This window comes from Desulfosporosinus sp. HMP52 (genome assembly GCF_000765145.1).
Taxonomy (GTDB): Bacteria; Bacillota; Desulfitobacteriia; order Desulfitobacteriales; family Desulfitobacteriaceae; genus Desulfosporosinus.
On record NZ_JMGA01000001.1, the window covers coordinates 57,672 to 104,972 of the forward strand.

At 39.8% G+C, this 47,301-nt stretch carries 51 protein-coding genes and 1 riboswitch (1 of these 52 cut by a window edge); of the genes, 7 read left to right on the top strand and 44 right to left on the bottom strand.

The window, feature by feature from the left end; genetic code table 11:
* From DP73_RS00270 to DP73_RS00355, 18 genes are all read right to left on the bottom strand, one after another.
* Positions 1 to 13, bottom strand: partial view of an acyltransferase family protein gene (locus DP73_RS00270; protein WP_034596527.1) — the 5' portion only. The gene continues 1,841 nt to the left of window position 1, outside the view; 13 of the gene's 1,854 nt are visible here — the first part of the coding sequence; its start codon is at positions 11 to 13; the stop codon falls past the left edge of the window.
* A gap of 253 nt (positions 14 to 266) precedes the next feature.
* A complete protein-coding gene (locus DP73_RS00275; protein WP_014903150.1) occupies positions 267 to 593 on the bottom strand; it encodes a multidrug efflux SMR transporter in 327 nt (108 codons plus the stop codon).
* Positions 593 to 1,150 (bottom strand): TetR/AcrR family transcriptional regulator, encoded by a 558-nt coding sequence (locus DP73_RS00280; RefSeq protein ID WP_052090317.1) that lies wholly within the window; start codon positions 1,148 to 1,150, stop codon positions 593 to 595. The genes DP73_RS00275 and DP73_RS00280 overlap by 1 nt, the downstream gene beginning before the upstream one ends.
* A gap of 208 nt (positions 1,151 to 1,358) precedes the next feature.
* A complete protein-coding gene (locus DP73_RS00285) occupies positions 1,359 to 1,799 on the bottom strand; it encodes a GyrI-like domain-containing protein (protein ID WP_034596530.1) in 441 nt (146 codons plus the stop codon).
* Between the two features lie 66 nt (positions 1,800 to 1,865).
* Positions 1,866 to 2,762, bottom strand: a complete 897-nt coding sequence (locus DP73_RS00290) for a YafY family protein (RefSeq protein WP_034596532.1) — start codon at positions 2,760 to 2,762, stop codon at positions 1,866 to 1,868.
* Between the two features lie 160 nt (positions 2,763 to 2,922).
* The gene (locus tag DP73_RS00295) at positions 2,923 to 3,342 is read right to left on the bottom strand and encodes a universal stress protein (protein ID WP_034596534.1); all 420 of its coding nucleotides are present in this window, start codon (positions 3,340 to 3,342) and stop codon (positions 2,923 to 2,925) included.
* Positions 3,343 to 3,379: 37 nt separating this feature from the next.
* Complete coding sequence (locus DP73_RS00300; protein ID WP_034596635.1) at positions 3,380 to 4,864, bottom strand: SulP family inorganic anion transporter; 1,485 nt, start codon at positions 4,862 to 4,864, stop codon at positions 3,380 to 3,382.
* A 276-nt stretch (positions 4,865 to 5,140) separates the two neighbouring features.
* Positions 5,141 to 5,962, bottom strand: a complete 822-nt coding sequence (locus DP73_RS00305; RefSeq protein ID WP_034596535.1) for an extracellular solute-binding protein — start codon at positions 5,960 to 5,962, stop codon at positions 5,141 to 5,143.
* A complete protein-coding gene (locus DP73_RS00310) occupies positions 5,959 to 6,336 on the bottom strand; it encodes a PadR family transcriptional regulator (RefSeq protein ID WP_034596537.1) in 378 nt (125 codons plus the stop codon). Before DP73_RS00310 ends, DP73_RS00305 begins: the two co-directional genes overlap by 4 nt.
* A 21-nt stretch (positions 6,337 to 6,357) precedes the next feature.
* A complete protein-coding gene (locus tag DP73_RS00315) occupies positions 6,358 to 7,326 on the bottom strand; it encodes a sulfite exporter TauE/SafE family protein (protein ID WP_034596538.1) in 969 nt (322 codons plus the stop codon).
* Positions 7,327 to 7,531: 205 nt separating this feature from the next.
* Positions 7,532 to 7,939, bottom strand: a complete 408-nt coding sequence (locus DP73_RS00320) for an arsenate reductase ArsC (RefSeq protein ID WP_034596539.1) — start codon at positions 7,937 to 7,939, stop codon at positions 7,532 to 7,534.
* A gap of 12 nt (positions 7,940 to 7,951) precedes the next feature.
* Complete coding sequence (arsB, locus tag DP73_RS00325; RefSeq protein WP_282432637.1) at positions 7,952 to 9,028, bottom strand: ACR3 family arsenite efflux transporter; 1,077 nt, start codon at positions 9,026 to 9,028, stop codon at positions 7,952 to 7,954.
* A 20-nt stretch (positions 9,029 to 9,048) separates the two neighbouring features.
* Entirely contained in the window at positions 9,049 to 9,387 is a 339-nt protein-coding gene (locus DP73_RS00330; RefSeq protein WP_034596543.1) for a metalloregulator ArsR/SmtB family transcription factor, read from the bottom strand.
* A 128-nt stretch (positions 9,388 to 9,515) separates the two neighbouring features.
* Positions 9,516 to 10,346: an arsenite methyltransferase gene (locus DP73_RS00335; RefSeq protein WP_052090318.1), complete on the bottom strand. Its 831-nt coding sequence runs from the start codon at positions 10,344 to 10,346 to the stop codon at positions 9,516 to 9,518.
* 86 nt (positions 10,347 to 10,432) lie between these two features.
* Entirely contained in the window at positions 10,433 to 10,990 is a 558-nt protein-coding gene (gene sigZ, locus DP73_RS00340; protein ID WP_034596545.1) for an RNA polymerase sigma factor SigZ, read from the bottom strand.
* Between the two features lie 66 nt (positions 10,991 to 11,056).
* On the bottom strand, positions 11,057 to 11,296 hold the full coding sequence (locus tag DP73_RS00345) for a thioredoxin family protein (protein ID WP_034596546.1): 240 nt from the start codon (positions 11,294 to 11,296) through the stop codon (positions 11,057 to 11,059).
* 211 nt (positions 11,297 to 11,507) lie between these two features.
* Entirely contained in the window at positions 11,508 to 12,512 is a 1,005-nt protein-coding gene (locus DP73_RS00350; RefSeq protein WP_034596549.1) for a permease, read from the bottom strand.
* Between the two features lie 81 nt (positions 12,513 to 12,593).
* A complete protein-coding gene (locus DP73_RS00355; protein ID WP_034596552.1) occupies positions 12,594 to 12,911 on the bottom strand; it encodes a metalloregulator ArsR/SmtB family transcription factor in 318 nt (105 codons plus the stop codon).
* 275 nt (positions 12,912 to 13,186) lie between these two features.
* On the opposite strand from DP73_RS00355, the gene DP73_RS00360 reads away from it, so the two are divergent.
* Entirely contained in the window at positions 13,187 to 13,444 is a 258-nt protein-coding gene (locus DP73_RS00360) for a hypothetical protein (RefSeq protein WP_034596554.1), read from the top strand.
* A 143-nt stretch (positions 13,445 to 13,587) separates the two neighbouring features.
* Here DP73_RS00360 and DP73_RS00365 read toward each other — a convergent pair whose 3' ends face one another.
* Positions 13,588 to 14,370: a DUF2268 domain-containing protein gene (locus DP73_RS00365; RefSeq protein ID WP_034596557.1), complete on the bottom strand. Its 783-nt coding sequence runs from the start codon at positions 14,368 to 14,370 to the stop codon at positions 13,588 to 13,590.
* A 158-nt stretch (positions 14,371 to 14,528) separates the two neighbouring features.
* Here DP73_RS00365 and DP73_RS00370 point away from each other — a divergent pair, with 158 nt between their 5' ends.
* Positions 14,529 to 15,239 carry a class I SAM-dependent methyltransferase gene (locus DP73_RS00370; protein ID WP_052090320.1) on the top strand — a complete coding sequence of 237 codons (711 nt, stop codon included), beginning with the start codon at positions 14,529 to 14,531 and terminating at the stop codon, positions 15,237 to 15,239.
* A 271-nt stretch (positions 15,240 to 15,510) separates the two neighbouring features.
* The gene (gene corA, locus DP73_RS00375; RefSeq protein ID WP_034596564.1) at positions 15,511 to 16,464 is read left to right on the top strand and encodes a magnesium/cobalt transporter CorA; all 954 of its coding nucleotides are present in this window, start codon (positions 15,511 to 15,513) and stop codon (positions 16,462 to 16,464) included.
* A 126-nt stretch (positions 16,465 to 16,590) separates the two neighbouring features.
* On the opposite strand, the gene leuD is transcribed toward corA, so the two are convergent.
* From leuD to dapA, 3 genes are all read right to left on the bottom strand, one after another.
* On the bottom strand, positions 16,591 to 17,115 hold the full coding sequence (gene leuD / locus DP73_RS00380; RefSeq protein ID WP_034596568.1) for a 3-isopropylmalate dehydratase small subunit: 525 nt from the start codon (positions 17,113 to 17,115) through the stop codon (positions 16,591 to 16,593).
* Positions 17,116 to 17,131: 16 nt separating this feature from the next.
* The gene (locus DP73_RS00385) at positions 17,132 to 18,418 is read right to left on the bottom strand and encodes a 3-isopropylmalate dehydratase large subunit (RefSeq protein WP_034596571.1); all 1,287 of its coding nucleotides are present in this window, start codon (positions 18,416 to 18,418) and stop codon (positions 17,132 to 17,134) included.
* A gap of 134 nt (positions 18,419 to 18,552) precedes the next feature.
* A complete protein-coding gene (gene dapA / locus DP73_RS00390) occupies positions 18,553 to 19,428 on the bottom strand; it encodes a 4-hydroxy-tetrahydrodipicolinate synthase (RefSeq protein ID WP_034596574.1) in 876 nt (291 codons plus the stop codon).
* A gap of 236 nt (positions 19,429 to 19,664) precedes the next feature.
* Positions 19,665 to 19,841: riboswitch (Lysine riboswitch) on the bottom strand.
* Positions 19,842 to 20,088: 247 nt separating this feature from the next.
* Here dapA and DP73_RS00395 point away from each other — a divergent pair.
* Both DP73_RS00395 and sfsA read left to right on the top strand, forming a co-directional pair.
* On the top strand, positions 20,089 to 20,886 hold the full coding sequence (locus DP73_RS00395; protein ID WP_034596576.1) for an SDR family oxidoreductase: 798 nt from the start codon (positions 20,089 to 20,091) through the stop codon (positions 20,884 to 20,886).
* Positions 20,887 to 20,984: 98 nt separating this feature from the next.
* Positions 20,985 to 21,674, top strand: a complete 690-nt coding sequence (gene sfsA, locus DP73_RS00400; protein ID WP_034596579.1) for a DNA/RNA nuclease SfsA — start codon at positions 20,985 to 20,987, stop codon at positions 21,672 to 21,674.
* A gap of 41 nt (positions 21,675 to 21,715) precedes the next feature.
* Here the strand turns inward: sfsA and DP73_RS00405 are convergent, their stop codons facing one another.
* From DP73_RS00405 to DP73_RS00440, 8 genes are all read right to left on the bottom strand, one after another.
* Positions 21,716 to 22,519, bottom strand: coding sequence for a MerR family transcriptional regulator (locus tag DP73_RS00405; RefSeq protein WP_034596582.1), 804 nt, complete (start codon positions 22,517 to 22,519; stop codon positions 21,716 to 21,718).
* Between the two features lie 181 nt (positions 22,520 to 22,700).
* A complete protein-coding gene (locus DP73_RS00410; protein ID WP_034596588.1) occupies positions 22,701 to 23,639 on the bottom strand; it encodes an ABC transporter permease in 939 nt (312 codons plus the stop codon).
* Between the two features lie 12 nt (positions 23,640 to 23,651).
* Positions 23,652 to 24,674 (bottom strand): ABC transporter permease, encoded by a 1,023-nt coding sequence (locus DP73_RS00415; protein WP_034596590.1) that lies wholly within the window; start codon positions 24,672 to 24,674, stop codon positions 23,652 to 23,654.
* Positions 24,671 to 26,200: an ABC transporter ATP-binding protein gene (locus DP73_RS00420; protein ID WP_034596591.1), complete on the bottom strand. Its 1,530-nt coding sequence runs from the start codon at positions 26,198 to 26,200 to the stop codon at positions 24,671 to 24,673. Before DP73_RS00420 ends, DP73_RS00415 begins: the two co-directional genes overlap by 4 nt.
* An 84-nt stretch (positions 26,201 to 26,284) precedes the next feature.
* Positions 26,285 to 27,289 (bottom strand): BMP family protein, encoded by a 1,005-nt coding sequence (locus DP73_RS00425; RefSeq protein WP_034596593.1) that lies wholly within the window; start codon positions 27,287 to 27,289, stop codon positions 26,285 to 26,287.
* A gap of 38 nt (positions 27,290 to 27,327) precedes the next feature.
* Entirely contained in the window at positions 27,328 to 28,713 is a 1,386-nt protein-coding gene (locus DP73_RS00430) for an amidohydrolase family protein (protein ID WP_034596594.1), read from the bottom strand.
* Between the two features lie 434 nt (positions 28,714 to 29,147).
* Positions 29,148 to 30,821 (bottom strand): Na/Pi cotransporter family protein, encoded by a 1,674-nt coding sequence (locus DP73_RS00435; RefSeq protein WP_034596639.1) that lies wholly within the window; start codon positions 30,819 to 30,821, stop codon positions 29,148 to 29,150.
* Between the two features lie 344 nt (positions 30,822 to 31,165).
* Positions 31,166 to 31,420 (bottom strand): hypothetical protein, encoded by a 255-nt coding sequence (locus tag DP73_RS00440; protein ID WP_034596597.1) that lies wholly within the window; start codon positions 31,418 to 31,420, stop codon positions 31,166 to 31,168.
* A gap of 114 nt (positions 31,421 to 31,534) precedes the next feature.
* Here DP73_RS00440 and DP73_RS00445 point away from each other — a divergent pair, with 114 nt between their 5' ends.
* Entirely contained in the window at positions 31,535 to 32,527 is a 993-nt protein-coding gene (locus tag DP73_RS00445; RefSeq protein WP_034596600.1) for a tyrosine-type recombinase/integrase, read from the top strand.
* Between the two features lie 16 nt (positions 32,528 to 32,543).
* Here DP73_RS00445 and DP73_RS00450 read toward each other — a convergent pair whose 3' ends face one another.
* From DP73_RS00450 to DP73_RS00490, 9 genes are all read right to left on the bottom strand, one after another.
* Positions 32,544 to 33,698 carry a DUF4317 domain-containing protein gene (locus DP73_RS00450; protein ID WP_034596602.1) on the bottom strand — a complete coding sequence of 385 codons (1,155 nt, stop codon included), beginning with the start codon at positions 33,696 to 33,698 and terminating at the stop codon, positions 32,544 to 32,546.
* A 297-nt stretch (positions 33,699 to 33,995) separates the two neighbouring features.
* Positions 33,996 to 34,190 (bottom strand): hypothetical protein, encoded by a 195-nt coding sequence (locus tag DP73_RS00455; protein WP_014903108.1) that lies wholly within the window; start codon positions 34,188 to 34,190, stop codon positions 33,996 to 33,998.
* Between the two features lie 84 nt (positions 34,191 to 34,274).
* Positions 34,275 to 36,470 (bottom strand): MASE3 domain-containing protein, encoded by a 2,196-nt coding sequence (locus DP73_RS00460; RefSeq protein ID WP_034596605.1) that lies wholly within the window; start codon positions 36,468 to 36,470, stop codon positions 34,275 to 34,277.
* Between the two features lie 459 nt (positions 36,471 to 36,929).
* The gene (xylB, locus tag DP73_RS00465; RefSeq protein WP_034596607.1) at positions 36,930 to 38,459 is read right to left on the bottom strand and encodes a xylulokinase; all 1,530 of its coding nucleotides are present in this window, start codon (positions 38,457 to 38,459) and stop codon (positions 36,930 to 36,932) included.
* Between the two features lie 46 nt (positions 38,460 to 38,505).
* A complete protein-coding gene (locus tag DP73_RS00470; RefSeq protein WP_034596609.1) occupies positions 38,506 to 39,546 on the bottom strand; it encodes an NAD(P)-dependent alcohol dehydrogenase in 1,041 nt (346 codons plus the stop codon).
* Between the two features lie 148 nt (positions 39,547 to 39,694).
* Positions 39,695 to 40,687, bottom strand: a complete 993-nt coding sequence (locus DP73_RS00475; RefSeq protein ID WP_034596610.1) for a sugar ABC transporter substrate-binding protein — start codon at positions 40,685 to 40,687, stop codon at positions 39,695 to 39,697.
* Between the two features lie 122 nt (positions 40,688 to 40,809).
* Positions 40,810 to 41,802, bottom strand: a complete 993-nt coding sequence (locus tag DP73_RS00480; protein WP_034596612.1) for an ABC transporter permease — start codon at positions 41,800 to 41,802, stop codon at positions 40,810 to 40,812.
* Position 41,803: 1 nt separating this feature from the next.
* Positions 41,804 to 43,315, bottom strand: a complete 1,512-nt coding sequence (locus DP73_RS00485; protein WP_034596613.1) for a sugar ABC transporter ATP-binding protein — start codon at positions 43,313 to 43,315, stop codon at positions 41,804 to 41,806.
* 365 nt (positions 43,316 to 43,680) lie between these two features.
* A complete protein-coding gene (locus tag DP73_RS00490; RefSeq protein ID WP_034596641.1) occupies positions 43,681 to 44,802 on the bottom strand; it encodes an ROK family transcriptional regulator in 1,122 nt (373 codons plus the stop codon).
* A gap of 194 nt (positions 44,803 to 44,996) precedes the next feature.
* Here DP73_RS00490 and DP73_RS00495 point away from each other — a divergent pair, with 194 nt between their 5' ends.
* Positions 44,997 to 45,266: a hypothetical protein gene (locus tag DP73_RS00495; RefSeq protein WP_034596615.1), complete on the top strand. Its 270-nt coding sequence runs from the start codon at positions 44,997 to 44,999 to the stop codon at positions 45,264 to 45,266.
* A 368-nt stretch (positions 45,267 to 45,634) separates the two neighbouring features.
* On the opposite strand, the gene DP73_RS23255 is transcribed toward DP73_RS00495, so the two are convergent.
* From DP73_RS23255 to DP73_RS00515, 5 genes are all read right to left on the bottom strand, one after another.
* Entirely contained in the window at positions 45,635 to 45,778 is a 144-nt protein-coding gene (locus DP73_RS23255; RefSeq protein WP_165574360.1) for a hypothetical protein, read from the bottom strand.
* A 227-nt stretch (positions 45,779 to 46,005) separates the two neighbouring features.
* Positions 46,006 to 46,275, bottom strand: a complete 270-nt coding sequence (locus DP73_RS00500; RefSeq protein WP_034596616.1) for a spore coat protein — start codon at positions 46,273 to 46,275, stop codon at positions 46,006 to 46,008.
* Between the two features lie 15 nt (positions 46,276 to 46,290).
* Positions 46,291 to 46,500 (bottom strand): hypothetical protein, encoded by a 210-nt coding sequence (locus DP73_RS00505; protein WP_034596618.1) that lies wholly within the window; start codon positions 46,498 to 46,500, stop codon positions 46,291 to 46,293.
* A gap of 33 nt (positions 46,501 to 46,533) precedes the next feature.
* A complete protein-coding gene (locus DP73_RS00510; protein ID WP_034596621.1) occupies positions 46,534 to 46,830 on the bottom strand; it encodes a spore coat protein in 297 nt (98 codons plus the stop codon).
* Between the two features lie 11 nt (positions 46,831 to 46,841).
* The gene (locus DP73_RS00515; RefSeq protein WP_034596623.1) at positions 46,842 to 47,057 is read right to left on the bottom strand and encodes a hypothetical protein; all 216 of its coding nucleotides are present in this window, start codon (positions 47,055 to 47,057) and stop codon (positions 46,842 to 46,844) included.
* Positions 47,058 to 47,301: the final 244 nt, after the last annotated feature.

The following is a 47,301-nucleotide window of genomic DNA, read 5'->3' on the forward strand; positions in this document are numbered from 1 at the left end:
TGCTGCAATTCATGTTCTTATCTTCACTCTCCAAATTATGCCAGGCTTTAGATTTTTTACATCATAGCCGTCTCTCCTTTTCACAATACCAAGATTAGAGCTCAAGTGCTTTACAAAAAGCTTAAATTATATTACGAAAAAGTTACAAATATCGAATAAATGCAGATTATGTAGCATAAAGAAAAAAGAGCGCTTTAAACGCTCTAATTAACCTATTTACCTGATTGTTTAGGCCTCCAGTTTTAATGCAGTTGTCCCCGTCACAATCAATGTGCCGTACCCTTTAAATTAAGTAATGCAACGCCGATAATGATTAATACTATACCCAAGCCGTTATATAGATTGAGTTGTTCTTTCCAATATAAAATCCCTATCACTGCCGTTAGTGCAGTTCCTACGCCTGCCCAGATTGCGTAAGCTATGCTTAAAGGAATTGTCAGTAGAGCTAGTCCCATTGAATAAAATGATATACCATATCCACCTATAAATAGGAGACTTGGTATGAGTTTTGAGAAACCTTCTGAAGCTTTCATCATTGATGTTGATACTAATTCAAAGACAATTGCTATTGCTAAAAGAACGTAACCGTTCATTATTTTTCCTCCTCAGTTAACGAAAGTAAGTAGTTTAAAACTTGATCACGTACATCTTCATTTAGGTTTAATCCGTATAACTGATTGAAGTACATCCCGTCAACGGCAAGTCGGATGACTGTTGAAACAATGGGGTTAATCTGGTCATTTTCAATATGATTCTGAAGTACTTTCAAGTCCCTAGCCATGGACTTAACAAGATCCGGGCTTGTTGCAATCGCCGATAAGAAAGCGAGATTCATTTCAAATTCATTATCTAATAGGTTAAAAGTAAGATTTGTGTAAGCCCTTGTCCACTTCCCGTTATGACGAGGATCGTCCTTAGTAATACGCTCCAAGTCATCAAAAAAATTGTGCATTATAAAGTCATTCATGCCTTTCATTAACTCATCCTTAGTAGCGAAGTGATAGAATAATCCACCTTTACTTATCTTCGCCTCTTTGGCAACTGCTTCTAATGTTAATGCAAGTACACCTTTGGTATTAATAATCTGAGCGGCAGCCCTTAGTATTTTCTGCCTAGTGTCATTTTTAGTAGTTTTAGTATTATTCTCCATAGACGCCTCCAGTTTGTATGTTCCATGATAATACACCGGCCAGCCGGTATAGTCAAGCATAAATTAAAAAACAGCTCTGAAGTATCATTCTTCATAGCTGTTTTATTGTTCCTAATTTGAGTCTAACATGGCTACTTGTCCGTTAAACAAAATCCTTATAAACTAAACCTAAAATTTGCAACCCAATACCCCTATATCAGCTGCTTATTTATTTTAAAGCAATATAAATATCAATATCAGCATTCTCCCAATTACTATTAAGATATTCCTCAAAATCTCCGGTAAAGCTTCTGTTTAAGTCCATTTTCCAGATTTGGCTCCAAGCCTCGGCAACTGCCTTTTCCATATGCCCGTGTACCGAGAACTTCGCATACCTTCCTGCAGGAATTATTTTTACAGTCAGTTCATCATTCTCTGGTTTGGAAACCTCATTACCGGCAGTTACACAGTATTGGTCATCTGAATAATCCGAATAAAGCCCGATGGCATACTCGTTAAGCTTATTTTTGATTGAAGCATTTACACCACCTTGATATAACTTTTCCCAAAGTCCGCCGATAACTGCACCCATTTTAGGATCAGTGTTGCTGGTAATTGCACTAACACCAATAATTGTTTTTTGCGCTAAATTTACGATTTCATAATTCACTATAATAACCTCCCTCTCTTTGATAAGGCTATTATACTTTGTCTAATACGACAGCTGTATGTCATATTAAAGGTAATGTTTCAAGGTGTTCTGCAGTTCTGCTTGGACATCATTTCTTACGTCCTGGGGTTCCAAAACTTCACAATGCCTACCAAAAGTTGTGATGTAGTAAACTATCCATTCACCCTTGGGATAGTTAATTTCTGCAATAAAACTTCCGTCCTCTTGTTGATCATAACTTTCAAATTCCTCATATACCCTATACGCAACCTCCGCAGATAGCTTTAGCTTTAGTTTAATATATTCTTCTTGAAATACATTCTCGTTAGAAAGAATTTGACTGGGGGATTTCCTCTGAAAGTTTTGCTCTGCTAGACAAAGCTCCTTGATTCGCCTTAACTTAAAAAAACGGAAATCACATCGGGACTTACAATATCCATATAAATACCATGCCCCACTTTTAAAGCAAAGTTTCAATGGCTCTACTTCACGTGCTGTCTGCTGTCCTTTGGCACTGGCATAGGCAAAAGTAACGATTCTCTTGCCTAGTATTGCAGATTTAATTGTATTGAATGTTAAAGTTTCGTTCTGTGGATTAGCCCAAGATGAAAAATCCACTTCAATCCAATCTGAGTTTGATTCACCAAACAAGCTGCTGAGCTTTTTAAGTGCGGTATCTGTTTTGCTGAGATTAACAGCATTTACAGCTTTTAACGAAGATATAATCTCTTCTCTTTCTTCATCAGTTATAACAGCTTTATTCAGCACAAAATCAGGCAGCAGTGAAATTCCACCGCCCTTACCTTTGCTCATATAAACAGGAATTCCTGCAGAAGACAACGTTTCAATATCTCGATAAATAGTTCTTGTTGAAACCTCAAATCGCTCTGCCAAATCCTTAGCTGTTACTGCTTTTTTATCAAGCAGGATATAGACGATTTCAAATAATCGGTTGATTTGCATTAAATCACCCTATTTCAATATACTCTTATAAAATGACGTCATCAAGTCATATTATAAGATGTCTGACAAAAACCTCCAGGGTTTCGGATGGATCTTCGGCAATAATTCCCTGTCGCCACCGCTGCCTCGACGCTATTTATTGCTTATCCTAAAAAAAGCCCTATTTTACAATTAGTACAGGACAATTAGCCCTTTTAGCCACCTTATGACTAACTCCTCCTAAGACAAACTCCTGTAAGGTATTTAACCCCCGGCTTCCTATGACAACAACATCAAATTTTCCCTCATTGGCATATTTTACGAGGGCAGGCCCTGGCTCACCGTGGATAAACTTTACCTTAAAATTAACCTTCCCCTCTTTCATCTTCTCTTGTATGGGAAGCAGCTTTTGATTCCTTTTTAAGGTTATAGCGTCGGTATCTAACTCGCGTAATACATCCGCTTTAGATGCCTCACTGTTGATCACATAGACAATCTCAATGGTTGCCTCCGGATTATTCTGCGTTAACAAGATTGCTTTTTCAGCAGCTCTTAAGGAATGTTCAGAGCCATCGGCGGCCAATAGGATTTTATTAAACATAAGTAACCCCCCATATTTAATTTATATCTATCGCTTCTCAGTGTTTTGGCGGTTCAGAGTTCAAATCTGTGTGCCTGGCCAATTTATCAATCAATCGAGCACTCTGCTCGTTTAGTCCGCTTAAGGTTACCTTGATATTGTATTGACGGTATTTGAAGACGATCTTATCAATGGCAGCAACAGCTGAATCATCCCAGAGATTTGCATTGCTGAAATTTATAATTACTTCTTGAATATTATCCTTGTTATCCGTCGTAAAATCAAATGCATTCAGCAAATCTGTTACCGAGACGAAAAACAGCTGCCCACTGATTTTGTATGTTTTCACTGAACCATCTTGCTCTAATTGTTTCTTGGTATAAACCTTAGAAATTTTGGCGGCAAAAAAGACTGCACTTAGAATAACTCCCGCCATAACCCCTAAGGCTAAATTATGAGTGAATAGAACCGTCAAAACGGTAACGATCATCACAAAGGCATCCGTTTTAGGAGTAATGCCCAAGGTTTTAAGCGATTGCCAGTCAAAAGTCCCAACCGAGACCATAATCATGACAGCAACTAAAGCTGCCATAGGAATTTGCACGACATAATCCCGGAGACCAATAATTAGAAGGATCAAAAAACCTCCTGCTATAAACGTTGATAATCTCCCTCTTCCGCCTGATTTCACATTAATGACCGACTGTCCAATCATGGCGCACCCGGCCATTCCTCCCAAAAAACCGGCGACAATATTCGAAATACCCTGCCCCTGGCTCTCTATATTTTTATTACTCCCTGTATCCGTCATGTCATCCACAATTGTGGCTGTGAGCAAGGATTCAGTCAATCCTACCATTGCCAAGGCAAAGGAATAGGGTGCAATAATTAATAATGTCTCCAGGGTTATCGGCAGGTTGGGTAAAGAAAAACTGGGCAAAGAACGTGTAATAACTCCCATGTCTCCGATCACTGGAACCTTGAGGTCAAGTATTATAGCAATAGCTGTAATCCCAACAATCGCCACAAGTGTAGAAGGAATTGACCTTATTATCTGTGGCAGACCGTAGATGATCACTAAAGCACCCACTGTCATAACGTAAGCTGGCAATGATTGGCCAAACAGATATGGGAATTGAGAAGTAAAAATCATAATTGCTAAAGCGTTAACAAACCCAACCATCACTGAGCGAGGTATAAATTTCATATACCTGGCCAGTTTGAATGTCCCAAATAAGATCTGAAATAGTCCTGTGAGTATCGTAGCAGCAAACAGATACTCGATACCATGATCTTTTACTAAGGTAGTAAACAAAAGAGCCATTGCTCCTGTCGCCGCAGAAATCATTCCAGGCCTTCCCCCGACAAAAGCAATCACAATCGGAATGATAAAGGATGAATATAACCCCACCATTGGGTCTACACCGGCAATAATTGAGAATGCAATTGCCTCTGGAATCAAAGCCAGGGAAACGACAAGCCCAGCCAATACATCATTTTTAATATTGCTTAACCATGACTCTCTGAAGGATAAAGTTTCCATACAAACCTCACTTTTATAAGAAGCTACTTTCGAATAGTGTTCCCCTAGGAGCAAAAAGAAAATTCTCCTAACTGATTAACTCATTGAGGAGATTAAATTTCGAGAGTGCCTGTAGAACATTATCACAAATAGTCATAAACAGCAATTTGTCAAAATAATCTTTCAGGTGCCGGTGTGAACCAAAAACATTTCCCAGCCCCCTTATTTCACTTCAGGAATAAAGTCATCATAAGAAATAGTTTATAAATAAAAGCCCGGTTGCCCAGGCTTAAAGATTTAGTATGGAATTAGTCCACAATCCTCTAAAATTTGCTGACCTTTTTTGCTTAGGATCAAGTCCAGGAAATCCTTTGCCAGTATAAGATTCTCTGCATTTTTCGGAATAGCGATGGCAAATTCAATGGGTGCACCGGGAATAGTGATCATGTCGCCAGAATTTTTACCCTGCAAACTAACGGCAGACCGGTTGTAATAGTTCACATGGGCAGGGTTCGAGAGGTTAATTTTTTCCGGCAGAGACAGATAGCTCAGGCCAAACTGATTAACCACACAGAGATATTCAAAGGCATAGTCTAGCTTGCCTACCAGTACATCAGAGGCCAAATCATAGGATTTGGGATAAATCAAATCCCCTCTGCACCTCTGGTCCAGCTGTCTAAAGAGACCCGGTCGGCCGTAATATTGCTCCGACAGTTGCCAGACCATCAGTGTGCGATAGCCGCAGGGGTCTAAATGTTGGTTAGACCGTCCAAAGGTGACTTCTTCCCGCAATAGGATATCAAACCAATTCCGGGCATTAATTTCCCTACTGCCTCTGGAAAATTCGTTATAGGCCAGGACAATTTGGTCGTTGGCAAAAATATAGTATTTGTCCACATACTCAGGCCCAAGCAGCTCAGCAAAGAGCATAGGGTCTGCCAATGCCAGGATATCCACCACCTTGCCCTCACGTACTTGTCGGGCACAGGCCCGTGAACCATAGGACTCCAGCTGAAACTTCAGCTCCGGGCGAGCTTCTTGTAGCAATTTGGCGCATTCCACCACCGGTTTGCGCAATGCTCCGGCATGTAATATTTTTAAGATTTGCTGGTTAATCATCTCTCCTTCACCTCCTGTCGGTACTGGTCTAAAAATGCCGTCATATTATTCACTTTGTCAGAAATCAACTGCACACAATACTCCAACGCCTGATGACCTTCGGGGCTTAACTGGTAGGATCGTCGGGCAGGGCCGGTGTGCTCAGTTTCCCATTGAGATAGAACCAGCCCATCTTCTTCCATCCGGCGAAGGTTACGGTAAATGGTGGCTGGATCTGCCTCGATTTCGGAGAAGCCAGATTCGTTTATTTTTTGAATTAACTCGTAACCATGAGCTGGCTTATGCGCCAAAAAGTTAAGCAGAGCCGGTACCAGCATCTTATCTATGCGACCGGCAATATAAGCAAAGGCAGGATTTTGCGCTTCTTCTTTCACAGACTCACCTCGAAATTAAATTTAGAAGAAATATTGTCCTATATAGCTGAACGCCAGGAACAGAATTAAAACGGTTAAGATAATCTTAATAATTCTATCAGGTAAGAACTTCTGGACTCGAGCACCCACATAAGTACCTAATAGACCACCGATACCAAAAAGAATGCCTAGCATCCAGTCCGGAGTCACTGCGGCTCCAGCCGCGACGCTACTGGCAGCCAGAATGTGGTAGTAGGTAACCCCAGCAATGGAGGTGATGAGGGTGCCTGCCAAAGCAGCACCAGCCACAGTATAAACGGGCAGACCCAGCACAGCCACACAGAAGGGAGAAATGATGGCCCCACCACCAATGCCATAAATGCCGCCGATTAAACCCACTACCAAAGAGAGGCTCAAAATAGATATTCCACTAAAAGAATAGGTTTCCCCCCAGAATTCATACTCAATCTTCTTCCAGGAAATAGTCTTAGTCTTAACTACTGCCTCTGGAGGCAGACCGGATGCCATTCGGCCGGAATTTTCTTCCTTCAGTTTAGCCACTTGTTCAGCAAACTTGTTCTGCATGACTTTATTCTGCTCTTTTACCTTCTTATTCCAGCCCATGACTTCCGACAAAAGCCGATAGCCCAGGTACAACAATACTAGGCCTACAAAGAGCTTAAAGACTTTGGGGTCCGGCAAGTAGAGGATACGTACCCAGGCTCCAACGAATACTCCCGGTAGAGTACCGATGACCACCGCCCACGTTAGTGGCCATGCCATGCGCCCCTCTTTGATATAGCGGTAGAGACCACCAGGGATGGCTACAATATTGTAGATTAGGTTAGTAGGACTCACTGCCGGACTGGTAAAGTTCAGAACACTCACCTGGAATGGGAGTAGTAAAAAAGCACCCGATACCCCGGCAGAGGCTGTTAATGATGACACCAGAAAAGCTACTAATGGCGGAATAAAGGGTAATACATCGACACCGGAAACTGCAAAATGCATAGTATTTCCTCCTTTTTAATCATATATGTATTCGTCACCTACTCTCACGGTGCACATAATATCAATATGAATTTATTCTACATCTTCAGCAAATATCCTTTTAAAGTAAAAAGAAATTTTAGGCTATTTTTAAAGATAAAAAGCCTAAAACCTTGGGGCTTAAGTTTGCCAAGGTTTTAGGCTAATTGATGTCATATTAAATCGGTTATACTAAATTGTCTATTCTGCTTATTAGGTTCCTGACCTTTTGCTCAATTATTTGGGCAGTTATTACGAACTCACTCTTGTCCTTACCTGTCGGGTCATCCAGTCCCCAATCCTCTCTGTACTTACATGGAAGAAAAGGGCACTCTACATTACACCCCATTGTAATTACAATGTCGACAGGGGGAATATCTGCAAGCAATTTCGATTTTTGCGTTGCATTCATATCAATACCATAGAGCTCTTTTATTACCTCAACGGCATCCTGATTAATCTCTGGTTTGGTTTCAGTCCCAGCTGAATAGGCTTCAAAATAATCTTCAGCAATTAACTTTGATATCCCCTCTGCCATCTGTGATCTACAGGAGTTATGAACGCAAATATAGGCAACCTTTATTTTCTGAGTCATAATTTACTCCTTTTAATGGCTATGCTTTGGCAGGCCATTTTCATTGAAATATTTCCGCTTGAAGAAAAGAGCTGAATTTACCAGAGCAATCATGACGGGTACTTCAACTAAAGGACCGATTACTGCCGTAAAAGCTACATCTGATGCGATCCCAAAGACAGCAACGGCAACAGCAATGGCAAGCTCAAAGTTATTACTTGCGGCTGTAAAAGCAAGGGTTACCGTTTGGTCATATCTGAACCCACCTTTAAAGGACATATAAAAGCTCACAAAGAACATAATGGCGAAGTAAATTAACATGGGTATGGCAATTCTAACCACATCTCCAGGATTATTAATAATCTGTTCTCCTTTGGTTATAAACATAATGACGATGGTATAAAGCAATGCCATCAGAGCTAAAGGAGATATCTTAGGAATGAATACCTTTTCGTACCACTCTTTTGTTTTAATTCTTATCAAACTGAACCGTGTCAAAAAGCCTGCTGCAAAAGGAATCCCCAAATAAATAAGAACGCTCTTGGCTACTTCCCACATGGAAACATCTACGACCTGGCCTCCCCAGGAAAGTCCCAGCCACTTAGGAATGAGTGTTACAAAGATATAAATATAGACCGTGTATAAAAGAATTTGGAAGATAGAATTCAGGGCTACTAAAGCCGCACAATATTCATTATCCCCTTTGGCCAAGGAATTCCAAACAATAACCATGGCAATACACCGGGCAAGTCCTATGATAATAAGACCAATGGCAAATCCAGGTTTATCACCCAGGAGCAATACAGCCAAGACAAACATCAAAATTGGACCGATAATCCAGTTTTGAATCAGCGAGAAGGAAAAGATCTTTTTATTTTCTGTAACCTTTCCGATCTCTTCATACTTCACCTTAGCTAAAGGTGGATACATCATGATGATCAGACCGATTGCAATAGGCCAGGATATAGTTCCTGTGCTGAATTCACTTAGTGACGTTGCTAAGTCAGGAAAGAAATACCCGCCCAAAACCCCTACTGCCATAGCAATAAATATCCATAGTGTCAAGAATCTGTCTAAAAACGATAACCTGGCTTGTTTAACCTTTTCCACTCTAATCATCCTCCATAAATCTAATCACAGTTCATAGTCTTGCGCTTTAACCAATCCTTCAAGTTTTGTAGGTCATTCTGATATAGTTCCAGATTCCTCAAGTTGTCATAGACCAAGCTGTCTATAAACTTTATCCGTTCATCGATAGCCAAGGAGTAGTAAACCCACTGGGCATGCTTGCGATCTTTCACCAAATCGGCATTCTTTAGATAGATCAAATGCCTCGATGCCTTAGCCTGGGTAATTTGTAAAGTTTCCATGATATCGCAAACACAGAGTTCCTTTTCGTATAGCAGGTTTAGAATCCTTAACCGAGTTTCATCAGATAGGGCCTTTAAGGCATCTAACAGTTTTTCCATTGAATCACCTCTTATTACCTTTCTAACATAATACTCTTATATTCGCTTATGCGATTATAAGAGTATTATACATTATGATCTCATAAAAGAAAACTGATATTCGAAAATTTGCTTCAGCCAATGGTTACCTAAGGCAGGTTTTGAATGACTTTTTGCATCTCTCTCTCCTCTTTGGTTGCCTCGATGATATAAGAAGCAACATAATCTTCAATATTCTTATCGGGTGCCCAAGACTTAACAATCTCTCTGCTGTTATCCTTGGGTGTCAAGCGGATATCCTTAAAGCCCACGCTCTGCAACATTGCTTTGATGTCTTCAACATATTCCGCACCACCAATACAACTTGCAATCAGTGCTAAATCTTCTTTTATGAGTCTAGGTAATTGAGCTGTAGCAACAACATCGGATGTTGATAATCTTCCACCGGGCTTAAGAACTCTTAAAGCCTCTTTAAACACCTGTTCCTTATCCAGAGAAAGATTGATTACACAATTCGATAGGATGACATCTACAGAACTATCCGCAACAGGCAAATGTTCAATTTCCCCCAATCTAAACTCAACATTTGTATACCCACTTTTCTCAGCATTTTTCCTTGCCAGCCTAACCATATCCGGTGTCATATCAACCCCTATTACATATCCTGCGTCCCCTACCTGCCTTCTGGCAAGGAAGCAATCAAAACCGCCGCCGCTTCCTAGGTCAAGAACTACTTCCCCGTCTTTTAAAGATGCGATAGCAATTGGATTCCCGCATCCCAGTCCCATATTAGCTTCAGGCGGCACACTTGAAAGATCCCCTTCGGTGTAACCAATTTTGGCGGATATTTCAGCAATATCTACCAGTGAACCACTGCAGCTGCATTCGCCGCCGCAACAGCCTCCTTCAGCCCCTTTCTGGGCAACCTCTGCATAATTCTTTCTAATAAAGTCTCTTATCTCTTCTTTATTGTCTGTCATAAATACCCTCCATCAATTTCATTAAATAGTTTTCACTATTAAAGACGCTGGGAACGAAAAAAGGACGCATCTTTACGTCCCTTTTCTTAACAATATTTGCATTCACTACTTTTATGCTTATAGTCGATGATATTCCCCCTGCTGTCAATTTCCAACTGACAGCAGGCGAAAAGCATATCTTTTAACATTTTCCTGGCCCGCTGAACTCTGGATTTTGCTCCCGATATAGAAATACCCAGTTCCTTACTCAACTCTTTCTGGGTCATAGCCTGGAATTCTGTCAGCAGAATAGCCTGCTTGTAGGTCTCCGGCAAACTATCTACCATAACTTTTAAGCACGATGCTATTTCAATGTTTGCAGACGATTCCTCATCTGTTGTGCTTTCCAGATCTTCGCTAAGATCTGTGATTTCCAACTTATCGTGATTTCTCTTATAGTAGTCTGTAATAGTGTTTCGGGCTACTCTGTATATCCAAGCATGAATTTTATCCTCGTTCATCACTCTGTCGATATTCTTATGGATTTTTAAAAAAATTTCCTGAAATATGTCCTCGGCATCCTGTTCATTATCAACCCGATTCTTAATAAACCTTTTGAGGGGTAGACTGAATTCCTCCCAAACACAGTTTATACAAGTACTCACAGCAAACCACCTCATTTTTTGTAAGCAGCCATTCCCGTAGTGAGTATTAACTGGATCTCCACAATCTTACTTATAAGTTTCCAAGATCTTAGCTATTTCCTTCGGCTTCAATACCTTACCAACGGATACAACCTTCTCATCAATGACTAAGGCCGGGGTCGACATTACCCCATAGGCCATAACATCCTTTAGGTCGTCGACTTTAATAATTTCCGCTGCCATGCCCGTCTCTTTTAATGTTTTCTCCGTATTTTCTTTCAAAGTCTCACAGTTTTTACATCCAGACCCTAAAATTTTGATGATCATAATAATCCACTCCCTAACTTCTTGATTAGAATTCACACTTAAAATATAAAGACAATTAACACAATAAATGCCATATCCGGCTATTTCTCATCCTCATTTACAGCATCCACATTATCATTTCCCCATGAAAAAATATAATCCCCCCTCTCTCCATACTCACCCACATAACAAATTCCTGCCACAGAGCCAAAGCATTCCGCATCCAAATACCCTACATCAATAAATAACCAAAGGCATTGAAGAAGTATCCAATGATTAGAATTCCCAGAGTAACAATCCCTGCAAAGATCGCTAAAAGTCTCAGCTTAACCACTTTTTTTAGCAAGATCATGGAGGGGAGCGAAAGTGCTGTTACCGCCATCATAAAGGATAAGGCAGTTCCAATTCCCACCCCTTTTAATACTAAAGCTTCAGCTATGGGCAAGGTTCCGAAAATATCTGCATACATTGGCACACCCACAAGGGTAGCTAACAAAACCGAATACCACTTATCCTGGCCAAGCACGGCTGATATGATGTTTTCAGGAATCCAATTATGGATGGCTGCCCCTATTCCAACACCGATGAGAATGTATAACCAAACTTTTTTAATGATCTCTAAGACCTGATCTCTGGCATATTCCATTCTTTCACCAGTCGTCAGCTCTTCTTGATCTATATCAAGAATCTTATTTCCAAAAACGAAGGGCTCTACATATTTTTCCAGTTTTGCATAACTAATTAATGACCCACCAATCACTGCCAGGACAATCCCAACAACCACATAGGCTATGGCTATTTTCCAGTTGAAGATACTGGCAAGTAAAATCACCGAGGCTAAATCAACAAGCGGTGAGGATATCAAAAACGAAAATGTCACACCGATTGGCAGACCTGCACTGGTAAAGCCTATAAACAATGGAATAGAGGAGCAAGAACAAAATGGTGTAACCGTCCCAAGTAAAGCACCTAAGATATTTGCCGAAACCCCCTTATATCTACCCAGTATTTTTCTGGTTCTCTCCGGCGGAAAAAAGCTTTGAATATAGGAAATAGTAAAGATTAAGACTGAAAGCAAGATAAAGATTTTTATGACGTCATAAATATAGAAATGAATGCTTCCGCCTAAGGGATCTTGGATGCTTAACCCAAAAACCTTTTCTACCATAAGCTTTACTAAATCATAAAGCCACTCCATTCTAAGTAATTGATTATTTAACCACTCAAAAATAAACAAACGATCATCTCCTAAATTTAATCACGACTTTTTAGCATCCTCTTACCACTTTTAATCATAGCTCATACTAAGACCCTTGATCTAAGATCTTGATAAGGAAGTCTTTGTTTCTTCTATTTGACGTAGAATAATTGCCTCAACAAGGTCAATCATCTGGTATACTTCCTGATTCTTTATTGCATAAATAACTTTAGATCCATCTTTTCTGCTTTCTACAATCCCTTGATTTTTTAATACTGTAAGATGCTGAGAAGTATTCGATTGTTCTGAATCAAGGTTAGGTAGTATATCACAAACGCAGAGTTCACCTTTTCGCAAGAGTTTTAGTATTTGGATTCTTGTAGGATGTCCCAAAGCTTTAAATACACTTGATATAAGTTGATTACCCATATTTGACATTTTTCTCACCCCTAAAATACATTAACATATTAGGAATATCTAATATGTTAAATTTATTATATTGTTAATTCCTTTTATTGTCAAGATATCCTCAAAAAACCCTGGGTTACTACGAAATTATCTACAGAAGAATCTTACCTCCCGCAAGTATATTCCAGTTGTTACGCTTCCTGGGTTCAAAGGGAACTTTCTAAAAATCAATATGGTAATTTATGGATCACAACGATATCTTAATACATAAACTATCATATAGTTCATTAGATGGAGGTGACAAAATGGCATTTGGACATTATTATTCGCTATGCCAAAGATACAGAGGTAGAGCAGTTGAAATTATAACTCATGAGGGAAGTGTTCACAGAGGTATTATCGGGGATGTTGACAACAGTCGAGTATATTTACAACCGCTAAATCGCACCAGGGATTTGGGGGGCTTTAGCTACGGTTGGTATGGTGGTTATCCTGGTTTTGGTGCAGGAATTGCGTTAGGTTCGATTGCCACATTGGCTTTACTTCCCCTCTTCTTTATCTAATCTTATATTACAAATCTCTATTTAGAGATTAGAAAGCTCGAAGGCGAATTTAGCCTTCGAGCTTTTCTAATTCTTTACCAGAAAAACTTCTTATGGTCAGTTTTTATTAGGAAGGTTCTAATTTCTTCATTATCCTTTACTGTCTAAGTTATTTCTAGATTTGCTATTTCATCCGCTGGGGTACTGAATAGATCCTTAGATGTCAAGGGATTTGCTTCAATATATTTCTTGACTAAAAAATACCCAACACTGTACCCTGCCATTTTAGGATAAGAATCTAATCCATATAGTATGCCTAGATGTTTACGATCAGTTTGTAATACATTTCTGTTGGGGTATACTAGGTTGTTCCATAATTTCTCTAGCTCATCAGTTGTGTAATAAGATGTCCAGGTTGCTATAAACTCTTCACCAAATCTTTCGCGAACAGCATTTTCTGCCAATCCTTCCGAAATAATTCTGTCGAGCAATCCGTAATCTTTTTCACTTTTTTTATATTTATATAAACGACAAACGTGGTTGTATTCATGTGTAAACAAAGCCTTTATTTCAGTATTTAAGGAATCCTTCGAGACAAATAAAAAAAGTTTATCTCTAAAGGCTAGCCCTGATTTTCCGTTGAAATCCATTCTAATTGCCTGGTTATTAGTATCTGATGGAAAAATGAAGACAGGGACATTCGGCCCTTCCCACATTTTTGTAAGTTGCTCGTTTTCATTTCGAACAATTTTCCACACGTTATTTTCCATTAAATTTCTCGCAAGCTCTTTTCCATTTTTGAAGGATCGATACATTCCATGTTGAGTTAAGTAATCATAGATTTCGTAAGCTTGAGCACCCTCGAAATACTGCTTTAAATTTTCGCAAATTTCAATTGGTTGCTCATATAAATCTATTAACCACTTATCTGTTCTAATAACGCTCATAAACACGCACCCCTAGCTTACATCAGGTTAAAGATGATTACAGCTACCAAATAACGTTGCGTTCTCTTTCAACTTTGAATAGGAGAAGGATAAAGTGTCAAATTATTTACTTTACCATAAAATAATATAGTTATTTAACGACTAGGATGTGACTGGAATTGAATTACTCATATCTCGATTGTCTGTCTTTGTTCGGAGTTGGGGGGGCTCATCCTGGAGGTCTTAAACTTACAAAAACCATTTTATCAAGGGAATATATAGATCAAGAAAAGTCGATCCTTGACGTTGGATGTGGCACAGGTCAAACATCTGCATACATTGCAAAAAAGTACCGCTGTTCTGTTACTTCCTTGGATAATAATCCAACAATGCTAAAAAAGGCTACTCAAAGATTTTCATCCTTACAGCTACCTATTAAAGTAATAGATGGTAGTGTCGAAAAAATGCCGCATTTTGATGGATTATTTGATTTCATCCTATCCGAATCAGTAACATCGTTTACAGATGTCTCATTAACACTACAGGAATTTAAAAGAGTGCTTAAACCAAATGGAGTATTGCTTGCAATTGAAATAGTACTTGAAGAGTCCCTTTCTGAAGAAGAACTAAAAACGTTAGTTGACTTTTATGGAATTTCTCGATTATTAACTGTATCAGATTGGCGTAACCTTTTTCAAAAGGCTGGTTTCAAACAAATTAGTATAAATAAATACAAACAGCCGTTGGATGATAATGATATTGATACCTCTACTGATTTTTCACTATCAGGCAATATAGATGAGAAGTTACTTGAAATTCTTGAAAAGCATGAGCACTTAACAAAAACTTATAAGGATAAACTAGGTTATTATATTTTTAGGTGTTGTTAATACCTTTTCAATTAATACCCTTGTCACTCTTGATCAAACTGCGGTCTTTTCATCCAGGATTATTCGCTAGATTTTCGAGTGTCTGGTGTGATTATAAATGGTTTGCTTCCATGCAATAGAAGCAAACCATTTATTAATATTTATCATACCAGCTAAAGAAATAATATATATAGATATATAAGTTCAGGGTGAACAATGCTAATTCAAACGTTATCTGTTAAAATTATCTTGTTCAGTTACTATTATAACTAAGACAGGAGAATGAGTTAATTTGATTCGAACCTTTGGATTCAAAAAGGACTCGGAGCCTTATTTTAACTTCAGTCTAGATAGCTTAAATGATCATGATCTTCAGTGGTATTGGATTGATTTCGATAACCCTAACGAGTCTGAAATAGAATTGTTACAAAAGCACTTTAAGTTTCATCCCTTAGCTATCGAGGATACCCTTTTTTCCTTAAACAAACCCAAACTCGACTATTATGAAGGGTACACCTTTTTCATTCTTAACGCTTTAAAAGACGATACTCTAGATCCGTCGGAGGTCTCCTTATTCGTTGAACAAAATTCTATCATATCATTCCATACAGATAGCTTGCCTGAGATTGATGCTGCTTGGGAACGAGTTACCGGGGATCGATCTCATTGGGACAAAGGGGCGATATTTGTAGCACACCAAATTTTCGATAAAATAGTTGATCATTTCTTCCCGGCTGTTTATAAGATTGAAGATAAATTAGATGCATTAGATGCAAATCTAGATCGCAAGTTTATCCATAAACTGTTAGATGAGGTATTTCAAATAAGAGGAGATTTATTGAAACTAAGAAGAACTGTATCTTCAATGAGAGATTTGTTGTATAGAATCTTAAATTCTGAACGACTCCCAGGCTTCAAAGAGCATAAAATGTATTTTTCTGACATACATGACCATTTATTGAAGCTCTCGGATATGATTGAGTCAAGCCGAGAAATAACTTCTGACCTCCGTGATAGTTATTTATCGATAAATTCAAATCGTATGAATACAAATATGATGGTATTGACGGTGATCACAACAATTTTTATTCCATTAACCTTTATAGCCGGAATTTATGGCATGAACTTTGATTATATGCCGGAGTTAACCTGGAAATATGGTTATTTCCTAGTATTAGGTATAATGACGTGTATCGGCGTTTTAATGTTCTTGTGGTTCAAGGGCAAAGGATGGTTTGATAGTTGAACTGGCAAAGGGTTATCCCTACTTTTCCGTATTCTGCAACTCTCACGAAAATAAAAGCCCTGCATAACAAATTAGTTATACAGGGCCTAAGGCTCGACATTGTGCAATGACTAATTGACTTATGAATCAATAGTTTGAATCAGCGTAACCAACCCAACCGCCTTCTTTAACAAGTGTCTTGTCAAACTCGCCGACTTGGAAATCAATTTCCTCTGATTGATCTAATGAAGTTACAACAATCTTATTTCGATCAATGTCAATTGTTATTGAAGTGTCTTTCCCCGAGTAGTTCTCAAAAAGATATTCCAGCTTATCTGCTGGCAATTCAATTGCGAGCATACCGCAATTATACATATTCTGTCTGAAGATCCGGGCAAAGCTCTCCGCTATCACCACATTGATTCCATTTACTTCCAAGGCCCAGGGAGCATGCTCTCGGGAAGACCCGCAACCAAAATTAGCTCTTGTTACAAGCACAGTTTTGTTCTGAATATCTTCTTTGTTGTTAAATCCATTAAGAGTCAAATCCTCTAATAAGTAAGGCTGCAAGGCCTCCTTGGTAATTTCAGTAAGATATTTGGCCGGAATGATTTCATCGGTATTGATATCACTTCTATCTAAGAATAAGACTTTTCCGCTAAATTCTTTCATCTTTCCCTCCGATATTTTAAGCTTTATACAATTGTGAGTTGGTTATTTTTCCTTCAATCGCTGAAGCTGCAGCAGTAGCAGGACTCATCAAATGAACTGTACCGCCCTTCCCCATTCTGCCATTAAAATTACGGTTTGTTGTAGACGCACAGGCTTCACCATTAGCAAGTACCCCATTACTCATGCCGAGACAAGCTCCGCAGGTTGGGTTTGTAACGCAAAAACCTGCGTCTTGGAAAATCTCAATTAGGCCTTCTTTTAAAGCCAAGGAATAAATAGCTGGGGTTGCAGGGCTTACAATGGCCCTTACCTCATTGCTTATCTTCTTATCCTTAATGATACTTGCAGCAATTCTAAGATCTTCTATACGACCATTGGTACAGCTTCCAATATACACCTGATCAATTTTTGTATCAGACATTTCATTGACTGATTTTACTTGGTCTGGTTTATATCCGAAAGTAACCATTGGTTCTAAGGTAGAGACATCATATTCATAGACTTTTTCATAAGACGCATCTGCATCTGAAGTCCATTTTGAGTATTCCAGCAAAGCGTCTTCTTTTGTTTTAAATTCGTCTTTAATAAATTCCCATAGGTATTCAACAGTTGTCATATCCGGATAACATATTCCACAAGTGCCTCCGGCTTCAATGGCCATATTGCATAATGTCATACGTGATTCCATGGACATTCCATCGACAACCGGTCCGGTAAATTCTATGACCATGTTTGTTGCCCCGTTTACCGTCAGTTCTTTGATGATAAACAGGATCAGGTCTTTGGCATAAACCCCTGGTTTTAAGCTGCCATTAAGCACAAATTTAATGGTTTTCGGGAAATGGAAGGCACATATACCCTTAAGTATCCCTACTTCAAGGTCAGTTGTCCCGACACCGGCAGCAAAAGCACCAAAAGCTCCATGGGTACAGGTGTGTGAATCCCCCATGATAATTGTATAGCCTGGTCTTACGAATCCTTTTTCCGGGAATATTGCATGACAAACACCATTTCTCCCGATGTCAAAAAAGTCTTTGATACCATGTCTTTTAGCCCAATCCCGTAGAATCTTTCCCTGCTCAGCCGTTTTTGAATCTTTGGCGGGTGTAACATGATCGATGACCGCCTTAATTTTCGTAGGATCAAAGACTCTGTCCATTCCCCTGGCCATAAGATCCGTGATGGCAATGGGTGTGGTAATTTCATGACAAAAAACTCTATCCAGTTTTAAAACATGGGTATCCGGAAACGGCATGTTTACCCTGTGTGCATCAAATATTTTCTCAGCGATTGTTTTCCCCATTTTATTCTCCTTGTATTTTATTGTAATTTAGATTTGAGTTATCTGTGTAAACCTTATATTCCTATTTTATAATAAATTCTTATTATATTAAAGTATAATATTACAGTTTTGTCCTGTATGAAAAACTTGCTATTTTAACCTTTAATTCGGTGGTATAAATCATCAAGAAAAATTTTTTCAGTTTCGACAGCGTCGACTAAAGGAAGTCTTACCCCACCGGCATTAATCCCCTGATACTTCAACAGGTATTTGATCGGTACAGGGTTTGCGGTTACGAAAATCCCTTTAAACAAAGGAGTTAGCTTCAAATGCCATTTTAAAGCTGTCTGAGTATCTCCGGCAAACCAGGAGTCGACCATATTTCTCATTTCATCACCAACAACGTGTCCTGCCACACTGACAATACCTGTAGCGCCCAAGGACAGCATGGGCAAAGTTAGGGAGTCATCCCCGCTATAGATAGCAAAGTTCTCTGGCAGAATACGCTTTAGTTCGCTAACCTGATCCATCATTCCGCTGGATTCCTTAAGCGCTGTTATATTAGGGATTTCGCTGAGTCTGAGTACGGTTTCCGGGAGCATATTCACTGAACATCTGCCCGGAATATTATAAAGCATTAGGGGAAGCGAAGTGGCTTCGGCGATGTTTCGGAAATGCTGATATAAGCCCTCTTGAGAAGGTTTGTTGTAATAGGGTACCACTGCCATCAACGCATCTACTCCAATACCAGCAGCTTTTTTGGCTAATGCTATACTTCCTTCTGTGGTGTTTGAGCCGATCCCGGCAATAACGAAAGCCCGCGAGCCTACGGCTTCTTTGACAACTTTAAATAATTCAAGCTTTTCTTCAGAGGAAATTGTCGGTGATTCCCCGGTTGTCCCTGCGACGACAATCCCATCATTACCATGCTCAACTAAATGTAATGCTAAACGCCCCGCTTCTTTATAATCAATTTCTAAACCCTCGTTCATAGGTGTAACCATTGCTGTTAGAATTCTTCCAAATGACATATCCCCACTCCTTACCTCTTATTGCTTATTCTTTTTAAAGAATTATTTGATCTAACATCAGTTTGTTTTTTATCAGTTTCAGCAGAATAAGTTCTAGAATATGGACAACTCACCAACTAACATACTTTTGACATGGTAAGCCCGGACAATTTTTCCTTTAGAACATAAAAAACAAGGCGCAGATTAAGCTTACGCCTTGTTATAAACAAAATTAATAAAAAATTAAATAATGCACACAAAACGATAGCACTTCACCGCAATACGGTGACAGTTCAAGGACTCTTAATCCAGGAACCAGGTATGGAATATAAGAGAAAATCCACCCTTCGGAGCCATCCCCTTTCGCTAAGAATCATAGGTATCTCTCCAACCTCACCTTAGCTACTCTTGTTTGACCCGCCTCTATCTTCCGGTATTCAACTAGTTAGATTATAGCGAAAAACACCCCTGAGTGCAATGACTTATTTGTTTGTTTTCCTGATATTTCCTATAGCAGCTTTGATAAGGCGGTAGCCATGATGCATCATTTGGCTCTCTTCCCCGACATGAAAGTAACTCAGCCTTCTCCTGCGGCTTGACGTCAGCCAAGTTTTCTTGTTCTTGATAGTATTTATTGAAAAATTTCGGTATTATACTCATAACACATTTAGGAGGTCTGAGATGACTAAAACAAATACTTCAACTACCAATACTGACTTATCGGGAATCAATATTCTTGTCACCGGTGCCTCAAGCGGTATTGGACTTGCAATGGCAGAGGGGCTCCTTCGTGCTGGGGCTACGGTTGGTTTAGCTTCAAAACCCGGAGTAAAACTGGATAATCAAGTTAAACGACTTAAATCATCCGGTTTGGATGTATACGGATTACCTTTGGATGTTCGCTCGGAAACGTCGATAGCGGATTTAGTGGAATGGGTACAAAGAACCTGGGAGAAGCTTGATGTTTTAGTCAATAACGCCGGAATTGGGATGGGTACAGTAAATAAGCGCTTCTTGATCGAACCCCAGCCCTTTTTTCAAGTCACCCCTGAGGGGTTCCGAAATTTAATTGACACAAACCTTACGGGTTATTTTCTTGTGGCCCGAGGGTTTACCCCCCTGATGATCCGCCAGGGGCATGGGAAAATTATTAACATTACGATGAATCAGGAAACCATGAGGGGTACAGGCTTTATCCCCTACGGCCCTGCCGGTTCCGGTGCAGAATCACTGTCTTACATAATGGCCGAGGACCTTCGCCCCTATGGAATAACCGTTAATATGCTGCTTCCTGGCGGAGCAACGGATACGGGGATGATTCCCGAAGATCTTAGGGGTCAAATAAAATCCCCACTCCTACGCCCAAGAGTTATGGTAGAACCCATTGTTTTCCTGGCTTCCAGCAAGTCTGATGGCCTAACAGCTGAAAGAATAAATGCCCTTGAATTTTCCAAGTGGCTTTCTAAGTATGACAATTGATTAACTATCCCCTCTTCAATTTTAACTATATAATGAACAGCAATCTTATCATGATAAGTTTTATGCAGGCTATCTTATGAATTAAAGGAGTGCAAACATTGAAGTATTCATCTGTTAAAGTGGCAAGATTTATAAGACGGCCTAATAGATTTATTGCTCACGTTATCGTAGACAATAATGAAGAAATTGTTCATGTTAAAAATACCGGGCGATGCAGAGAGATACTCCAAGAAGGAACTATGGTAGTTCTGGAAGAAGCAAAAAATACAGAGCGCAAGACGAAGTACTCCCTTATAGCCAGCTATAAGGGAGATGTTCTGATCAATATCGATTCACAAGTCCCCAATCTGGTGGTGTTTGATGGGATCATGGAGGGGAAAATCAAGGAATTTCTCGAAGTTATAAAACTTTCCAAAGAGGTTGTTTACGGTAATTCTAGATTTGATTTGTACTTTGAAACCAACGATCAAAGTGGCTTTATAGAAGTAAAAGGTGTAACCCTTGAAACTGAGGGGATTGCCATGTTCCCTGATGCTCCTACTCAGAGGGGTTGCAAGCATATTTATGAGATGATCAAAGCTGTTGAAGAAGGGTATGGGGGGTTCATCTTCTTTCTCATTCAAATGAAGGGCGTGAACTATTTTACCCCCTTTGAGATAAGGGATCCGGAATTCACTAAAGCCTTAAGGCTTGCCAGTGAAAAAGGAGTGACTATCCTGGCTTATGATTCGATAGTTTCAGAAGACGGGATAACCATAGGAACTCCGGTAGAAGTTCGTCTTTGCTAGACAGGGCTTCAATGATCCCCACAATCTACTATGACCTGATTTTAAATCCCTAATAAAAGCTCCCGAAGTTCCTCGCTGTCAATAATCGGGATTTGCACTTCCGTAATATAGTTCCTGTTATCCCGTTCCACAAATTGATCAATGATATTAAAGTTAATGGTAATATCAGCAAGATCTAAATCTCCACCCGCATCACGGATGCGCTGGGCACTTGCGTAGATATGCTCATAAGCACCCTGATGATACCCGCAGAGGTAACGCCCGGCAGGTATTACTGGAAAGCGCAGAGAATCAGTCATTTCTTTCTGCAGGATTGTGTTTTCTCCATCGTCGAAGAGATAAGCACCAAAATATTTGGAATCGTTTTTGTAAAACACCACTGTTGGATTGAGGTAGAACCAATCATCCCCATAGAGCAGCTCTTCTCCTCCTATAGGAAAATAAAACCTCTCGGGGAATTCCTTAATTGAGACCCGCTCTATGTCAACATTGGGCAATTCCTGCTCGATGAAATGAATCTTCTGCTGAATCGCTCTGTCAGTATTAAGCAGGTTTTCTGCTTTTTTTCTGATGATACTAGACTGCTTTTTTAGCTGCTCCAAGTTAGAATCGATATCACGGGATTCTAAATAAGAAGCCTGAATTTCCTTGAGGGAATAACCCAGGCGCCGGAGATAACGTATGGTGGCGAGCTTATAAATCTGATCGAACCGATATTTGCGATAGCCGTTGGTCGGATTCCGCTCAATAGGGACAAGCAACCCAATTGAATCATAATAGATGAGAGTTTGCACATTCAAATGAAATAAAGCACTTATCTCGCCAATGCTGAGAGTCTCTTTCATATAACCTTTTCCTTTCCTGTGATAAGGTCATTATATCTATGAATTGCCTAGCAGACAATCCCGTAGTTTGCCGACCTGGTCAGGAGCAGAAATAAAAGTTATACTACCTACTCTTTGCGATCTGAAGGAAAAAGAATAAATTTATAAACTATGACTAGTTCAGATTTCACAAAAATAGTCGCTACCGTTTATTGCGCTCGAAGGGGATGCCCAATGCAGAAGGGTCAATACTTTTACCAATCGATAAGAAGAGTACGATGACGGCAACCAGATATGGGAACATGGTGAATACCTGAGTCGGAATCGGGAATCCCAAGGTTTGGAGGTTGTACTGCAGTGCCTGGGAAAATCCGATCACCATGGCTGCCGCAAAAATTCCGATTGGATTACGCCGTCCCAGGATCACGGCCACCAAAGCGATATACCCTCTACCTGAGGTAACATTCTCCATGAAGAAACCTAACTGTCCCAGGGTTATACTTGCTCCCCCTAACCCGCCTAACACACCGTTTATAAAACAAGCAAAATAGCGAATTGCAAAGACATTAAGGCCGGCTGAGTTTGCCGCCTGTGGGTGTTCCCCGACAGCATGCAGATTGATCCCCCACTCCGTCTTATAAAAGAAAATCGCCGTCAGTATGATGCCAATTAAGGCTAGATAAACAAATACGTTTTGATTAAACAGAGCTGGGCCTATGATTGGAATACTCGACAGCAAAGGGATTTTTATGTCACCAAACATAGTGCAAGATGGGATGGTCGTCGTTTGCCCAAAGACAATCAAAAACAAGAAGCTTGTAAGCCCCATCACCATAAAGTTGAGTGCCAGACCCGCAATGGTCTGGTTTGCTTTACAATGGATACTCAATACAGCATGGATCATGCTGACTAAAACGCCGCCAACAATACCCGTTAATAGACCTAGGAAAAGATTACCTGTAAAGAAAGCGACAATGAAGCTAAAGAATGCTCCAGAAAGCATAATTGCCTCAACGCCGATATTCAGGATCCCGGCTTTTTCGGAAACAGCCTCCCCCAATCCCGCTAAGATAAGCGGGGTTGCCATCCTTACAGAGGCTACTAAATACATAGTAACAAGTGCAATAAATCCAGAATCCATTGTTTGATCCTCCTATTCGTCGGTTAAAAGTCGGCGGAATAGACTTTTACGGGCCAGAATTAATAAGACGACAACCCCCATGATAATAGATGAAATAGAGGTCGGCACCCCGGCCATACGCTGCATTCCTAATGAACCAACCTGAAGCGCTGCGATACCTAACGCGGAGATGACCACACCTACGGGATGATTTTTCCCTAACAGCGCAACGATAATGGCAATATACCCGTAGCCTGGTGAAATCCCTTCAAGCAGCTTGTGATGCAGTCCGGAAACCTCGCACACACCTGCAATTCCAGCAAGCCCGCCGCTTATCAGGGAGGAAAGGATGATGTTCTTATACACTGAGATACCCGAGCATTTACTGGCCCTGGGATTTAAACCCACCGCCCGCATTTCATAGCCTGTAGGTGTTTTCCAAACCACAAGCCAGACGAGGACAACAGAGATCAGGGCAACCAAAAGGCCTGCGTGCAGCCGTGTAGTGCTTATAAGGGTTGGCAGTGTGGCACCGTCGGGCAGAAAAGCCGACATGGGCAAGGAACTGGCGGGATCCTTGAGCCAAGTGCGCACTAAAATTCCTACGATACTTAGAGCGATATAATTAAACATAAGAGTAGTAATTACCTCTGAAATCCCAAACCGAACCTTTAAGAATCCCGGAATTACAGACCAGATGCCGCCAAAAACAAAGCCGCCCAGAATCACCAGAGGAATCATAACTATTGCCGGCAGATCATTCAGCCAGAAAGCAATAAAGGTAACGGCAATAGCACCCATATAAAGCTGCCCTTCGGCACCGATGTTTATAAACCCACTTCGAGAACCTACTGCCACCCCCAATCCTGTTAGGATCAACGGAGTTGCTTTGACCATGACCTCAGAAACAGAATAGAAGGAGCCGAAAATTCCGGATAAAAAGCTGGAGAATGCTTGGGTAACGCTGCTGCCAACCAAGAGAATGAGCAAAATCGAGATTGATAAGGTCAGGAAAGCAATACCGAGATAAGACAGAAGTTTGCCAAACTGTTTCATAGTGATTCCTTCCTTGCTTCAGACGTTTTGCCAGCCATCAAAAGACCAATCTGGGATAAATCCAGTTCTTGGGTATTAGGGAAAATCCCCAGAAAACACCCTTTATAAAGCACGGCGATCCTATCGCTTAGCAAGAGGACTTCTTCCAAGTCAGCTGAGATGAGGAGAATACTGCACCCATTCGATCGGTGTTGGAGGAGCTGCTGTTGGACAAACTCCGTTGCACCAATATCCAGCCCCCGGGAGGGTTGATGCGCTATGATAGCTTTGGGGTTACCTGCCATTTCCCTGGCCAGGATTAGCTTTTGCTGGTTTCCGCCGGAAAGGTAGCGCAGAGGGGTATTCAACCCCGGGGTTTTAATGGCATAGTCTTCAACTGCCTTTTGGGTCTCAGCCCGCACTAAGCGGGTATTGATCAGTCCATGCTTAATAAAGCGGCGGTCGGTGTGGGTTTTTAAGAGGATATTGTCCGTTAGGCTCATGTCCATCACTAAACCGTCTTGATGACGATCATCTGAAATATAGCCAATTCCCAGCTTCTTACGTTCAAGTACGCTCAGAGAACTCATATCTACGCCATCCATCCTGATCTTCCCACTGCTTTGTTTACGGATGCCCAGAATTACCTCAACCAGCTCCTTTTGCCCGTTACCATCAACCCCTGCCACACCGACGATTTCCCCCGGCGCAATCTGCAAGGAAAGAGAATTAAGCCGCTCTCTACCCTTTTCTTGCAGGGAAACCTCTTCAAGGGCAATTCCCTCTCTGCCGGTATCGGACAGGATAGTCTCACGCTGAATAATCTGAAGTTGACGCCCAATCATATACCTGGATAACTCTTGCTCGCTAATATCACTGGTTTTCGCTGTCACCACATTGTACCCGTCTCTTAGAACTGTGACCCGGTCGCTAATGCTCATAATCTCAGGGATACGGTGAGTAATGATGATCACCGAATGGCCGTCCGCCCGCAGTTTACGCAGCACCTCAAAAAAGTATTCTGTCTCCTGTGGAGTCAGCATTGCAGTGGGTTCGTCCAGGATAAGCAGTTCCGCATCTCTGTAGAGAAGTTTAATAATCTCAACTCTTTGCTGTTCCCCCACAGATAGGTTAGAAATGTATGCATTAACATCAATCTGAAGCCCATATTTTTGGGAAACTTCCATAATAGTTGCATTAAGTACTTTGCGGTCAGGAAAAGGATATCCTTTCTCCTTGAGCCCCAAGGTTATGTTTTGAGACACAGTTAAGGTTGGAACCAACATGAAGTGCTGGTGAACCATACCTATCTTAAAAGCAATGGCATCTCTGGGTGAAGTAAAGGAAACCTCTTGCCCTTTCCAGAAAATATCACCGGAATCTCTAGAATAGATGCCGTATAAAATATTCATCAAGGTGGTTTTCCCTGCTCCATTTTCTCCTAAGAGGGCATGGATTTCTCCCGGTTCCAGATCAAAACAGACCTGGCTATTGGCCATTTTTCCAAAAAAGGATTTGCTAATGTTCTTCATGGAAAGCAAAGCCATAGATTACTCCTCCCCTAAAAAAGACGAAGATGTCCCTGGACAGTCGCAACATGATCCATCGAGACATCTTCGTAATATTTATGCCTACTTCGTGGATTTCTCGATAACTGGGACGGTTAATGTTCCATCAATAATCTGTTGCTTGGTATCTTCGATGAGTTTCTTGGTAGCTTCGGGAATCTTGCTTTCAAAAGAATGGTACGGGGAAACATCGACGACTTTTTCTTTCATGCCTAAGTGAGTAATGCCGCCTTTGAAGGTACCATTTTTAACTGCATCCACAGCAGTCAGGATGACTGTTGGCATGTTATACACAGTTGAAGAAATTACAGTATTAGGGGCGATTGAATTCTGATCGTATGAATTCCCACAGGCCAGAACACCTTTTTCCTCTGCAGCCTTGATAGCACCGGTGCCCGCTTGGTTGGCAACGTGGTAAAGCACATCTGCACCTTTGTCAATCATAGATAGGCCCGCATCTTTCCCTGCAGAAACATCCGTAAATGAATTAACGTAGATTTCATAAACAACAATGTTAGGGTTTACTTTTTTGGCTCCCAGTTTAAAAGCCTCAAGTTCCTTGATAATTGATGGTTGCTCGATACCACCGATTACTCCGATTTTGCCGGTTTTGGACATAGAAGCGGATAGGATACCCATCAAATATCCACCTTGTTCGCAGCTCATTACATAGGAAGCCATATTCTCAGCCTGTGAATTGGACTCTGTTGCCATAAAATGGAGCTCAGGGAACTTTTGAGCTACTCGGACTGCCGGATCTCCGAACTGAAACCCGTGGCCGATGATTAAATCATATCCCCGGGCAGCATAATCATTGTAAGCAGATTCTGTATCAGCCACGCCGACATTTTCGGAATAGGTAGTTTCTAACCCGAATTTTGATTCAGCAGCCTTAAGTCCTTCTAAAGCTGTCGCATTCCATCCCTGATCATTGGCGGGACCGGAGAGGAGCAATGCTACTTTCATTTTCTGATCTTTTGACGTCGTCTCTTGGGCAGCGCCGCTGCCGCACCCGGTTAACAGAACTAACATGCACAATAGAAGTGCGAGCCCTTTATAAATTTTCATTCTAATCTCCTCTTTCTTTTTCTGTTTCTGTTTTATGTTTAGCGGAAAGCCTCACATTCATTGCGAAGCACCCGCGTACAAACCTTTTCCCCTTCTTCGGCCACTGCCCTTTCGTCAACACCTAACAACTGGCCGTCCCTGAAAACAACCTTACCGTTGACCATGGTCAGCCAAACCGGACCGGTGACACCCACCCGAGCCAGAATGTTTTTAGGATCATGCAGGGTGCCCGTAAGTTCCAGGACTCCGGTGTTGATCATGAACAAGTCTGCAGCCTTTCCAACCTCCAATGAGCCTAATTTATCCCGGCCCAAGGTTTTTGCCCCGTTAACTGTTGCTATTTTCAGCAATTCATAAGGAGAAAGGCCCCCCCCTCGCTCCTTACTGTGGTAAGCCTGCATAAGATAAGCCATCCTTAAGGAATCAAGGAGACTGGAACTGTCATTGGTTGCGGAACCATCGCACCCGAGGCTAATGGTTACATTATCCTTCTGGAGAGCTTTCATATCCAGGATCGGGAACCCGCCCAAGACCGCCGGCGAGGGGCAATGGGACACCCCTGTGCCAGTTTGTCCCATCAACTTGAATTCCTCGGGCTGGAGTTCCCAGCCGTGGGCAATCCAAACATCCGGGCCGATAAAGCCGATATCCTGGCACCACTCCAGCGTACGCTTATTCCAGCGTTCCTGCATAATCACATTTTCTCCCTCGCCCAGGTGAGTATGCATGCGGACACCCTTTGCTCTTGCCAGAGCGACAGATTCTTTAAAGGTTTCTATGTAGCTGTTAATAGGCTGGCAGGGTGCCACGACGATCTGCTTCATGGCAAAGGGATCCGAATCATGATACATATCGATTAGTCGTTCACAATCAGCAATAAATTCATCCGTCGTCTCCAGCATGTTTTCGGGGATTGTACTCCCTTTGCTGCGTGGGAGTGTGTTTGTGCCTCTGCCTGCATGATACCTTATGCCCAGTTGGGCAGCCGCTTCCATCTGACGGTCGACCAGCAGCTTGCCTGAGGCGCGTGTATAGCAATACTGGTGATCGAAAGCACAGGTACAGCCATGTTTCAGCAAGTCTCCCATGGCAGTTAATGATGAATAATAGATGACCTCGGAATCGATTTTTTGAAAGATGCGGTAGATTTTGTCTAGCCATTCGACTACCAGCAGATTGGGATAATCGATGGTCATTAGGTTTCTGACAAAGGTTTGAAAAAAATGGTGATGGGTGTTGATCAGGCCGGGATAAAGGAATTTATCACGCCCATCGATGACTTCAGCGTCCTGTGTTGCTATGCTCTTGCCAATCTGCACAATCTGTGATCCCTCGATAAGCATATCCATATCCTGAAACACTTGATCTGAAGCGTCACATGTCACAATGGCCCGGGCATTTTTAATTAAGATTTTCTTTGTCATGCTGTCCTCATTGCCTTTCTTTTTGTTCGATATAGTAATTGGCATCCCGTTTGCCATTCGTTATATTTGGTATTCTATACCCTATAGTTACTATAGGGTCAAGTACCATTCTTAACCTCAAAGTGGATACATAAAAGTGCACTTCCTAAATGCACTTGAAAAAACCTAGAAAATCAACCAAAGAATGTTGAGATAATAGGTGTTAAAACTTAGCTGTCGCAAAGCCATAGGCGTAGGAGCAAAAAAAGAAGCCTATGGCTTCTTTTTAGAGACTTCATTTGCCAACAGCAAATTCTTTCTTTACCCGCTGCTGTTCTGTCGAATCTTAGCTATGGAAACATTTTATACATTCCTAATTAGAATAATTATATAAAGGGGGTTGAATTTCAAATAAAACCCTCTGTAATTCAACCCCTTTCCTAGGTAAATAGTGTTTAGTCTTTCCTGTGTAATAGAGTGTACTTTGCAATATTTACAGCGTGATCTCCAATACGTTCCAGATTACTAATAATATTGAGGAAGGTGGCACCGTGACTTCCATTACAAGTTCCTTGACTGAGACGTTCAATATGTCCCTTACGCAATGTGATTTCTAAATCGTCAATAATATCATCGTATTTGAGTACTTTTTCCGATAAAGCAATATCATCTGTTTTTAATACTTCTAAGGACATGGTAAAGATCTCTTGAACTTTTGTGAACATATTCATAAGATCATTATTGGCTTGTTCTGAGAATTTAACGTTACTATCGATAGCATAATCAGTAAGTTCTACTAGATTATTGGCATGGTCTCCAACACGCTCGATGTCCCCAATCGCTTGCAGAATCCGATAATTCTGATCCGTTTGCTCAGATGTGAGACTTTTTCCGGCAGTAACTTTTAAGACATAGTCCGTAATCTGGTTTTCAAGCTGATCAACTACATCTTCAAATTGACCTGTTAGTTGTTTATTCTGTTGGGTATGATTGGCAAAGTAGAGTTTTGAATTTTCAAACGCATTCCCAGCCATCCTACCCATGCGCAGAGTCTCACGGCTAGCATTGGCTAGAGCCATAGAAGGATTCCCTAATAAACGAGGTTCTAGATATTTAGGCTTTGCATCGATTATAAGTTCCTGTTCGCCAGGAACCAGTTTAGTTACAATAACCGCAAGAATCCCGATAAATGGCAGCTGAACCAAGGTATTTAACAGATTGAAGACACCATGAGTTTGAGCAATCTGAAGTTTTATTCCTAACGTATTCCATGTTCCCTCAAACCCAGGAATCAAGATATAGATATAGTTGGTTAACAAAATAACAAGTTTCGGGAATATTCCCATTAGAAAGAGGGGTAAAAAGATGGCTGTACCTATTAAATTAAACATTAAATGAGTTGCGGCTGCTCTTTTTGCGATAACCGTAGCTCCAATTCCCGCAAGGATTGCGGTGATGGTCGTTCCAATGTTATCTCCAAATAGAATGGGTACTGCTTGAGAGTAAGTAATAACACCTTGATTCGCAAGCTCTTGTAAGACACCAATTGTTGCACTACTACTCTGAACAATTACAGTAAATACTGTTCCGATCAGTACACCAAGAAGAGGATTGTTCTCTACATCACTCATCAAACCAATAAAGAAGGGGGAAGTTCTAAGGGGATTTAAACCATCGCCCATGATATCCATTCCATAAAAGAGCAGACCAAATCCTAGAATAACTTGTCCAACATAGTTAATTCGCTTGGTTTTAAAGAAGAATAGAAAGAACACCCCAAGTGCAATAATGGGCAAGGCATAGTGTTCAAGTTTAAATCCAATCAGGTAAGCAGTAAGAGTCGTTCCAATATTAGCGCCCATTATAATTCCGATAGATTGCCTAAGTGTCAACAATCTGGCGTTAACCAGTCCAATTGCCAGGACAGTGGTACCACTACTGCTTTGGATCAATGCGGTGACAATTGCGCCGGTTAAAACACCACGTACTGGTGTTTTAGTCCCTTTTTCAAGGATAACTCTTAAGCGATCTCCAGCTACAGCTTGTAATCCTTCTGACATTGACTTAATACCAAAAAGGAAAAGTCCCAGACCTCCGAAAAAACTAAATAATACCATGGTCAAATCCATCTCTTCCAACCTTTCCTCTTTTTATATCCGGATCCCCGTTTTCATTTACCTTCCATTTCTTGATTTTCGGTATAAGTATAAAATGACTAAACTCACGCGCTCATCCTTAGAAAGGTTATCATATCATCTTATACATCTCAATGTTAATTTTACACTGTTAGGCAGGTCATTCATCTAACTAAAGCCTGTGGGGATGACTCCGTTTGGAAACCAGTTACCGAATATATAAAAACGATGCAAAATGGAGAAATCAGACTTCAAGTCCGGCTCCTTTTGCATCGTAATTCTTAAATTTTCAATCCTATCTCTGTGGTGTGTAGGTGCTGCTCATACCAATGATTCAGTTACTTACTTTGTAGAATTCTTAGAGCATCATCGAGGGCTAGAAGATATTGAGATGGCAAGTCGTGAACTGTTTCTAGAATTTGTTGAAATGCCCTTTGATAGGCGTCAAAAGCTTGGGTGTCCTGAGGATAACAAGAGTCCACCAAGTTAGCCATGGCATTAGCTTCTGCAGTATGCCCATGTTGACTGAGATAATCATATAGGGGCAAGGCAAATTTTAATACGTCACTTTTAGTTCTAATAATAAAAGACATTATCCAAGCCTCCGATCAATCAAATTTTGATAATCCTGAATTTCTATATATAATAACTATATCATTATATTTCTTACTCAATATTAATTCTAATTAAGCATTGGAGGGTGTTTTGTGGAAAAGAATAACGAAAATGGACTTCTTACCCTTCCCCGTTTCGCACAAGATTATATTAATCACCTGGCTGTTATCAATAAATCAAGAAATACTCAATATGCCTATGCCAATGAACTTAGATTGTTCTTTCAATTCCTCTGCGATTCTGTTCCTATGTTCCCCTCTTCTCCTGAAGATATTAGCTTAGATCACATGGAAAAGATCGGACATCGCAATATAGAAGCATATTTAAGTTGGGCCAGCATTAAGCGCAATAACGGAGTAAGAGCCCTTGCCCGGAAACAAGCAGTTATAAAGTCTCTTTATCGTTATCTACTACGGGAGGATATGATTTCTAAAGACGTGACAATTAAGTTAGACCCGATAAATGTCAACCAAAAGCTTCCTAAGGCTCTAGAGCCAAATCAAATTGCTGACCTTACAGATGTTTTACAGAATGGAACAGGATTATCTAAGAAACAGCTCCACTATCAAGTCTATACAGAAAAACGTAATTATGCCATATTCCTTACCTTTATCGGTACAGGGTTACGTTTGTCCGAACTTTGTAATCTCACCCTCTCAACAACAAATTTAAATAAAAACTGCTTTGAGGTCAATCGCAAAGGGAATAAAGAAACCGTCGTCTACTTTAATGCCGAAATTACAGAAGCTTTAATTGATTATATTCAAAATGAACGACCACGTTATGCATCTAGTAAATCAGATGCATTATTTCTCTCAATCCAAGGAAAACGCATAAGTACGAGAGCAGTACAAAATCTAATTTCAAAGTATATGGAGATTCTTAAAACATTGGGTCATAACACGGATGGATTTAGCGCTCACAAAATGCGTTCAACCTTTGCAACCTTGCTGCTACGCGAAACGGATAACCTAGCGATTGTCCAAGACGCTTTAGGCCATGCTGATCCTAGAACAACAAGAATTTATGCTAAGGTACTCGATGAACAACTTAAACGGTCAATGGCCTTAATAAAGTTTAAGTAGTCCTTTATCAGGAAGGCTAAAATTCCTCAGTTACCAAATCAAAGCCTTCCAGAGTTGCCGCGTCATCAATGCGAATCATCAAGTATCGTATACCATCCTTGGTCACTTGCTTGACATTTTTAAGATCTTCCGGGCCAATTGTAATTGAGGCAGTACTATTGTCAATTTTAATCGACTTCGTTTTAAAATTAGGGGCTAGACTTGATGCCTTAAATTCATAGTTTTCCGCACCCATAATTTCTAAAAATGATGACTTCAGCTTTTCTTCGGTGGGAATCCCACTACTCTCCAAAATTCTCTCCATATCCTTTAAGCCGATTAAAGATACCTCTCCGCTTTCAGCTTCAACTTCCAGCCGACGACCAATTTCCGTATAAATGTTAGAAACAACTTCCGGCTCAATTTCTGTTCCAACAACATCTCGTACAACTTCTAAAAACCGGGCTTTGTCGGCCTCCGCTGTTAATTTTAATTCACAATCAAGAACATTTTCTACAAACAATTGATTAGGCTGGTTTTCTTTTTGGGTATAATAGACAACTTTATCAGTCTCAGCTGCATCTTCGCTGAATGAAGGGAACATAAAACCCTCATATGGAGCATCCGTATTAATAATCACATTCATAGGAACACTAGTTTTGAATTCCCTATCTTCAAAGTCAAAATTAAGAGCCTTCTTTGGAAGAATAATTGGGCAAATACTGCCCATAAAAAAACCCAAAGAATAGGCTCTTTCATCATCTATCTCGTTATTATCTCTTTTAATTGATTTATATACCTCGCCCCGTACAAAGCTAATCATAAAGTCTTTATCATAAATTTCACAGGTTTCCGCCAGAATTTTATTGACGATTTTGAGTGTAGATTCTCTAAAATCTTCTGTTTTCAAAGTATCAAGCATATTTTTTTGAGTTAAATTTTGGCCCAGCTTGTTATCTTTAAATTCTAACTCAAAAGTTTTAGAATCAATCTTTCCTGATAATAACTTTTTAAAGTTTTTTAGAAATAGCTCTTTTTTTTCTTCATCCATCATAGCAAAGTATAATACTTCTGAGCAAAGAATGTCCTTACTTTCTTGTTTGATATAATAACTACAAATTTCCTGGAGATTTAGCTTAGAGTTGTTAACCTTTAATTCTCGACGAATACTAGCCAGATCTTCTTTATTCACAAATTCTATCTCCCTTTATATCCTCTTTGGTAGAAGTCTCTATTCATAAGTCTAATTATAAACCCGCCGGTTCAGACTTAAAAATTCGAGTTTCGTATAAGTACTATAAGTACCAAGTATTTGTAGTATAATTCGTCATTCTTTTAGCATTTTCCTCTTAATTTAAAATTATAACTAATCGGCAACGATTGAGAATCACTTAATCATATCGGTTAAGAAGATACAAAACAAAAAAAGCACTCTAAATCAGAGTGCCTTAGAAATAATTCGCATACCAAAATTACTGAAGGATTATAGCTACATATGCTTTAGTAAGCATTTAGAATCGCTCATTTTATCACAATATACAAACATTTTTCTGCCGCCGGATCCTTTGATTTCCACATAACATTCACTGCATTTATAGACTGTTTTTTCAATTTCATCCTTTGGGTTGCGGAGTTCTTTCCATAATTCAATTTGAACATCCTTATTTAGTAAATCGCAATGCATCTATATCACTCCCTTTCACCTGATACTTCGACAAAAGGGAGAATTATCCTCCCATAAAATTTCTTTAATGGAAGTATTTATAATTTAAACTATCATTTTGCCTTGATCCTGAAGCACATCCGGGAGCTGGAATGATATATAAAATTTAGTACCTTTCGAACTAGATTTGATATCTACTTGTGCATTATGTGTTTCCGCAATGGTAAAGCTTGTCGCCAGGCCTAAACCCGTCCCATCATCCTTCGTCGTGAAGAATGGAGTTCCAACTTTAGCAAGGTTTTCTGCAGGGATACCACATCCTTCGTCCTCAACCACTAATAATACTTTATCATCAATTAAATTAGTTCTGATGGTCAGGCTTCCTCCCGCCTTCATTGCCTCCAGCCCGTTGCGGACTAAATTCATGACAAGCTGAGAGATCTCATTTTTATTAAGCTTAAGACTAGGAATTGCACCGGGAATATACCTAATCTGTTTGTTTTGGTTAAAGGCGTCTGCTTCAATAAGTGGATATAGATGATTGAGGATGTCGTTAAGGTTTTGAAACTTCATCTTAGTGTGCTTAGTCCTTGCCAGCATTAGAAATTCCGTAATAATTGAATTCGCTCGATCCAGTTCTGAGATCATTAATTCAAAAATAGGTTTTTGGGCTGCGTATTGGTTTCTCTCTCCCAATAATTGCAGAAAGCCTCGGACAGTTGTCATTGGATTCCTTATTTCATGGCCTATTCCTGCAGCCATTTGACCCAATACCGCAAGTTTTTCACGCTGACGAAGCCTCTCAGTCTCCTTTCTGGCTGAAGAAATATCTGTTGCAACAACCACATTACCAATCAAACTATTATCTATTCCTTGAACCGAATTTAGATTTAAAACAATATCTCGATTCACCCCATCTTTACTTAGAAAACATCCCTCTATTCCTTCGTGTGATTTTTTTATTTTGCTGGGCTTGCTTAAGTTTAACCTTAATAAGCTCTCAACTTTACTGAGTCTTTTATTGATAACTTCTTCTTCAGTAAAACCCGTTAGGTGAATAAAGCTGTTATTGCACATGCTGACTCGACCATTTGCGTCAGAGACTAAAACCATGCTATCCATTGAATTTAAAATCGTCTTTGTCTGTAGTTGCAAATTCTCAAACAGGTGAGCCAGCTTAGCATCATTAAAATAAAGCAGCCAACCTCCCTGTGAAAATCTAAAACCACTGATTTCCAGCTCAACCTTATCCGTTCCTTTATCAATTGTCCGAAAAACGTTATTGAACCTTTTAGCACCCTCTCTTACGTCTCTGATCGTTGATTTATCCCCATTTTTATAGAACCTTTTTTCAAAGATTAAAGAACTCAGGCCAATGAGCTCCGTTGGGGTGACTCCGATTAATCTTGCAGCTTCTGTATTTACAAATCTAATTTTTTCATATTTATCGTAATTGATTATGCCTATCGGTAGTTCATTGAGAATGGTCTCGTGATACAAATATGGGTGAGTAACCGTCGATGCAAAGAGACCCTTATAAAGAAAGAAGTAATATACAAACTTTAGGATATGCCCGTATGTATAATCAAAGGAAGATAAACTTAAATAGGATGCAAAGGATTGTTCTGCAGGGATTGCTATAATTAGGGCGACGAATAAATACTTTTCTATGATGTATTCTTCCTGCTTTACCTTTGGATATAGGAGTAGTAAATTTAGGAGGAATAAAGCAATTATAATATACTCGCAGATAATCTTAGCTGTTGTTACCCCGCCGTTATCTGTAAGCAGTACCGGGAACCACCCTTGATAGGCGTAAACTAAATAGGATATGGATGCGCCAAGTGAAATCGTTATTACAAGACCTAATGATCTTTTCTGGGGGCCTTTAAACCTATCAAAAGTTCCAAGGAGAAGAATAACTCCTTCTGTTAGACGGCCAAGAACCCAATACCGGGAAGATATGTCATCGAAGCCCAATGGATGATGATTAAGCAATGGGTAATAGTATGTATGGAGAAAATCGAACCCCCCAACCAGCAAGAAGCCAAAGCCAACCAGTCGATTGATAGTAGAACTACGCTCATAATTCTGCCACATGGTAAGAAACGTAAATATTGCTACGCAAATACAAGCTCCCTCTAATGCAGAGTGAAGAAAAATCGGATCATTATGCCAGATATCTTGAAGTAGATGTGAACTCAGATAACTGATTAACACTGAAACCAGTGCTACAGATGATAACACTACCGGAGCCTTTGCTCCGTTGCCTTTGTTCATAATAAGATTCGTCCAACCCAATAATAACACTCTCCCTTGATGCAGTTGTCTCAAATTATCAAATCATACTTTTTAATTAATAATTTAATTACCATTTACTTTAATCTCACTAGGAATTGTATATCTAAATTGTGATCAAATTTTCCAGTATCGTCATTATACGTTACTAGCTATGTCGAAATCACGAGTAATTATGAGATAAGAAAATGGTTGAAGTTCTGGAAGGGCCTGTAAATTAAAGGTTTTATCGAATTCTAAGAACATTTTTTATCGCAAATTTTTCTTTTTAGAAAAGAATTGTGATAAATGACAAGAAAAATGAGTCATTAAGCAATTTCTAAGAAACAGTAGGACGCTAAGGACTTCTATGAACAACAACGCAAAATCGGTCTCTTCCACCTGTACAGTGGAAAGAGACCGATTTCTAAAAGAAACAACCTAACATATTTAAAAACCAAGAGCTCCAATTTATTAGTAAGCCTATTTTGGTAGTCTGGCTAATTGCTTAAACGAGTCCTGCAAATCAAGGTACAACTTTTTGTAAAGCTGATAATACTCTCCATATACCTGACCTGCAGCAACATTGGGTGGCTGGACACTATTCTTGATAACCAGGTTGTCACAAGCGTCTTCGACAGAATCATAAATTCCTGCTCCAACACCTGCTAGGATGGCTACACCAAAGGCTGGTCCTTCATCCGCTTTAATTGTGCTGACAGGACAACCGTACAGGTCTGCAAGCATTTGTCTCCAAAGGGGACTTCGTCCTCCACCACCACAGGCAATCATGTCTGAAACATTAACCTGCATTTCTTTGAAGACATCAACACATTCCAGCTGGGAATAGGCAACCCCCTCCATAACAGCACGAATCATGTGGGCACGGTTATGGGAGGCAGACAATCCGAAAAACACACCTCTGGAATAGGGATCCGGATGAGGAGATCGCTCTCCCATTAGGTAGGGCAGGTAAATAAGTCCGCCTGCTCCCGGCTTAACTTGTTCCGCCAGAGTATTCATGATGATATAGGGGTCAACTCCCAGTTTTTCTGCCTCCATCATTTCTGGAGCGCAACAGGTGTCCCTTAACCATTTCAGTGATAAGCCCGCACCTAAAGTACAGCTCATGACCGTCCATTTCCCTGGTACCGCACTGCAAAAGGTATGCACTCTGCCCTTAATATCAATCGAAACGTCATCTGAAATTGCGTAAACCACACCGGAAGTTCCAATAGTTGTAAAGGCACTCCCCGCCCTAACAACTCCTGTACCAACTGCAGCTGCAGAATTGTCAGCGGCACCGCCCACAACGATTGTTCCCTCACGAAGTCCTGTCAGCTCAGCGGCCTTTCCGTGTACTTTACCGGTAACCTCCGGCGACTCGTAGATCTTACCCAGCAAAGACTTGTCAATGTTAAATTTCGATAATATTTCATCAGACCAACAGCGTTTAGGGATATCCATCAGCTGCATCCCTGACGCATCTGACATTTCAGTCGCAAATTCACCCGTAAGCATATAACGGATATAATCTTTAGGAAGCAAAATATGAGCACATTTCTCATATATTTCAGGTTCGTTATTTTGAACCCAGAGAATTTTCGAAGCCGTAAAACCTGTTAGAGCAGGATTGGCCGTGATTTCGATGAGTCTTCGTTCCCCGACTAATTTATTCATCTGTTGGCATTCGTTATCGGTTCTTTGATCACACCAAATGATTGATTTTCTTAAGACAATTCCGTTTTTATCCAGCATGACAAGCCCATGCATCTGTCCGGAAAGACCTATTCCGGCAATTCCAGAGGCATCAATTCCACTTGTGGTGATAACATATTTAATACCTGCGCAGGTGGCACTCCACCAATCAGAAGGGTCTTGCTCTGCCCAACCATTTGCTGGCTGATATAATGGGTATTCAATCGTTTTTGAACAGATTGCGTTCCCGGCAAGATCAAACAACACAGTTTTTGTACCCGAAGTTCCTAAATCAACGCCAAGTAAAAATTGCACAGCGCACCCCTCCTGTTTCACAATTCTATCATAATTGGTGAAACTATCAGCTGATTTTTATCACAGCTTTAACTACATCTTGTTTATGGTTAATTACAAAGTCGAAAGCCTTGGCAACATCCTCAAAATCAAACTCATGGGTAATGATTCCTGAAATATCAATAATGCCTTGGGCTATTGCATTGATGGCTTGAGGATAGATATTTCTATAACGGAAAACGGATTTGATTTCTGCTTCTTTAGCTAATACTTTAGCAATGTTATATTCAATAATATCCTGAGGAGCCATACCGACAAGCACTATTCGCCCGCCATTTTTAATAAGATAGGGGGTTTGAGCAATAGTTTGGGCAGAACCTGCCGTTTCAATGACAATATCGACCCCTTTTTTGTTGGTCAGTTTTTCGATTTCTGCTAACACATCAACTTCTGTGGCATTTAAAACTGTGGTTGCACCCAATTTTTTAGCATATTCAAGCCTTTTGGGAATAACATCGACAACAGTAATATCCGTTGCGCCAAAGGCCTTACACGCCAGCAGCGTAACCAGACCAATGGTACCTGAACCGAGAATCACTACTGAATCTCCCAACTTGACATCGCCCTGCTTTGCAGCATGCATACCAACAGCTAAGGGCTCAACTAGTGCGCCTTCTTTGGTTGAGATTGATTCCGGCAGCTTAAAAGCCATATTTTCCGGGAAGGCAATATAATTCATAAAACAGCCATGATAGGGTGGAGTCGCTAAGAATTCTACATCCGGACAAAGATTGTATCTGCCGGATTTGCAAAATTCGCATTGACCACAAGTTATCCCTGGCTCTAAGGCTACTCTGTCTCCAACCTTAAGATTTTCCACGCCTGGTCCAACGGCCTCTACAGTACCGGCACATTCATGCCCCAAGATAAAATCACCATTGACCACAAAGTCCCCTATTTTACCATGTTCTAAATAGTGGACGTCAGACCCGCAAATTCCCACATATTCAAGTTTGACAAGAACCTGTTTTTCTTTTGGTACCGGAACTTCAATTTCTCGAATTTCCATTTTATTAAGACCTGTCATATAAGCAGCTCTATTTTTCATTGAGAACCCCTCCTTGAGTGATGAAAGTTAGTTAAAAATGGTGCAAGCACATATGAACGCTATCCATGTAATATTTAGCCAACAGGACATTCATCCCTGAGGAAGAATGTCCTGCGTACTCCAGAGAGCTGAGCAAAGCTGAGTTTAATTATTTAATTGTTCCGGATTTTTTTAGAATTTCAATATACTGATCTACATTATCTTTGTTTACTAGTGGGTTACCGATGTCTGTGTTAATTTCTTTTTCTGCTCCGGTTAAAAGCTTGTTACTGGCATCGAGCATTTTTTCTGCGAGTTCATTGGCATTTTGCAGACAAGTGGAAGTCATTCTTCCTTCTTTGATCAGGAATAAAGCTTCTGCAGTTCCATCAACACCATAGGCCAGCATATTTGTATATTTAGCATTGCCTTTTACAACTTCAAGTGCTCCAGCAGCCATGTTATCATTCATGGCAATAACAGCATCGATTTTATCGTTAGCTTGAACCCAGTCTTCCATATACTTCATAGCTTCGTCTTTGTTCCAGTTAGCAATTTGTTCACCGACGATTTTAACATCAGGACGCTTGTCAAAGAACTCTTTCTGCCAGCTGGCACGACGCTCATCGGCATGGAAATTACCAGAAGGTCCTTTTAGGACAACGACTTTTGCATTCTGGGGAATTTGGGTAAGAGCTGCACGGGCATTAACTGCTGCTTGCTCATAGGGTTGAGCATCAACTGATGATGCACCAGGAATACCGGAAATCCGTGCGTTAGTTGTGATAGCAAAGATACCTGATTGAACAACTTTTTCAACATAGGGTCTTTGTGATTCTCCACTGTTTGGTTGGACGATAATCAGATCAAATTTGTTGGTGATTGCATTCTCGATCATAGAGTTCTCTTTATCATCGTTTGCTTGACCATCAAAAACCTCAAGCTTTATGTTAGGATATTTGGTGGCTTCCTCTTTGACTGAATTAGCAAGCCAAGCAGCAAAAGAATCGGATTGAGCACGTGCAATATATGCAACTTTGTATGTTTTCTCGCCACTCGCAGAGTCATTGGGAGCAGGTGCGGCAGGCTTACCGGATGAACAACCAGCTAATAAGGTACCCACTAATAACAACGAAACTAAGCTTAACAGTTTTTTCTTCATCTTTTCTCCATCCTTCTCATCTTTATGTTATATCTTTGAACAGTAAGGCTATTTAATCCTTCTTTAACCTAGTTTCGTTAAAGAGATGATATTTTGATCATTAAATACCCTAACTGATGTTTCTACTTTTTAGCCGCCCCTTGATCCTCGACTTTTCCTAACATGCTGTTTGCTCGGCGATTCCTTGAGCGGATATCATAGATTACTGCAAGAGCGATAATTGTACCACGAACAATTTGCTGCATATAGGAGTCCACATTATTCAAGTTCATAATGTTGTCTAGAAAGCCAACAATAAACGCACCGGCAAGTGTTCCTCCAACGGTACCAATACCGCCGGAAAAGCTTGTTCCTCCAATAATAGCCGCTGTTAGTGCCGTAAATTCATAATTGATTGCACCATTAGGAAGACCTGCGTTAACACGGGACATAAAAAGAACACCGGCAATACCTACAAAGATACCATTAATGATAAAAACTTTGTATTTTACTCTGTGGACATTAATCCCTGAGGCAATTGCTGCTTCTTCATTCCCGCCGACAGCATAAAGAGAACGTCCAAAGGGGGTATGATTCAGTAAATACCAGGTCAAAATTGCAATCGCTACCAGAAAAATGATTGGAATGGGAATAACTCCAATTGATCCCTGACCTAACTCCACAAAATTCCCCAGCTGGAGGATATTCTGTCCTTCTGTGTAGAGAAGTGCAGCACCACGCGCCACAGTAAGCATTGCCAAGGTAGCTATAAATGGAGGTGCTTTAAAAGTACTAATCATGAGAGCATTGATGACATTACAGATAATCCCAGTGAAAATACCCACCGCAACTGCTAACAACAATGAACCGGTTGCTTTATAAGTCGATACTGCAAATACTCCGGCAAGTGCCAAGACAGAACCTGATGACAAGTCCAGCATCCCACTTATGATAAGCATCGTCGCACCTAGGGCCAGAATAGTGGTTACAGACAATTGTCTGGAAATGTTTGTCAAGTTGTTAACTGACAAAAAGTTAGGATTTGCCAGCGAACATACAATAAACAAGCCTACTAAAATCAAATAAATACTGTATTTCTTTTTAACTGTGGTCCAAAAATTATTATCTAGTTTCATTTTAGTTCACCCCCCCTGCTGTTAGAGTCCCAGTTGCATATCTCATAATGAGTTCTTGTGAAAAATCCTCTCGATTTATCTCCCCGGTAATGGTCCCTTTAGCCATGACATAAATCCTATCACACATCCCAATGACCTCGGGGAGTTCAGAAGAAACGATGATTACAACTTTACCCTCTTTAGCCAAATCAGTCATAAGCTTATATATTTCATATTTAGCTCCAACATCAATCCCGCGAGTTGGCTCATCCAAGATTAGAATATCCGGATTTCTCAACATCCATTTAGCGAGAACCACTTTTTGTTGATTACCTCCACTCAAGGTTGCAATCGGGGTATCAATAGTTGGTGTTTTAATTTTCATTTTGTTAAGGATTTCCGAGACCAATTTTCTCTCAACTTTCTTGTGGTTTCGGCAGGAATAGAAAACAGATTTCAAGTTAGAGAGAGTCGTGTTTTCCTTAACGGAGCGCATAGGGATAATACCGTATCTTCGCCTGTCCTCTGAAAGCATAACCATTCCATGCTGAATGCTCTGCTGAACATTGGTAATCTTAACTTCCTGACCTTTAATCTTTACCACACCCGAGGTTTTAGGTTCCAGACCAAATAATGAACGCATAACTTCAGTTCGTCCTGAACCCATTAATCCAGCAAATCCTAAAATCTCACCTTTTTTGACGTGGAAATTAACATTATGAAACAGACTTGGATAATTGAAGTTTTCAACTTGAAGCATATCTTCCCCAATCGGAACTTGTTCCTTAGGAAATGTAGTGGTCAACTTTCGTCCCACCATTAAGGCGATTACTGTTTCGATATCTAGCTCTTCCTTAGGATGACTTTCTACAACTGTTCCATCTCTTAATACCGTTATATCATCGGCGATCTGGAAAACCTCATCTAACTTATGTGAGATATAGATAATACTTACTCCTCGTGCCTTAAGTTCTCTTATCTTTACGAATAGTTTCTCTACTTCTTTAAGGGTAATTGCTGAAGTCGGCTCGTCCATAATGATGATATCAGACTTGTAGGAAATGGCTTTAATAATTTCCAGCATCTGAATATCTGAGATAGTTAGATCCTTGAGTGGAGTCGTTGGTGAATATGGAAGGTTTTCCGCCACTAAGAGCTCTTGTGTGCGTTGTCTTACCTCTTTCCAATTAACATTACCGAACTTTTTCACGGGGAGATTTCCAAGAAAGAGATTTTCTTCTACGGTCATCTCCGGAACATAACTCATCTCTTGAAAGATCATGGAGATCCCAAGAGTTCTGGCCTGGATTGGATTATTGATTTTTACAGGTTTTTCGTCTATATAGATCTGACCGCTATCTGGTTGATAAATTCCATTAATAATTTTCATTAAGGTAGATTTTCCTGCCCCATTCTCTCCACACAGAACATGAACCGAACCTTTTTTCACAGCAAAATCAATTTTATCTAGGGCTTTAACACCCGGAAAAGATTTTTCGATTTGTGACACCCGCAGCTTAATATTATCTTTCATTTTCTTCCCCCATGAGATTATTTGTATAATCCTTTCTCATGCTGCTTTCAGTAATTGGTATAGAATCTTTTCTCTTAAGATCCCACATATTTATTGACTTAAACCCGTTTACTGTAAAAAATAACTTGTTTCCCGCGATTTATATAAGACTTTTGTAAATATGTTTTAATAAGTTCCAATAAAATTATATCTCTTTTTGTGACTAAGTCAACCTGCTTTTAACTTGTAAAGTTATACATTTCAGATTAATTTTTCTTTACAACCCTCTATGACATTTCCGGAAAGAACAGCCTAAGAAAATATCAGTTTAGTATGATTAACAAGGTTTCCCTATCTAGAACCTCAATAATAAATAAATTACTGACTTAAATATTATTGATAAAGCTTTCCACGTGCTGTAAAGCTGCTCCGACGGCTGTGGCTTCTAACTTGTATTTGCAGACATGCAAATACTTTCCGTCGACTTCAAATGAATTTCTTTTTGAGACTAATTCTCTCAATTCCTCAATGTATTCGTCCATATAGGCTCCAGCATATCCGCCTATAATTACATTACAGTCATAAAGCATTCTTAAGTTATTAATAACCACAACTAAGTGTGAAAGATATTCATCCCAAAGAGCTTTTTGAGGTTCATTCTTTAATCTTAAGAGTCTAAAAAACTCAGCAATACTTCCGTTAGTACTGTCAGATAGTATTTTAGCTGAGCAATATACATCAACACAACCCTTTTGACCACAGTAACAAGTGCGCCCATCTTGAACTATTGTCATATGCCCAAACTCGCCACTACGTTGATTTTGTCCTGAAAAAGTATTCTTTCCTATTATAATAGATCCACCAACACTATTATTAAGGGAGAGATAAACCACATTTTGAATATCGTCTTCATTCCATAGTTCTGCAACGCCTGCCGCATTAGCATCGTTACTCAAAATGCAGGGATAAGGAATAAACTCACTAAATTCCTTTACACTTCCCCCTTGGAAATCGATAACAGTTGCGTAATTAACGGTTTGTTTATCAGCAGATAATATGGCGGGTAAAGCTATACCTACACCCAGAATTTTCGAACTTTCGATTGTGCTCTCATTAATAAATTCTTTTACTAAGTTACCAACTCCCTGAAAATATTCTTTGGAGTTGACAAATGGATACTGCTTACGGACATTTTTAAGTAACTTTCCACCTAAATCGATTAATACAATTCCAACATGATTTCGGGTAATATCTAAGCCAACAGCATATTTTTGCCTATTAAAGGTTATCGCCTTTGCCTTTCTGCCACCTGTCGATTCAAATAAACCAGTCTCAATAATTAAGTCTCTTTCTTGTAATTCTTTGATATTTTGAGTAACCGTAGGTAAACTCATATTTAAGGACTGGGCTATTTCTTGAATCGAGATTGGATCTCGCTTATATAAAAATTTATAGATAGCATTGCGATTAATCTTTCTCACTTCCATGCTATTAACTCTATTAATCATCTTATCCCCGACTTTCATAAATGTCTTTTATTAATGTGTTTATATTATTACATTTGAACAGATTTTTCAATTGAAATGACTAATGTTAATGCAATGAGTCTTTAGACCTATTCATGATAGGATGTTTGGGTCATTACGGGCAGACAAATTTTAATATATTCTTAATGCTAGATTGATAATGAGGAGAATTAACGATGGGATCTTTAACCCTTGATTACTTGAGCTGTACCTTTGAACGCGCAAAAGAACTTGATTACCAATATGTTGGAGTCCAAATCGAAATAGATGGCTTTGTCAAGCCTGAGATAATTATAAACCAAGTGGATAACTTTGAAAGTCTTCTTGCATACTACAAAAAGACTTTTAAAAGAAACCTAACCCATAAGTATATTAAAGGAAAGAGAATATCCGCTGTTACTTTTGGCAATTCGTTTAGTGATATAGAAAGGTATTTAATAGGCTAAATTTAATGCAAAGCAAGGAATTATAGAAGTTGGTTGGTGTTATATTATGAAGTATTTTATTTTGTACATTATCTGCTTAATATTAATTCTGATCTTCAATTATGGGGCACATCTTAAGGAAAAAGGGGGACGCTTTGATTAAGGCGTCTTTTTTTGTTACTTGATACTCTCTAGCTATTGCTTTGATCCGGAAATGATGTTAACCCCTTAAAATGTTTGAGTGAATACCTGCTCTGATTCTTCTAATCTTAGAGAAAATAAAAAGCCAGCTCGTCAAAATGAACTGGCAAATATTAATCTCCATACCAAATTGCCATTAACTACAAAACGAATATACCACATCAAACCATTTACTATCAATCGGTTAATTAATAAATTAATTTAGCAACTACAAAAACTAATACAATAATCCCTGCACTTACAGTTCCTAAGATATTAAAAATCCGTTCTCTGTTTTCTCTCTCTTTGAATTCAAGCAACTTCTCTTTACTAAATTGTGTGTTTAATGACATACCTCTCCCCTCCTATTAAAGCTTAATCATTCACTTAGGCAAAACACTTTACCTTCCTTTTATTTCCTTCATTATAATAAAATATTCCCTATATTGTACTGTGTTTTAAATTGTCTATTAATTATTCTATGTATTTTAGATACCGGACAAAAGAAGAAATTTGATCTAAAAATGCATTGGCGAGATTTAAATCCCTCTCGCCAATGCATTTTTAGTCAAATATAGTCCTATACAAAGCCTAAACTAGTATTAATGTCCTGCTGTAACTGCTGTTCCGGTGACTGATAAGGCTGGTACCAATTTTTCTGAGCAGCAAAGTCACTTAACTTAAAGTGGTCATCTATACAGCTGTTCAACTGATTAACAAGTTTTTCTCTGAAGACAGTCGATGTACTCTCTCCAAGTGCTACAGATAGTGAGTGTATAGCAAATTTGGAGTCTTTCAACATATCTTTAACAATATCTTGATCACTTAAGGCATTTGTGAATGTTGGCATGCATTTAACCTCCTATCATTGAAGAGTCTTATCGAAAACCAGATCCTGAAATCCCTTTAATTTTTCCCGGCGGGCAGTTACGTTATTTTTGATATAAGAAGCAAGTTCTTGATCTTTAACCATACTTATCATCGATTCAAGCTTTTTTATTCCTAAGGTCTCATTACATAGTAATTCATGCAACTCCAGCATTTCGTGAGTGGTAAGTTCATTTTGGTTTGCCAACCTAATCCCTCCTAGCACGTTATTTTCTTAAGACTATGTAGTTGATGCTTCTTCGTAATCTTGTTTAACTTGTTCGATGGGTGTTGAGCGTGGCAGATACCAATTATTTTGTACAGATAGGTCGACCAATCGAAAATGGTTTTGAATTGCGCTATTAAGTTGCTTTTTAAGAATTTCTCTTAGTTGAGGATTGGTTGTTTCAGTTATCGCCATAGACATTGAATTAAGGATAAACTTCGAATCTTTCAGCATATCTATAGCAATATCTTTTTCCGTCATCTTAGTAGTGTCAGAATCTTGAATTCCAAATAGATCCTCAAACCAGCCCATAATTACACCTCCTATTGTAGTACGTTACTACTAATGAATTGTTTTAATTCTTCAACGTTCTGTTCTTTAGCATTGGTTACATCATCGATATAGCTTGAAAGTTCACTATAATCTTGAATTGTCATTTTAGTAGTTTTGAGTTTCTTCTTTGCCATTACTTCAATACTAAGAAGTTCATGAAGCTCAATAGTTTCGCGTTGAGTAAGCATCTGATCTTGTTCTGACATTGTTCGCCCTCCTTTGTAGAAAAACACCTTCCGGCCTATTATTTGTGTGGTCTACTAGATTTATACAGCTTTGATATACTAATTCTAGAAATACCTTATCCGAACTTATTATCTTCACTAGCATATTAACATAGACTCAATTGAAGAAATCATTCTTGAGGCCAAAGGAATAAGCTCTCCATCTATAACTTAGAGAGCTTATACTTCAGTTCGTAATTTTGAGTTTTTATCCGATGACTACCAG

Bases quoted from the DNA above. Each gene is read 5' to 3' on its own strand.
- DP73_RS00430 (WP_034596594.1), bottom strand. From the start codon at position 28,713: ATGACAAAGAAAATCTTAATTAAAAATGCCCGGGCCATTGTGACATGT.
- DP73_RS00355 (WP_034596552.1), bottom strand. From the start codon at position 12,911: ATGTCAAATATGGGTAATCAACTTATATCAAGTGTATTTAAAGCTTTG.
- DP73_RS00420 (WP_034596591.1), bottom strand. From the start codon at position 26,200: ATGGCTTTGCTTTCCATGAAGAACATTAGCAAATCCTTTTTTGGAAAA.
- DP73_RS00500 (WP_034596616.1), bottom strand. From the start codon at position 46,275: ATGCCAACATTCACAAATGCCTTAAGTGATCAAGATATTGTTAAAGAT.
- DP73_RS00480 (WP_034596612.1), bottom strand. From the start codon at position 41,802: ATGAAACTAGATAATAATTTTTGGACCACAGTTAAAAAGAAATACAGT.
- DP73_RS00315 (WP_034596538.1), bottom strand. From the start codon at position 7,326: ATGCATTTTGCAGTTTCCGGTGTCGATGTATTACCCTTTATTCCGCCA.
- DP73_RS00300 (WP_034596635.1), bottom strand. From the start codon at position 4,864: ATGGAAACTTTATCCTTCAGAGAGTCATGGTTAAGCAATATTAAAAAT.
- DP73_RS00495 (WP_034596615.1), top strand. From the start codon at position 44,997: ATGGGATCTTTAACCCTTGATTACTTGAGCTGTACCTTTGAACGCGCA.
- DP73_RS00415 (WP_034596590.1), bottom strand. From the start codon at position 24,674: ATGAAACAGTTTGGCAAACTTCTGTCTTATCTCGGTATTGCTTTCCTG.
- DP73_RS00510 (WP_034596621.1), bottom strand. From the start codon at position 46,830: ATGGGCTGGTTTGAGGATCTATTTGGAATTCAAGATTCTGACACTACT.
- dapA (WP_034596574.1), bottom strand. From the start codon at position 19,428: ATGTCATTTGGAAGAATTCTAACAGCAATGGTTACACCTATGAACGAG.
- DP73_RS00305 (WP_034596535.1), bottom strand. From the start codon at position 5,962: ATGATTAACCAGCAAATCTTAAAAATATTACATGCCGGAGCATTGCGC.
- DP73_RS00345 (WP_034596546.1), bottom strand. From the start codon at position 11,296: ATGATCATCAAAATTTTAGGGTCTGGATGTAAAAACTGTGAGACTTTG.
- DP73_RS23255 (WP_165574360.1), bottom strand. From the start codon at position 45,778: ATGTCATTAAACACACAATTTAGTAAAGAGAAGTTGCTTGAATTCAAA.
- DP73_RS00395 (WP_034596576.1), top strand. From the start codon at position 20,089: ATGACTAAAACAAATACTTCAACTACCAATACTGACTTATCGGGAATC.
- DP73_RS00435 (WP_034596639.1), bottom strand. From the start codon at position 30,821: ATGGATTTGACCATGGTATTATTTAGTTTTTTCGGAGGTCTGGGACTT.
- DP73_RS00455 (WP_014903108.1), bottom strand. From the start codon at position 34,190: ATGCATTGCGATTTACTAAATAAGGATGTTCAAATTGAATTATGGAAA.
- DP73_RS00425 (WP_034596593.1), bottom strand. From the start codon at position 27,289: ATGAAAATTTATAAAGGGCTCGCACTTCTATTGTGCATGTTAGTTCTG.
- DP73_RS00360 (WP_034596554.1), top strand. From the start codon at position 13,187: ATGGCATTTGGACATTATTATTCGCTATGCCAAAGATACAGAGGTAGA.
- DP73_RS00290 (WP_034596532.1), bottom strand. From the start codon at position 2,762: ATGCAAATCAACCGATTATTTGAAATCGTCTATATCCTGCTTGATAAA.
- leuD (WP_034596568.1), bottom strand. From the start codon at position 17,115: ATGAAAGAATTTAGCGGAAAAGTCTTATTCTTAGATAGAAGTGATATC.
- DP73_RS00485 (WP_034596613.1), bottom strand. From the start codon at position 43,315: ATGAAAGATAATATTAAGCTGCGGGTGTCACAAATCGAAAAATCTTTT.
- DP73_RS00275 (WP_014903150.1), bottom strand. From the start codon at position 593: ATGAACGGTTACGTTCTTTTAGCAATAGCAATTGTCTTTGAATTAGTA.
- DP73_RS00515 (WP_034596623.1), bottom strand. From the start codon at position 47,057: ATGTCAGAACAAGATCAGATGCTTACTCAACGCGAAACTATTGAGCTT.
- DP73_RS00330 (WP_034596543.1), bottom strand. From the start codon at position 9,387: ATGGAAAAACTGTTAGATGCCTTAAAGGCCCTATCTGATGAAACTCGG.
- DP73_RS00385 (WP_034596571.1), bottom strand. From the start codon at position 18,418: ATGGGGAAAACAATCGCTGAGAAAATATTTGATGCACACAGGGTAAAC.
- DP73_RS00490 (WP_034596641.1), bottom strand. From the start codon at position 44,802: ATGATTAATAGAGTTAATAGCATGGAAGTGAGAAAGATTAATCGCAAT.
- DP73_RS00470 (WP_034596609.1), bottom strand. From the start codon at position 39,546: ATGAAAAATAGAGCTGCTTATATGACAGGTCTTAATAAAATGGAAATT.
- DP73_RS00320 (WP_034596539.1), bottom strand. From the start codon at position 7,939: ATGACTCAGAAAATAAAGGTTGCCTATATTTGCGTTCATAACTCCTGT.
- DP73_RS00365 (WP_034596557.1), bottom strand. From the start codon at position 14,370: ATGAGCGTTATTAGAACAGATAAGTGGTTAATAGATTTATATGAGCAA.
- DP73_RS00295 (WP_034596534.1), bottom strand. From the start codon at position 3,342: ATGTTTAATAAAATCCTATTGGCCGCCGATGGCTCTGAACATTCCTTA.
- DP73_RS00440 (WP_034596597.1), bottom strand. From the start codon at position 31,420: ATGTCTTTTATTATTAGAACTAAAAGTGACGTATTAAAATTTGCCTTG.
- DP73_RS00280 (WP_052090317.1), bottom strand. From the start codon at position 1,150: ATGGAGAATAATACTAAAACTACTAAAAATGACACTAGGCAGAAAATA.
- DP73_RS00335 (WP_052090318.1), bottom strand. From the start codon at position 10,346: ATGACAGACAATAAAGAAGAGATAAGAGACTTTATTAGAAAGAATTAT.
- DP73_RS00475 (WP_034596610.1), bottom strand. From the start codon at position 40,687: ATGAAGAAAAAACTGTTAAGCTTAGTTTCGTTGTTATTAGTGGGTACC.
- DP73_RS00405 (WP_034596582.1), bottom strand. From the start codon at position 22,519: ATGAAAGAGACTCTCAGCATTGGCGAGATAAGTGCTTTATTTCATTTG.
- DP73_RS00410 (WP_034596588.1), bottom strand. From the start codon at position 23,639: ATGGATTCTGGATTTATTGCACTTGTTACTATGTATTTAGTAGCCTCT.